Below are 57,671 nucleotides of genomic sequence, written 5' to 3'. Positions count from 1 at the left end.
GGTTTCTACCACAGTATCCGGGTTCAGTGACACAGAATCGATGCCTTCTTCCACCAGCCATGCAGCGAAATCATCATGATCCGATGGTCCCTGACCACAAATACCAACGTATTTGCCACGGGCTTTTGCGGCACGGATTGCCATAGAGAGCAACGCCTTCACGGCAGGATCACGCTCGTCGAACAGGTGGGCAATCAGGCCTGAGTCGCGGTCAAGACCCAGCGCAAGCTGTGTCATGTCGTTGGAACCGATGGAGAAACCATCAAAGATATCCAGGAACTGGTCGGCCAGCAATGCGTTAGACGGCAGTTCACACATCATGATAACCCGCAGACCGTTGTCGCCCTGCTTAAGACCATTTTCAGCCAGAATTTCGATAACCTGACGGCCTTCTTCCAGTGTGCGGACGAAGGGGATCATGATTTCAACGTTGGTCAGCCCCATCACGTTACGAACGCGCTTGATGGCTTCGCACTCCAGCGCAAAGCAGTCGCGGAAATCGTCAGAGATGTAACGGCTGGCACCACGGAAGCCCAGCATCGGGTTCTCTTCATCCGGCTCGTACTGGTAACCACCTACCAGGTTGAAGTATTCGTTCGACTTGAAGTCAGACATGCGAACAATTACTTTCTTCGGCGAGAATGCAGCACCAATGCTGGCAATGCCTTCTACCAGTTTCTGGATGTAGAATTCACGGGGTGACTCGTAACCGGCAATCATTTCACTGATTTCTTCTTTCAGCTCTTCAGGCTGGCTGTCGAAATTCAGCAAAGCTTTAGGGTGAACCCCAATCATGCGGTTAATAATGAATTCAAGACGGGCCAGACCCACACCGGCACTTGGCAGGCGGGCGAAATCAAATGCACGGTCAGGGTTACCTACGTTCATCATCACTTTCAGTGACAATTCCGGCATGGCATCAATGCGGGAAGTCACCACATCAAATTCCAGCTCAGAACTGTAGATGTAACCTGTATCACCTTCCGCACAGGAAACCGTGATTTTGTCGCCGGTGGCAATAGAATCTGTGGCGTTACCACACCCTACCACTGCCGGAATACCTAATTCACGGGCGATGATTGCAGCGTGACAAGTACGGCCACCACGGTTAGTCACAATGGCAGAGGCCTTTTTCATGATGGGTTCCCAGTCAGGATCCGTCATGTCAGTGACCAGCACATCACCGGGCTGAATCTTGTCCATCTCTTCAATTGAGCCAAGCACTTTCGCCTCACCGGCACCAATCTTGTGACCGATAGCACGGCCTTCACAGACGATGCTGCTCTTATCTTTGAGGTGGAAACGTTCAATTGTCTGACTGTCTTCGCGGCTGCGTACCGTTTCAGGACGGGCCTGAACAATGTACAACTTGCCGTCTGTACCGTCTTTAGCCCATTCAATGTCCATAGGACGCTGATAGTGCTTTTCAATGATTACAGCCTGCTTAGCCAGTTCCTGTACTTCATCGTCAGTCAGAGAGAATCGCAGACTGTCGGCTTTGTCGATATCAACAATAGATACCTGCTTGCCATGGGACTCATCTGCAGAATAAATCATTTTTGTCAGCTTGCTGCCCAGATTACGGCGCAGGATAGCCGGGTTACCATTGGCCAGCGTAGGCTTGTGTACATAGAATTCGTCAGGGTTAACGGCACCCTGCACCACCATCTCACCAAGACCAAATGAACTGGTCACAAATACCACATCATCGAAGCCTGATTCTGTATCAATGGTGAACATAACACCGGAAGACGCGATGTCGCTTCGTACCATGCGTTGTACACCGGCAGACAGTGCAACCCCTTTATGGTCGTAGCCCTGGTGAACACGATAAGAGATGGCACGGTCGTTAAACAGAGAGGCAAATACGTGCTTGATAGCCACCAGCACCGCATCGTAACCTTTTACGTTCAGGAAAGTTTCCTGCTGCCCTGCGAAAGATGCATCAGGCATATCTTCTGCTGTTGCGGAAGAGCGGACTGCGAACGACGCCTCATCACCGGCATCGCCCTGTAACGTTGCAAATGCTTCCTGAATTGCAGTTTCCAGCGCGGGCTGGAACGGCGTGTCGATGATCCACTGACGGATGTTTTTACCTGCTTCAGCCAGTGCTGTTACATCGTCAACATCCAGGGTATCCAGTACATCATGGATCCGTGCTTCAAGACCACTTTGCTCAAGAAACTCGTTAAATGCATCTGCAGTTGTAGCAAAACCGCCCGGCACCTGCACACCTGCATTTGCCAAATTAGAAATCATTTCACCTAAAGATGCATTCTTGCCGCCAACGCGACCTACATCATGCATCCCCAATTCCTGGTACCAAAGTACGTATTCTTGCACGGCCAAAGCCTCCAGCTTTATTAAACTTGTCAGTTCCGCTAATTTACGCAACCTGTGTTACGAAATGTTTATCACGAAACTTTGCGATATTCGCCGAGGTTAGTGCCAACCTGTTCATAGCATGCTGGCTTTTCGACGGTTTCATCTTAGAATGGTGAAAAATCGAAAGTAAAATCTTTCTGTATTCCGTAATAAAATTACAACAATGTTAAGGATTTGTTTTGCGTACCGCATACTACATTTCAGATGGTACAGCCATCACTGCTGAGGTCTTCGGCCACGCCTTACTGTCTCTGTTCCCTATACAGTTTAATCACACCACGATTCCCTTCGTTGAAACCGAGGAACAGGCCTACAAGGTACTGGAGAAAATTTCTGAAAGTTTTCAAGATACGGGAGAAAGGCCGCTCGTTTTTTATACAATTGTGAATGTCGATGTGCGCAAAATTATCTCCCGTTCAGTGGGTATTAATTATAATTTTCTCGATCAATTCGTTGCGCCTGTTGAAAAAGTGCTCGGTGTACCATCAAAACCGGAAAAACACCGTACCCACAGTATTCACGAAAAAACCTATGATATTCGCATTGAAGCGGTGAACTATGCACTGGCCAATGATGATGGTTCCAACATCAAAAACTACGAAGAAGCAGACATTATATTAGTGGGTGTTTCCCGTTCAGGTAAAACACCCACCAGCCTTTATCTGGCGCTTCAGTACGGCATTAAAGCGGCCAATTATCCATTCACTGAGGAAGACATGGGTGACATGCTGAAGATGCCCCCTGCACTGCGCCGTTATAAACAGAAGTTGTTCGGCCTGACCATCCATCCGGAAAGGCTCAGCCAGATCCGTTCTGAGCGCAGGGCCAACAGCCGCTACGCGTCACTGCAGCAGTGTCGTATGGAACTTCGGGAAGTAGAAAACCTCTATCGTCGCGAGCGCATCCCGTTTTTGAATTCAACCCGCTATTCCGTAGAAGAAATTTCCGCGAAAATTCTTGCTGAAACCGGCCTGCAACGGAAGAAATACTAAGCTTCAGTCTCCCCGTCCAGTACCGAAAACAATGGCGCAAGGTAAGGTTCAAAGCCTTTCCATTGCGTCATGCCGGAACGGTAAATCGGTTGTCTTACCTGCTCTGAGCTGGGGGTTTTAATCACCCGCTTCGTCTGATGGAAGTTCAGGCAGGCCTCTTCAAAAGGTAATCCGCAAAAGTCCAGCATGCGTCTGACCTGCCCTTCAAGATCGTTAATCACATCTTCGTGCTGCACCGTCAGGATTTGTCCCGGCAATACTTCATGCCAGTGATCCATCAGCTTCCGGTAAGCATTGTAATAACGTCCGATGTCATTCAGTGAATAGCTGAACTCCTGTCCTTCGCCGAAAAGCTGCTTGAACCCGCTGAAACAGCAAGCCACAGCATCCCGTCTGGCATCAATGATTTTGGCATTGGGCAGAATGCGTTTGATAAGTCCGGTATGAATAAAATTGTTGGGCATCTTATCAATAAAAAATGGTGCACCCCGGCGGTATGCACGGGTTTGAGCAATATACTGCTCTCCCAGTTTTTTGCATTGCTCATCGGTGAGGGATGACAAGTTTTGCGGATAAGGCACCGCCTGATGGCTGAGCCCTGATGCGATCCCCAGAATATCATGCAGCTCCATCGTGCCGTCGACCATAGAGTGAGAGGCCAGAATCTGTTCCAATAGTGTAGAACCGGCGCGGGGTAAACCCACGATGAAAATCGGATCAGGAGCATCACAGCCTTTTGCGTGCTCAAACAAAGCCGCATTGCAGGCGGACTGCTGTGACGCCATCGCCTGTTCAGTACGGGAGATATCGAAACGGAGTGTCTGGCGCTTCAGCTGATTACCGTTATCGTAATAACGGAAAGCATCATCAAACGCTTTATCGTCTTCACTGGCTTTACCCAGCGCAAAATACAGATGAATTTTATCGTCCAGCGCAGTATTTTCATTCTCTGCTGCCGTTTTCATCCCGCCAGTCAGCGAAGCTGGAAAGCTATACGTTTTGGTATTCGCCAGGCTCCAGTAAGCATCACCGAAATCAGGCGCTATCTCTGCTGCTTTTTCGTAGGCGGCCACAGCGGCAGCGGCGTCGCCTGCGGCCTTCAGCGCATGGCCATACTGTACCCATAACGCTGGTCGCCTGCTGTTTTTATCAAGCAGTGTGCGGTATAAAGTCAGTGCCTCATCTACCTCCCCGGTGCCGGTGAGAGCATGGGCAAGAGCTACGGCTGCCTGAAAATTATCCGGCTGTCGTGCCAGACGCCCGCGGGCAAATTCAACGGCACGGGGAAACTTACCCAGCTTACCCAGCACACTTTGATACGCAGTCGCTGCAGCTTCATTATCCGGATACAGTTCTGTACAACTTTCCAGCAGGAATTCTGCATCATGATAAACCTTCAGTTGCATGCCGGCTTCCGCAAGTAACATCATGGCATCGGGATGATGTTTATGCTGTTTGAGAAAGTCCCTGCAAATTTGTTCTGCTTTTTGTAACTGCCCTTCATGGAGTAAATCCATGGCCCCCAGCAGTGGTTTTGGCAGTGACGATAAGGACTGAATGTGTTGTCCTGCCAGCATCAGTGCGTCTGTGTTACCGGTCTGGCGGTATACCTGTTCCAGCTCCCGCCAGGCAGTCAGCAGAGCCGGATTAAATCGTGTAGCACGGTAAAACGCAGCGGCCATCTCCCGGCCTTTCTGCAGCGCTTTAAAACAATACCCCTGCTCCTGATATCCCCGACCATAATCGGGAAAAGCTTTCAGTAATCTGTCCAGAACAGGAAGGGCCTGTGCCGGCTCTTTTGTCATTCGTAAAGCCACAGCCATCAGGTACAGGCATTCACGGTCTGTCAGGGTATTGTCATTTCCCGACAAACACTCTTTGCATAACGACACTGCCTGCGCGAACTGAGACTGCATCAGGGCTTTTTTGGCTTCATTGAGACGAGACTGAACGGAACGGGTCATGTTAATCCTGCATTAAACAACGAAAAAACGGCAAGCCCGTAAAGGCTTGCCGTTTCAATATTAACGTAATTACTTACGCAACGGATAACTTAAAAATAATCGTAAGACAAACGCACACCAATGGTACGCGGACGGTTAGTTACCACTTTCGGCGTGAATTGCTGCGTATCGATGTTCAAAATAGCATTCTCATCAAATACATTGTCTATGTACAATTCAGCTTTCCACTCATCATTGGTCACACCCACCGCAAGATTTGTCAGTACATAGGCTTCCTGTACATAACGGCCGCCACGGAACGTTTCGCCGTTGCTGTCTGCATAGGTTACGCCTTCATACACTGCAGCTTCATCTTCGATTTTAAGGCCTGAGCCCGTGCCGTAGATAAGTTGCGTGGCATCTTCCATTACGTAAGCATCCATCACCATACCGGCAAGTCTGTCACCGGTGTAGCTCACAGAAGCATTCACGTAACCGCGCTTGTCACCCTGTAATTCAAAGAAATAACGGGCGTTTACGTTTCCTGAGAACTTCGCAGAGTAAGGCAGTTCAGAACCGACACCGGCAGAAATACCTTCCAGCTCAGAGTTCACGCGGGTCAGCTCAGTATCCAGCAAGCTGAATGCACTGCTGATGATTAAATCATCACCGGCAAGCCAGGTAATATCGGCATCAAGACCACGGATCTCAGCATCACCCACGTTGTCGGTGAATACCAGGAACGAGATATTGGTCGGATCGAAACGTGAAGTTTGCAGATCGGTGATTTCAGAATAGTACGCAGTTGCATTCACACGTACCAGTCCGTCAAAGAAATCCCCTTTCAGACCAAGTTCATAGTTGTCCAGCGTATCCGTTGTAGAGTAAACAGGAATACGGAAGTTCTCGAACTTACCGGACTGATTAGACGCCAGACCACCACCAACACGGTTAGTTACCGGCGGACGGAAACCTTCTGAATAGTTAGCAAACAGTAAGATGTCGTCTGTCACTTTCCAGTCCAGTGAGAATTTCCAGATAGTGTCATCAACGGTAAGTACGCCGTCAGAATCCAGCAGGTCCACTTCCAGCTGACCGCTTTGAATAGCTTCATTAACCAAAGCAGGATCCAGTCCCACTGCAGCTAATTCAGCATCGTCCATTGTACCGAATGCACGGATACGGCGGGACACATCTACGGTGGTTGTAGAGCCTTTGTATTCGTCGTCAATCTGGTACCAGCGGGCACCCACACTGGCAGTCAGGGTATCGGTGATATCGTATTCAAACTGACCGAACACTGCTACCTGTTCAATGGTATGAGTAATGTCGTTAACGAAGCTGATATCAGCCGGGAACGGCCCGCCATCACTGTTAATGCCTTCATTACCTACCAGATTTCTTGCCATATCCGGGAATAACTCAGTACTGGCAATGTTAAACTGACCAACAGTAGCCACTTCCTGATCGTCATAGAACAGACCGGCAGTAACACGCCATGGCTCATCCATGGTGGTATTAAAACGCAGCTCATGGGTCATACGGGTTGAAGTGGTGTCTTCACGGTAGAACTTGGTAGGGTCAAGGCAGCGGTCTTCGCTGTTTGCATCAGAGCTGTCATAACTGCATACATAGTACGCTGAGAATAAACCGCCATTAGTGTAACCGGTGTAGTCTGCAAGGGTATCGATTTCACGGTCGAGGTAACCACCGGTATAAACCACATCCAGCTTTTGCAGACGGCCTTCCAGTGTCCATGTCGTCAGGCCGAATTCATCCTGGTTTTCTTCAGGCTGGAAACGGTTAGTGGAGCTTTCTCCTTCCAGATTCGGATCGTATGCAAACACACCTTCTGTTTCTAACGTTTGCTGTGTGTGCTGCACCAGCAGATCCCAGTCATCATTGATGTGGTATGACAGACCAAAACGGGCACCGGCATAAACTGCATCGTTGAAATCGTCTTCAACCAGCGAATCATTTCGCGGTGACACTACGTCAGCATCTACCGGAGACGTGATCTCAGGATTAGTAATGCGGTTTGCATCCATGCCTGCGGGGTTGGTTAATACACCACCGGAAATACGGCTGATCACCTGTGCACTGCCGATGTAGCCACCGTTACCCGGCTCATTCAGCACGTTATCAATCCAGCCGCCCTGTCTGTCGTTATAGGCAGCAACACGAACAGCAAGGTCATCGGTCAGAGGCATGTTGAAATAAGCTTCAACCGCATTGCTCATCTCGCCGCCTTTGGTGAAACCAATATTGGTATCAACACCGGCAGAAAAACCTGAGTGATCAGGTTTCGCGGTGATCATTCTCACCGTACCCGCCTGCGAGCTTGCGCCGAACAGTGTGCCCTGAGGACCGGGCAGTACTTCTACGCGCTGGATGTCAGTTGCGTAAATGTCGAGGTTACGGCCGGCCATGGATACCGGCTGTTCGTCCAGGTAAAAAGCAACTGAAGGTTGCAGTGCCTGAACAGATGACAACATGATATTTGATTGTGTGGTTGCAGCACCACGGATATAAATTTCATTCTGACCCGGGCCTGTCCCCTGGAATACCACGTTAGGTAAGAATTCGACGTAATCCTGGAAGCTGTCAATGCCAAGGTTTTCCAATGCTTTTCCATCAAGCGCGCTGACCGCGACCGGTACATCCTGTATAGATTCACTACGTTTGGTTGCCGTTACCTCAATGGTTTCGATCTTCGCTTTGCTTTGTGCTTCCTGGGCGTGCACCGGAGATGCCGCCAGCGCTGCAACGATGGCACAGCTTAGACGTGTTTTATGCATGTGTGTTCCTCTGGTTCTTTATTTTACTTAGATGAGTAAATATTTTATGTCGTGCTATTTGCTTATCATTTATTTAGCAATCGCAAGCAGATATACTTGTTCGCTAACAATTTGGTTCATACGTAATCGCGGTGATAGCGTTACAAAACCCTCTAATTATAGCAGATAAGTCAAAAAACTTGTCTATGATCCCTTTCGGAGACAATAAAATCAAGTTGAACACTAATTATTATACTTATGGCAAATATGAATGAGCCTTAAACGAAACGCCAAAATTGTCGTATTCATTCATAATTAATATCTATTAAGACAAAGGAAGCCGTAGTGACAGAAACCAGTAAACCGGGTGCAATGTTAAATAAACCGGTATTTTTTACCTCTTCTCTGGCCATTCTTGTTTTGCTGATTTATGCAGCCAGCAACCCTGACCAGGCCAATACATTCTTCCAGTCACTGCAGGACACAGTGGCGCAAAATGGCGGGTGGTTTTACATCCTCACGGTAGCCATCATTCTTCTTACCGTGGTGATCCTCGGATTTTCCCGGTATGGCGATATCCGTCTCGGACCCGATCACGCCACGCCGGAGTTCAGCAAACTGACATGGTTATCTATGTTATTTGCCGCCGGTATGGGGATAGGATTGATGTTCTTCGGTGTTGCCGAGCCGGTCATGCACTTCCTCGCGCCGCCCACAGCCGACCCGAACAGTATTGCCGCAGTGAAAGAAGCCATGAAAACCACCTTTTTCCACTGGGGCGTACATCCATGGGCAATTTATGCCGCGGTTGCGCTGGTGCTGGGTTACTTTGCCTACCGTCATCAGCTACCGCTGACATTACGTTCGGCACTCTATCCTTTAATTGGTGAGCGTATCTACGGCTGGCCCGGCCACCTGGTGGATATATTTGCTGTTACGTCCACTATCTTCGGTGTGTCCACGTCACTGGGTTTCGGTGCAGCACAAATTAATGCCGGTTTGTCTTATGTGTTCGGCATTCCAAGCACAACAGGTGTACAAATTGGCCTGATGGCCGGTGTTGTGGGTATTGCCATCATTTCTGTGACTACCGGTCTTGATAAGGGGATCCGCCGATTATCCGAAGCAAATATGTTACTTGCCGTAGCATTACTGGTTTTCGTACTGGTGCTTGGCCCCACGGTATTCCTGCTGCAGGCTTACCTGCAAAACATGGGAGCGTATGCTTCCGACATCGTGCGCAATACCCTCAACTTGTTTGCCTACGCCAAAACAGACTGGATTGGCGGCTGGACAATTTTCTACTGGGGATGGTGGTTAGCCTGGGCGCCCTTTGTTGGTTTGTTCATTGCCCGTATCTCTTATGGCCGCACCATCCGTGAATTCGTCATGGGTGTACTGCTTATCCCGACTGCATTTACCCTGTTGTGGATGACCGTGTTCGGCAACACCGCTATCGATATGGTACTGGTACAGGGCAAAGACGCGCTGGCTTCAATGGTAAACGAAGATACCTCAGTCGCCCTGTTTGTCTTTTTAGAAAACTTCCCGTTCAGCAGTGTACTGACTTTACTGGCAGTACTGATGGTAGTGATTTTCTTTGTGACCTCCTGTGACTCAGGCGCCATGGTTGTGGACATGCTGTGCTCTAACGGTCGTAACGATACGCCTTTATGGCAACGCATTTACTGGGCTGTCAGCGTGGGTGTGGTGGCTGCCATCCTGCTCTACGCCGGCGGGCTGGGCGCGTTGCAAACCATGACGATAGTCGCAGCACTGCCTTTTTCGGTGATATTGCTTGTTGCACTCTTCGGCCTGATGAAGGCCCTGCGGGTGGAAGATTACAAGCGGGAAAGTATGCAAATAAGTGGTTTTCAGACCAGTACCGGTGACAGTGACAAAAACTGGCGTTCGAGGCTGGAAAACATCGTGTCTTTCCCGAACAAAAAAGCCGTAAATCGCTTTCTGGATAAAACGGTACTGCCGGCATTTAGTGATGTAAAAGAGGAATTTGGTAAACTGAATTTTGATGTGGAAATTGAGCAGACAGATAAGTTCATGATGCTGACGGTGAAACTCAACGAGCAGCCTGATTTTATCTATGCGGTTTATCCTACATCCACAGTACAGCCGGATTTAAACGGTACGCTGGACATAGATAGTGATGACACGTACTATCGCGCCGAAGTTCACCTGAGTGAGGGTGGACAGGGATACGACATCATGGGCTGGTCGACACTTGCTGTTATCAACGATGTCATCGATCAGTACCACAAACACCAGCACTTTTTACACCGGTTAGTGTGAAATCAGCAGTTCACAGGACGGGCTTATTTATGAGAAAAGAAGAAGAATTATTGGTTGCCCTGCGTAAGGTCATCCGTGCGGTTGATTTACGCAGTAAGCAACTGAGTAAAGATGTGGGTCTGACCGGCCCGCAGTTGCTGGTAATGCAAAATATTCAGGAACGCCCCGGCATCATGGTGCGGGAAATTGCGGAAAGCATCAATCTGAGTCCTGCTACCATTACCAATATTCTTGATCGCATTGAAGCCCGTGAACTGGTTACCCGCATCCGCAGCACCACCGACAAGCGAAAAGTAGGCGTGTATCTGACGGACAAAGGTGAAGCGTCGCTGGAAAACGCGCCCCGCCCTTTACAGGAGCACTTCATTGACCGGTTCAATAACATGAAGGACTGGGAACAAAGCCAGATGGTTGCAACGATGCAACGCATAGCCTCTATGATGGACGCTGAAGATATTGATGCATCACCGTTTCTTGAAGTGGGTTCCCTGCGGGACAAATAAAAAAAGCCACGGTGTTTGCCGTGGCTTCTCTTTAAGGGGGTCTGTTTCCGGTATTAACACGCCGGATGTCACTTAACCTTCACTTATCATTCTTTTGCTTTCAGCGGATTCGGGCGGCCACCGGTCACTTTATCTGCCCGGCCTTCTTCAACGGCTTTTTCAGCACGGCGTTTACGGATCTCTTTCGGATCGGCAATCAACGGACGGTATATTTCAATCCGGTCACCATCTTTAACCGTGTCGCGCATTTTGGCCACACGGCTCCAAACGCCCACTTTCGTTTTCTTCAAATCGATTTCAGGATGAAGTTCACATAAACCGGAAGCAACAATAATGCTTTCGATAGTGCTGTCTGCCGGCACCGAAATTTCCACCAGCGATTGCTTATGTGGCAATGCGTAGGCAACTTCTACCGTTATTTCGTCACTCATCAGTACACGCTCCGTGCCCGTTCCGTAAATGCATTCACCATGCTGGTGGCCAGCCCGCTGAATACCTTACCAAAGGCCATTTCAGTTAAACGGTTACTGAATTCAAAATCCAGATTAAGCGCAATTTTACAGGCGTCATCAGATAACGGGGAGAACGTCCACCCGCCTGATAATTGCTTGAAGGGACCATCAACCAGACGCATGTCTATACGCCTTGCCGGCTCCAGAGTATTGAGTGTTGTGAACCATTGCTTAATACCGGCTTTCGATACCAGTAACGACGCCTTCATGTGGCTTTCACTGTGGTCAAGAACCTGACTGTCGGCACAGCCCGGTAAAAATTGTGGATAGGCAGCTACATCATTGACCAAATCAAACATGGCCCCGGCACTGTATGCCACTAACGCACTGCGTTGGATACTTGGCATAAACTCACTTTTTATTTCTGATAATTTGTTAAGTCTACCACGACTGTTTATTGTCACCTACCCTTTAAGCGCGCGCTATCGCCCCCATATACCATGGAAATGAAAAGACATTCTGTTTGCAATCGGTATAATGGCGGGCATGAAAAAGAACAAATCCAATCAAAACTCAACCGGCACCATCGCGCTGAACAAGAAAGCGCGTCACGACTATCATCTGCAGGACAAATTCGAAGCAGGTGTGTCGCTGCAAGGCTGGGAATTAAAGAGTATCCGTGAAGGTAAAGTGAACATTACTGACACGTACGTTATTTTGCAAAACGGCGAAGCCTGGCTGGTAGGTGCGCGCATTACGCCGCTGAATCAGGCTTCCACCCACGTGATTTGTGAACCCGAACGGGCCCGCAAATTACTGCTGAATAAAAAAGAAATCGACCGGCTTATCGGCGGCCGTGAGCGTCAGGGTTACTCTATTGTTGCCACTGCCATGTACTGGAAAAAGTGCTGGGTGAAACTCGAAATTTACCTTGCGAAAGGTAAACAGGAACATGATAAGCGTGATACCGTTAAAGATCGCGACTGGCAACGTCAGAAACAACGGGTGATGAAACACAGCGTGTAACCTCAGGTTGCATCGGCGCAATGGTCTCTTTGATCTTTGCGCTGATATACGCTTTGTATACCATCGTCATCTTTCTGCGGTGCAGAATATCCAGAAACAAGCTCCAGAACCCCGTCGGGTTATGCATTGTGGTCAGATCGTTGCCTAAACGTCTCAGCTGCCGGCGTACTTTTGCCATTTTCACCAGCGATGCCAGTGTTTTATCCTGCCAGTCACACTCCGGTTTTATCCCTGCATAATCCGGCTTTTGCTGCCATTTTCTCATCAGGTCCGGCGTAAATGCCAGAGCGCTTGCTATACCCGCGAACGTACATCCGTTGTCTAAAACTTGTTGCACAGTTTCCTGCCGGACAATGCCGCCGGTGGTCATCAGCGGTACGTCAGCCTGTTCAGAAATCTGCTTTGCCACATCTGCGAAGTAAGCGTCTCTACGGGATACGGCAAATCCTTCCTGCGCAGTTCCCTGCATAGCCGGAGATTCATAATTTCCGCCGGACAGTTCTACGACATCCACATTCAATCCTGCCAGCCACTGTGCTACTTCAGTTGCTTCCTGCGCAGTAAAACCACCACGCTGAAAATCTGCCGTATTCAGTTTCACCATCACAATAAAATGATTGCCGCAATATGCCCTTACCTGACAAACAATGTTCAGTAACAGGCGGGCACGGTTCTTCAGAGAACCGCCCCACTCGTCTTCCCGGCGGTTTGCCAGCGGAGACAAAAACTGACTTAACAGGTAGCCATGGGCAGCATGAATTTGCACACCGTCGAAACCGGCTTCTTTTGCACGTCTCGCCGCCTGGGCAAACTGATGGGTGATTTGATGAATTTGTTCACAGGACATCGGCTGTGGTTTAGCAAAACGTTTGGTGTATCGTCCCAGAGATAGTGGAACGTCTGAGGGTGCCCATGCCACTTCACCAATCTCACGGGGCATCTGTCTGCCCGGATGGTTAAGTTGCATGATGGCTTTTGCGCCACCGGATTTGATCACTGCCGCCCACTTTTCAAAGGCTTTTAAGTCGCCTTCCAGCGGCATAACCACACCGCCAGGGCCGGTCATAGCAGTTGCATCAATCATCACATTACCGGTAATGATCATTCCGGCACCGCCATGTGCCCAGTACCGGTAAAGTGCATAAAGCGCATGATCCGGCTGAAGTTGCTTATCCGCCATGTTTTCTTCCATCGCGGCTTTTACAATCCTGTTTTTAACAACCTGCCCGCATGGCAACGTTACCGGTGTCGCCATTGATATTTGATTTTGCTGCATGATTCCGTGTCTGAAGCTTAAGCGCGACTACTTTATAGGAAATGCCCGGCGCTTTCATGCTTCATGTGCGTTATTTTTTATTTTGCCGTTACGTAAATGATACAGATCAACAGACAGGAACTGACCCACCGTACTGGTTATCTGTTACACTACGGCGGTTTGTATTACCGGAAGCCCTGCCATGAGCCAGCAACAGCCAAATAATCCTTTACACGGTCTGACGTTAGAAAAGATAATCGTGCAGTTGCATGAACATTATGGCTGGGACGGACTGGATGAGCGCATTCACCTGAACTGCTTTTACAACGAACCGTCGGTGAAGTCGTCACTGAAATTTCTGCGCCGTACTCCCTGGGCCAGGGCCAAAGTGGAAGCGCTCTATGTTGAGACTTTTTGTCGTTAATCCATTAACCCGTACCTTATCCGTTTTCTTTCCGGCGCCCTGTCACTGCCCGTAAACCGGCTGAACAGGTTTTACTATCAACAATCACATGCCGCACTATCAAGCGTGTCTTTGCCGGCTTTAAATCATTGATATCACTAAAAACATGACTCCCGGGCGTGATGTGGCTTCGTCAACATTGACAAGCCACTATTACCTTTTCACTAATATGCATTACTTCGCATCCGATCTGAACGTTCAGTCGTTTGGTTCAGGTAGGTTCAACTTGATAGTAAACGGGATAAACGTTAATAATGTGTAAATAGTGACAGCAGACAGCGGAAACTGAGATTTCATGGAACACGAAACATTGTTTCCACTCTTGTGTGAAACGGCAAACGGCAACAAAGAAGCGTTTTCAGAATTGTATAAGCTGACCAGCGGTCAGATGTATGCTGTCGCACTGAAGATGTTGAAGAGGCCTGAACTGGCGGATGAAGCCATTCAGGATGCTTATGTCAAAATCTGGCACAATGCCGGTCAATATCAGCGTGGCAAAGGCACTGTGTTTACCTGGATGCTCAGTATAGCCCGCTATCGTGCACTGGATTTGATGCGCTATCATAAAGTGCGCAATGAAGTGGACTTGTCTGAAGATACACATTTACCTGTTTCCCCGGACGAATCCAATTTGTCTGATGCGGAGCAGAAGAAGCTTGAAGCCTGTATGGATGAACTTGAACCTGCCCAGCGGCAGGCTATCCATCTCGCTTACATTAACGGTTTATCTCATCACGAAGTGGAAAGCCACATGGCGTCTCCGCTGGGCACTATCAAAAGTTGGATCCGTCGCGGATTACAAAGTTTGCAGAGGTGTCTGTCACTATGAATTATCTTACTGAAGCACGGAGAAACGCCCTCGCTGCAGAATATGTACTGGGTACGTTGCGGGGAAAAGCCAGAGTGCGTTATCAGAAGCTGATGATGCAATATCAGGTTATTGCTGAAACGACCGCCTTATGGGAACAATATCTCGACGGACTGAACCACAGGTTGCCGCCGGTCACTCCGCCTCCGCGCGTATGGCAGGCCATCCAGAAACGCATTAATCCTGAAGAACGGACAGATACGTCCGGTGACATTGTCGCATTCGAACGTAAACGAAGAAAACAGTGGCGTCTGTTCTCCGGCGTGGCCGCCGCTGCTGCGCTGATGATGGCCGTGTTACTCGTTTCCATGACGGAACCTGTCACCGCCCCTGTTGAGCGGGTGGCAATATTTAATGACACCAATAATCAGCCTTTATGGATCATCGAAATTTCCGGCGACTCCCTGAATGTAAGAGTTACCGGAGCACTTGCTGCCAGAACTGACAAGGACTATCAATTGTGGATGGCACCGGCCGGTGGCGGTGCACCAGTCTCCCTGGGACTGCTTCCCAAAAGTGGAGATATCACCCGTATTCCGCCCTCCATGTTGCTGGACAAAAACGTTACGGTACTGGCTGTCAGCATGGAGCCACTCGGGGGCTCGCCGAACGGTTCACCCACTGACGTGCTTTACCACACCAACATATTTTCTGTTTAAAGCCCTCATAACACGGCTACCGGCGCAGCACGACAACGTACTGCGCCACGCCCGTTTCATCCCTTATTATTTACCCCGTTAAATCTCGAAAAATAAAAAATTTAAAAAAACTTATATTTTTTGCATCCGGTTGCATCTTCCAGTCGTTTGGCTTGTTGTACGGACGCAGAAAAGCAGGCGCGTCTTTGAAAATGCATGTCACATACGGAGACAACAATGCTGAATACACAGACGAAAAACGCACCATTCAAATATTCTCTTCTCGCAACGTTACTGGCTGTTTCACTGGCCGGCTGCAGCGGCAGTGATGGCGACGACGGCATGGACGGTATGGATGGTGCTGACGGCCAGGATGGTACGCCGGTCCTGACCACCAGAACGTTCCTGCGCGCAAACAACGGTGACGAAAACCGGGGCACGGTGGACTGGATTGATCAGGACGGGGACATGCTGAGCAGTTTCGAAACCGGCGCCAATGAAGGTATTGTGTTGTCCTATTCAGGCACACTTTATCAGGCAGGAGACAGCGGTGAACCCATGCTTGGCGCATTTTGCCGTATTGCAGGCAGGGAAGACGGAATGATGATGTCGTCTGTCGATTCCCAGATTATGGGAGCAAACACCGGTCTCACAAATCCTAAAGGTATAGCACTGGCTGATGACAGCGGTATGATTTATGTGGCTGACTTTAACGCAATGCGAATTGCTGTTTTCGGCAGTGCTGCAGCAGGTGATGTAGCGCCGGTTGCTGAGATCATGTTGCCGGCACAGCCCTGGGATGTGGCCGTAGATGAAAACGCTGACCGGATGTACGTGGCGCTTACCGACGGCACCATCGCGGTATATGACAATGTTATGGGTTCAGATTTCGCGCCGTCAGTGATGCGTATTATTGTACCGTCAGATGCCAGTGGCACACAGATTTCCGTAAACAGTCACGGCATTGTCTACGACGCAGACTCGGACCGTCTGGTGGTTTCCGATGTGGGTGATGCCAGTATTGCCGATGACGGGCAGATCTTTGTGATCAACAATGCTTCCACCGTTGACGGTGCCGTGGAACCGGCGCGCACCATCGCAGGCCCGTCAACGATGCTGGGCAACCCTGTTGATATTATTCTGTCGGGCACCACACTGCGTGTCGCGGAAAAATCCAACGACGCGATTCTTGTTTATACAAATATATTTAGTGGTGACAGTGGCGATATTGCCCCGACCCTTGCCACGTCTTCAGTAAAACCCGAATCCCTCGCAGAATTGACGGATATGCCTGAAATGGCAGATTTTTCTGACCAGGCGCTTGCAGATGTGACCATCGGCGGTGTCAGTGCCAGCAGTAACCCTGCTACTGCCGGCGATACAACAGGCATAGTAGTGCAGTTTGATGCCTCTCTCGGTAGTCAGACTGCTATGTTCGATACTGGCATGAGTATCGAAAGCGTTGCTTACTCAGTCAACGGTGACGGCTTCGTTACCTATGATGACCCGGAAACAGCCATGGGCGGACTACTGGTAGTGAACCGGATGGCATCCATGCGCGATGACGGCATGTTCAGCCTGTCTCAGGACCGTGAAATTATGGGCGACATGACAGGTCTGGTAGCGCCAAAAGGACTGGACGTAAACAGTGAGCACGCTCTGGTGTTCGTCGCAGATGTTAATGAAACTTCACCCGCCGTCCGCGTGTTTTCTGGCTGCGCAGCAGGCAATGTAATGCCTGTGATGACACTGTCAGCATCTGACGGTGCACGCCCGTGGGGTGTGGATTACGACGCTGAAACTGACCGCGCTTTCCTCGCCCTGACAAATGGCACTGTTGCAGTGTTTGATGAAGTTACCCGCAAGATGATGAGCGGCACCAGTGAAATTACGGGTGAAGACCGCCTGCTTATACCGGCCATGAATGGTGAGGCGATTGCTGCACCCACCAATATTCACGGCATTGACTATGATGCTCAAAGTGATGCGCTGGTCATATCTGATGTGGGCAGTGCCGACAGTGCCACAGACGGCAAACTGTATGTCATTCCTGATGCCGGCATGGCAGATGGCCTCACAGATATGACGGTTAACATTGCCGGTCCCTCAAGCATGCTGGGTAATCCGGTAGATATTATGCTCAGCAACGGCAATGTATACGTGGCAGAAAAATCCAACGGTATGATCCTGCGATTCGATGACATTATGAATGCCGCAAGCGGTGACATGGCACCGGATTACAGTGTTTCATTCACAGCACCTGAATCAGTAGCCGTACTGCCAGCTTATCTGTGGTAGCTTTAGCAAAAAAGCCGCTTTAAGCGGCTTTTGTTTCAAACGTCAGACACCAAAACACTCTTAACCGCGCGTTTTGAATCTAAACCCGATGCACTGGTTTATGCTTTACAGTGCATCGAGTGGGATTTCCAAATTGTGGTTATCTTCCGATATACGGTGCCAACGACGATACGTTTGGTAACCCGCTGCCCTGATTTCAAATTCGTAGTTACCGGGCGCCAGCAACATTCCTTCCTGATATTTTGGTTTTATATTCATAATACGGATCGCAGCCCCTTCGACATTCGATATAATTGTCAAAGGAACCGGTTTTTGCGTTGCTCTTGCTGACAGCTCGGTAGCATTGGAAGTGCTAGGTGTGATGGGCAATATCTCGTCCAGTCCCGCGAGTTTGTGGGTTAACGGCTCTACTTTTTTGTAAATGCCGGTATGCGCTTCGAACGATAACCCCAAAGGATGAAGAATAGGTTGAGCGTACAAAGTCCAGCCAAGCACAGTCGAAAACACAGGATGACCATTTTCTTCGACCTTTTCCAAAAAGTGGTTTACCGGACTGTCGGCTCGCGCCGTAAATGTGCTTTGCACCAGAAGTGAAGGCAAAAAACAGATAAGCAAAATTGGTATCGATTTTATAACCCACCTAGACCATTTTGGCGTGTGCTCTTGCCAGTCAGGCTTGAATAATTCAAACGCTTTAATGGGTAGCTTTAAAATTGTTAGACAGATTAAAAACAAACTTAAAAACATTGAAATAGGCGGGATCAGTACAGAACGTAGCGCTTGTTTACCGGCTTCCGCATATTTACCACCGTTTTCGAAATGCACTCTGGCATCTGAAATCATGTCAATGTAGCGAAGCGTTCGTTTTTCGATGTTGGGGTCGAGCACATACTGTTTAAAATTCACCTGACTCCAATCGGCGTGAACATTATCGACATACATATCGCCCATTTTCTGGGCAATTATACTCTGAACACTGGGGTGAAGCTGAAAATCCTGCCATTGCAAATTGACAGGAAGCGACAATCCTTTGCGCTGCATCGCATCGTTCCAACCTGCATCGGCGTCGGTTTTAACTTTATTTGCAACGGCTTGCGAGAATACCAAACGTTGTTCAACCCGCCAGTCTGCCGGCAGCGCCAAGCCTTTTGTTTTCAGAGTATTGCGGATTCGCTGTTGTGTCTCATCATGATTCCGAAAAGCGCCCAAATCCGGAATTCCCATAGGATATCCCGTATCTTTTTGGAACTGGGCCTGAAAATTGGGATGAGCAAGAATTCTGCGCTGGTAATGGGTAGGATCATCGGTGTACTTATAGCGCTTGTCCTTTATTCCACCGTCTCCCCCCGTGGCCAAGCTTAACGCTTGTAATAAGGTCGATAAGCCTCCGGTGATAACGCCGGCAATAGCAGTATTGGCGGTATTTTCAAGCCCACTCACATCTTCTTCTATGAGCCAATAATTAGGTTCAACATATCCCAGTCCCGCTTTATCTATCTCCGATTTATATCGGGCCTGTAGTCGCTCAATACACTGAGTTCTGCGGTCTCTTTGAGAAGATTTCGAATAACGCTCCAAACATTGATTTGTCTGTTTATGATATTCAAAAATCCGCGGACCGTATTTTTGTGCCCTTGCCTCGGCCCGCGCGACATATGTTTTCGTTGCTTGCTGATAATCACTCCAGCCTTGATTAATTTTTTGCTCTATTGCTTGCCAATATTCTTTCTCTTGCTGCGGTATGCCAGCCAATTTCTGGTTGTAGGTATTCGATCCTTTGGCATAGTCTTCGTAGCTCTCCGACAATTGCACATACAAGCTCGAAAAATCTTGATAATGCAGATCGAAGTCGCGATAAGTCTGTTTTTGAACAAATTGCCTGACAATTTGATGTTTGTAGTTTTCCAAATTGGTGGCGAGTTTATTGTCGGCATACAGTAACCCGCCAAATAACGCTAAAAAGGTGAGATTTTCGGAGCTGTTTTGTAACTCGGTATCGTACTCAAGCCCGGTCACCGAAACGGCATTTAACGCCAGTGCGTCCCTGAAAGCAGCACTCAACACCGCTTGCTCGCGTTGTTCTGCTGAAGAAGACGCGATAAGTACTCGCTCTACTATAATTTTTTGACCGAAATAAACTGTTGGCCATACTACACACGCTAAAGCGAACAATATCGAAAAACCTGATATCGCAGACCGAAAATATCTAGCGGGAAGAAAATCAGCCAGAAGTAAAGTAGCGCCTATTCCTGAGATAGCGCGACCATACACTTCCAATTGCTCCAGTTGGCTGTCTTGTGGCGTGCCAAGACCAATAAGTGACACCAGTTGCGCGTTAAAAATCGCTTCCGGTATTAAATAAGCAACGCTAAGAACAAATAAAAATACTCGCCACAGTGTAGGTTTACAAGAAGGGGGCGTCATTTGAATTCCTTAGATCAACTTCAACTGCCCGATCAGTCTTTAGATCAACTTCACTCTCCCGCTCTTTCGGGCCTGCTTTAAGTTCCAACATAACAGGGATAAAAGCAGGGCTTGTCACATCGTTATTTATCGTCTTGAGCTGGCCACCGAGTGCAGGGTAAAGACCATTATCAAAGTAGGTGTCTACTTCATCTAGACGCTCCAAATCCAGATCAATAGGCAACAGAGCGATACGCTTAGTATGGTCGGTAGAGCCGATATAAGTCCGCATAGCAGGCAATCCATATTGGCTACAGAACCCGTAAAGTGTGTCATCAATAATGACCGAATCGGGCCTTGAGTTTGAGGCTATTTTGAATAGTGAATTAGCGTGATAAGCGTGGTCGTTAATGGTGTATGTTGCGACGGGTATCCCGTAACTGCTGACTAGCGATTTAATGCGACTTGCTTGTCCCACATACTGACGAATATCAATTGCCAGTCCGAAATTTCTTTTCAGCGCTTTTTTAAGCTTACTTATACCGGAGCTAGAATCGTAGCGCTTTTCCTTGTAGCGGCGAAAAGCAAACCCGGCGATGTCTTCAATTCTTTCCTGATTATCCTGATAGATGTTGTCGCTAGACGCCCCTTTTTCGAGTTTGGCTTTTAACACCCTCATCGATTGTTCTGCCGGACTTTGGATAAAAGATAAAAAGACCTGGGAATTTATGTCGCGCATCCGCTCCAAATTTCTCAGTGACAGACCGGAGTAGAAATAGCGACCTTGCCCGATGATCTTAAATGCCAAGTAATCGAGCATTTCTAATTCTTTCGTTGATGCATCGGACTTGATCTCTATATTCAGTTTTTTGCTCAAACCCGCGATTGACGCAAACGCTTTAGCCAATGTACGAAAATCTGGCGGCAGAACATTCAATAATTGTCCCGAATTCTGATCACGAGCACGAAGGTAGCCCCACTCTTTTTCGTAGCGGATTCGTTCGATTTTTCTTCGCTTATTATCAATCGTTCCCGTTTCTCTACCTGTTTGTTTATCGTGATGAACAACCCACACGCCATCAAAGGTGACCCGTACATCGATTTCGACAACGTCAAAACCATTATCTATTGCGTCGATAACAGCATTTACGGAGTTTTCAGGATGACGAATTGAACCTCGATGACTCTGTAGTTGATAATCACCACACTGTTTTGCGTTGAGGTAATTAATATTATTGAGAGAGGATAGATAAAAACCACGAGCCTCGAATGCTTCATTGAGGGCTATTCTTTTGGCACTTACGGTTTTTGTGTCGCGAGTTGACGTGGGTGGCGTACTGTTACAACCACTCAGAAACAAGATAAAAACGCTGGCAACAATTAAAAATTTGCGGCTGATAAAGTCCATTTTGAGTCGCAATACTACTGATAATATGTAAGTTTTAGCCAGAGTATAGGAAATTATTTCGCCAGAAACTAGCCTTTATTTTGTTTCAATTAACAAACTCTCAATTTTCTCTATAACCAATGCATTGACGAAAATTCACTAAACCCGCAGTTGGTGTTCCGATGTCAATTCTCCTTTCAAACCGCTACTTGGTGACCTCTACGCACGAAAGATTTCCTGAGTTTTGTGAGCCCTAGTGATCCACTTGCCAGCTAAAAACGAACTAAGCTTACTATCCTGCCACTTAGATGGGTTTCGGTGATGCTGGATTCATGTTGTAAATCATTATGATTGCAGGTAGAATCCAGCCAAATTTGTCACTCACAGTTTTGTTAGGTGAGTACTTATGATTCTCCGAAAGGGGAGCCCTCGGGGCTGATTAGGATTCGACAGGATCTAGGAAGCTGGAGGTGCATGCAGAGGAGCGGTTTGCCTCTTAAAAAGCCGCATTTAAATAGTCGCAAACGACGAAAACTACGCACTAGCCGCTTAATAACCGGCATAGGCCCTTCCACCTAAGCTTTGTCTGCTAGCCAGGATTTTGGAAGGTCATTAAAGCAAACTAGCGAGGGAAACTCTCCTGAGGTTGAACCGCGAAATAGTATCAGGACAGCTACCAGGAACCCTGTTTGTCGGGGTCTAAAGTAGTTAAATAAAAGACAAACTAAGCATGTAGTACCAAAGGTAGACATTTTCTGGACGCGGGTTCAAATCCCGCCAGCTCCACCAATTCATAGTTTAAAGACGTCCTAGGACGTCTTTTTCTTTATCTGCAGAACAGTAAAATCAATAACTTAGCGTATTTTAACGTTCATTAGCTTCCCGTGGCTTCTTTGATTTATAGGTACACGATTGGGTACACTGCAAAAACTGGATTAATTTGGTGTACCCAACATGGCAAAAGTAACGACACGTCTTACCGATAAAGAAATCAAATCAGCGAAGCCAAGCGATAAAGAATACAACCTGTTTGATGGTGACGGGCTGCGGTTACGCATTAAACCGAATGGTTCAAAGCATTGGATTTTTAACTACTATCGCCCCACTAGCCGTAAACGAGCCAACTTAAGTTTGGGCAAGTACCCTGACCTATCCCTAGCTAATGCTCGGAAGATGACACTTGAAGCCAACGAGCTACTAGCCCAAGCCATAGATCCTCAAGAAGACCGCAAGCGCCAGCAAGAAGAACATAAATCGGTCCACCAGCACACCTTCATCAAAGTTTCTAAAGAATGGTTTGAAATAAAAAAAGACGAAGTTACACCAGATTATGCTGTCGATATCTGGCGTTCTCTGGAACTACACATCTTCCCCTCTATTGCTGGAGTCCCGGTAAGTTCTATCACTGCACCGCAGATCATTGAATTACTGAAGCCAATTGAAGCAAAAGGCAGTTTGGAGACCGTGAAGCGTCTGTCTCAACGCCTTAACGAGATTCTGAACTTCGCTACCAATTGTGGACTGGTACAGGCCAATCCATTAGTTGGAATCAAAGCAGCATTTAAAAAGCCCAAGAAAGAGAATATGGCAGCACTTAAGCCTGCAGAACTGCCGGAACTCATGGCTGCGATTGCGAATGCCAGTATTAAAAGAACGACACGCTGCTTAATTGAATGGCAACTTCATACCATGACACGCCCTAGCGAAGCGTCTGGCGCAAGCTGGAAAGAGATTGATTGGGATAATAGCGTCTGGACTATTCCTGCAGAGCGAATGAAAAAGCGCAGAGACCACCGTATTCCCCTCACTGACCAAATGCTGGGTTTACTTGAAGTCATGAAGCCTATTAGCGGCCATCGTGAGTTTATATTCCCTTCTGACCGTGATCCCAAGAGACCGTGTAACAGTCAAACAGCAAATATGGCTCTAAAACGCATGGGCTTTGCCGGACGTTTAGTTAGTCACGGACTGCGTTCACTGGCTAGTACAACGTAAGCGTCCGCTAATACCACCTAGCGCTCAGTAAACTGCCATGGTAGAAGTTGCTCGATATCGACGTTAGGCTTGCTTAGTTCCTCAAGGCAAGTCATCACATACTCGAACACATTCAGGTCGTTGGCCTTTGCCGTTTCGATGATGCTGTAGAGAACAGCACTGGCGTTTGCACCTGTGGCGGTCTGGCTAAACAACCAGTTTTTTCTGCCGATGACGAACGGTTTAATCGCGCGCTCAGCGCGATTATTGTCGATGGCGAGATGGCCATCGAGTGTGTAACGCTTCAGCTTATGCCATTTATTAAGGCAGTACTGTAAACGTCCGGTAATCCCACCTATCGTTTAGCAAACTGCCTTGGTAGTAACTGCCCGATATCGGTGTCGGGCTTGCTGAGCTGCTCCAGGCAGTTCATGACATACTCGAACACATTGAGGTCGTTGGCTTTCGCCGTTTCGATGATGCTGTAGAGGATGGCGCTGGCATTGGCACCGGTTGCGGTCTGGCTGAACAGCCAGTTTTTTCTGCCTATAACGAACGGTTTAATGGCTCGCTCAGCGCGGTTGTTGTCGATGGCTAGATGGCCATCGAGTGTGTAACGAATCAGTTTATGCCACTGGTTGAGGCAGTACTGTATTGCCTCGCCGAGTTTTGTTTTCGGTAATACCTGTTGGGCTGATTTTGTCAGCCAGGTTTCAAGTTGATTAAGTAGCGGCAGGCTCTTTTCTTGTCGTTGTGTATAGCGGGTTGCTGCGTTTTCTTCTTTTAACTGCGTCTCGACACGGTAGAGCTTCTGTATGTGGTTCAGTGCCCAATCAGCTTTGCCACTGCCTTTACTGCCAGCGCCTTTTTTCGCTTCCATGAACTTGCGTCTGGCATGGGCCCAGCAACCGACTAAGGTGGCCTGCGTTTGTTCGTAGCCCTGATAGCCATCCACTTGCAGATATCCGCTATAACCATCAAGGAAGTCCACGGCACATCGCCCGGCACGACTATTGTGATAATCGTACAGCACGATGTTAGGTATCGCAGAACCGGTGATGGTCGCTTGCGGTGAGTCCGCTCCGGTTGCATACAGCCACATGTAACTGGTCGTTTTGTCAGAATCGACAACCTTCAACGTGGTTTCATCCGCCTGGATAACCGGTTGTTGTAGCAGATGTTGATGAAGCTGGTCATAAAGCGGCTTAAATAACTCAGCACAACGGATTATCCAGTCTGCCATGGTTTTACGGCTGAGTTCGATGCCATGCTGTTTGAACATAGCTTCCTGCCGGTAAAGTGGCAGACCATACTGATATTTGCTGGTGATTATCTGACTCAACAGGCTCGGCGTTGCATAGCCTTTGGGGATAACGCTATGTGGTACCGGCGCTTGTTTCACCGTATTGCTGATACCCTCTTTTTCGCAGGTACGGCACGCATACTTCGGACGTACATGTTCAATCACTTTCACCTGAGCAGGAATGAACTGAAGCTTCTCAGACTTATCTTCACCGATGCAGTGCAGCGTGCCAGCGCAGCAACCACAGACTTTATCTTCATCAGGGATATCGTGGACGATGACTTCACGCGGCAAGTCCTCAGGCAATGGTTTACGCTTAGGCTTATTGCGTGTGTAGCTGATGGTTTCCTGCTCTGGCATTTCAACATCAACAGCCAGTTCTTCCGCCTCATTAAACAGTTCGCCCTGACCGGGGTGGCCCTCAGTACTTTTACCAAACTGTTTTTGCTGTGCGATGCGGAATTGCTCTTCGAGATATTGATAACGCGCCATCACCTGCGATAACATTTTTTTCAATGTCGCCGGGTCGTCTGGTAAATTCTCGATATCAATATTCATGACATAATTATCACGCAATAACGTATTGATTGCCCGATATTATTCAGACTATTTCGTGATCGATAAATACTGCTTATGAGCACCAGTTATAAGCCGGACGCCGTGTATTTCAACGGCGTGTGTCCTATCACATCGAAGCCGGATAACAACCATTGCAACTGCTGTTCACTCAGGTGCATCTGACGTAATTCGCAGTCCGCTGGCCATTTGAAACGATGTTTCTCCAGGCGTTTGTACCACAGGGCAAAGCCGGTTTTATCCCAGTACAATACCTTCAGCTTGTCCCGCTTTTTATTGCAGAAGACAAACAGCGCATCCCGGAACGGATTCAATTCCATCTGCTGTTCCACCACGACAATCAGGCCGTTGATGGACTTACGGAAGTCGACATTATCCAGATAAAGATAAATGTCAGCAGGCTCGACGAACATCTTCATTCGTTCAGCGCCTTCATCAGGCTGGCCAGCCAGTGGGGGCTGACATTGGCGGGTAAACGCAATGTCGAAGAAGCACATTCCAGAGAAAGGGTCTGCGTGTTATCTTCAATACGGGATTCAAACGTGGTGACTTCGCGTTTAACGTGAACAAACTTATTGCTGGTTTGATGAAGCCGGATGTCACTGCGTCTGGCATAAAACGTCTGAATGTTAATCTGATGCTGACGGCAGAATGCCACCGCTGATAATCCGCTTTGCTCCTGACGTTCGAAAAGCGCCAGCCAGGTTCTAGCCAGATTTCATTCACATCCCGCCACGACACATACTTATTCATTTTACATCCGCATTCTTCACAGACTCCTTTCATGAGAGCCATCCCTGCAGGCTGGGCTATAAAAAGAACTGACTCAATACTTGGCTTAGCAGCACCTTGGCATCGAAAACAGCTCATTTCATGCTTACCGCAGTTGAATCTAATCGCATTTCTTTTCTGCTTTAAATAAACTTTCAGATCAGACCCATTTATCAACAGAGGTCTATTTGTATCTACAACTGGTAAACCTGCACGAATCCAATTTCTTACTGTTTTTGGATGAACGCTAAGCGTTTCACTGACATCGATAACCGTAAGGTTGCGATTACCTTTTATTCGGCTGATGGTATTACGCCTAGACATTATCCACCGCCTTAGATGCAACAACACGAGCATCAAGCCACTCTTCAATATCGCTGAGAAGCCAACCAACAGCTCGTTCTCCAAGTGAAATGGTGAGCGGGAAACTTCCCTTGGCCATGCGTAAATAGATTGTGCTTCGCGATAAACCAGTCATGTGAATGACCTCGGGTAACCGCATGATTTTATGAGACATAGTTAGTCCTCTTGGTTTGTTATTGGATGACCGAGAGGTTACGACGAAAGTTAGGTTCAAAAACTCATATGAGGAAAGCAAAAACTCATATGAGTTTTTGGCGAACCACAAATAGGGTGTCGGTTGAAAGGACTTGAATCCAAATATGGGATTTAAAGCGATGGCCTAGCAAGTTGATTTGTAAATTCTATAACCTCACAATAGTGGGCCTTTCATGGATGTACTCAGTTGTCATTTTTACTACTGAGCGTAGGTTGGAGCGAAACTAATGCGTATTTCTTATTTCTTAGCACTGACAATGGCGTCAGTTGGCCTACATGCTGACGTACTCACTCAAGAATTCACAATTGACACTTATTCGTTGAATCATCAGGGTACCGAATTCAACTATATAGATAACAATGAATTCACCGGACCGATGAAGTTTGAACTTAATTATGATTTAAATTTTGTAAACGGCGTTTTTTATTCAAATGTTGATATGGATGATGAAAATTTTAGGTACGTATCAAGTAACACACAATTTGACGCGAGCTCGCTTTCTTATAGCTACGAGAGTATTTTGATCGACGAAATAATGAGCTACCAATCGCAAAATGCTTTCGAATCATCAAGACTGCATTTCACAGACATTTTATTCGACTCTAAGCCTGATGGCCGATTCGATATGATTGAGAACGGATCGAATCTCCACGTCAGTGTTACTACTGTGACGGAGTCAATAATAACTGGCGACCGCAATAATGGGAATTTTACTGAGACGCAAAAGCTATACAGCACGTATTTTAACTTCAGTGCACATGAATACTTTGACCTGTTAGATGCAGAAGATCCAACCGCATCTACGCTTACAGATTTCACAGATTTCCTTGCTGAAAATCCTGTGACGGCATCATTTGGTATAGAGGGATATACACAGTATGTCGAATATCAGAACTATCAACTCATAAATGAAAGCATCTTTAACTATAGTGGTCTTTGGGGTTCTGGAGAAGCTGTTTTAACTAACCAAGAACGCAAATCAAGCGCGGTGACGGTTAGTGCTCCGGCGACCTTGGCGTTGTTTGGCATTTCCATTTTCGCATTGGGTTACAGATGCTTTCAGTTTGGCAGCGGCAATCAAATTAAGTCTTCGTAAAGCAAATGGCTTAAGCTTGCTTAATACAGAATTTTGTATCTTTTCAGAAGGGCAGAAATCAATTTCACTAAGACTTTATTAACTACCTATCAAGAGCAGAACTGTTAAAGTTAAAGCCTACCAATTCTGCTTTTGTTATCGGCTATGCATTCACTAGCCTGTCATCTCAGTCCAATACATCCGCAGTTTCTTCAAGGATTTTCCGAATGGTATTGTCGCTAAGACTGATTCCCGCTTGCTGGCTCATCAGCCTGAAAGCAGATGAAATACCTTTCTGGGTCGGCTCAATCTTCTGAGCATGTAACAAGATACCGATAAACTTAAGAAGGCTCCTTTTTTCTGGCGGGTGTAACCTCTTTTCTTCCATAGCTACCATTGATGCTTGTTCCAGCTCAGCGATAAAGCGATCAAGTTCTTCACGTCTGACAACAAGCTGATAGTTGGTATCTTCTAGAGAAAGCAGATATGTACCATCCTGCTCGACTTCGAAAGGATTGAGAAGTCCCATAACTTGTTCAATCTCTTCACTATCGAATTGCTCAAATATAGCGCTGGGATTATCACGCAAACTTTGAATTGAAGTTCCCTTAGAAATAAGCAGTGCTTCAAGTTCTGTCTCAACGGCTTTCTGTATTTCCTCGTTTTTAGATACAGGGAGAGTTTTTAGTAATTGATATACGCTAGCATCGCCCTTGATAAAGTACCCATTCATTTCAGCTAACGTTGGAACTGGGCCGCCGGTTTCACGCTGGAGAAGTTTCCTGATTTCATACTTCTCTAACCCAATCATCGCCAGATCATAGGTTCCATTAATGTAGTGAATCTGTTTTTCATTGTTAGTTGGCAGGACAGTCTCCGCCTTAGTTTGCCTAGCTTCTGAATCTTTATCTGAAACCAGATTCGTTTCCGTTGCGAAAGTCTGTTCAGGAAAGCGAATTGAGATTGCCAAATGGCCATCTAATGCAAGCTCATATAAGTCTGCCAATGAAACCTGCTCCTCTAGGACGTTGGACAAATAATTCGTGGCATTAGTAAGAGGGAAATATTTTTTTAGTTTTAATAATTTACTCATGAAAAACCTTGTCGAAGGCTATTACACCGCTCCTCTGTACCGAACTACAGCAATCGTAGCGTTGATACCAGAGCACGAGCGATACACAGCCGAATTGCAGAGGACGGAATTATGGCAGAAATTAAAAGGTGACTTAGAAAAAAATGCAGGCAAGGCTAACTAATGGGTACATCGAAGGGTACACGGCTATAAATCAAGTTTAACATAACCGTTTTAAAACAACATCTTAGTTAATTAGTTCAACTTACGCCAGCCCACCAACATCGAAGGGATGTAGCTCAATATCAATGAGTTACGTCCCTTTTTCATTTCCGGTGTAAGCAGCTTTACTTCTCTGTTTTTTCCGGCGCTGTCTTCTTAGACCCTTGAACAGCTTTATTCAGTAAATCCAGTTCCTTTTCAGTGAGGTTACGCCACTGACCCGGTCGAAGATTGCCTAAAGTGAGGTGCATGATGCGGGTGCGTTTCAGTTTGGTGACTTCATAGCCGAGGAATTCGCACATTCGGCGGATTTGGCGGTTTAATCCCTGAGTCAGAATAATGGTAAAGCGATCACGGCCACGGGATTCCAGCTGACAGGGTTTGGTGACTGTGCCGAGGATGGGTACGCCACGGGACATTTTCTGTAAAAAGCGTCCGCTGATGGGCTGATTCACAGTCACATCATATTCTTTATCGTGGGCGTTTTCTGCCCGCAGAATTTTATTCACAATGTCGCCATCACTGGTGAGCAGGATCAAGCCTTCAGAAGGTTTGTCGAGACGACCGATGGGGAATATCCGCTCTTTATGGCCTATCGCGTCGATGATATTGCCTTTGACGTGACGTTCCGTTGTACAGGTAATACCAACCGGTTTGTTATACATGATGTAAATCCGGTCTGATTTATCCGCAGCCACCGCACCTATGAGTTTACCGTCGACTTTGACTTTATCCCCCGGCGCCACTTTTGTGCCCAGCTCCGGGAGCTTATCATTAATGGTTACCCGCTTTTGTTCGATGAGTTTATCTGCTTCGCGCCGGGAACAGTGACCGGTGTCACTGATGTATTTATTAAGACGTTTTGCCTGATCTGAACTCATAACGGGGAATAACCTTTAACTGACAACTTTTTATGAAGTTGCCAAGGATACATGATTCACGGCTTTTTCACTTAGTAAACTTCACCTGAGAATACTTTGCGGACCAGAAAATAGCCAAAATAGTGCTAATACGCTGAATCAGCGGATTAACGCTCTTTTTTACCGCTCTCTTCCGCCGGGGCAGCCTGCTCACTGTCATTGTTGTCTTTGTTTTTGCTGCCGGCCTCGGTTACCACGAGAAAATAAAGGACCAGCATAATAGTGACAAAAACCACAACGATGATCATGCCGATGAAGGTGGTGCCGGTTGCTGCATAAGAGGGGGCAGCGAATAAAAATAACGGTAAAAACGGAAGGTATTTCACCAGAAAACTCCGGAAGATGAACTGAGTGACGTATTATTCCTTTTCGGTGTCGGGGATCAAGGTGTAAAGGCTGCTTTTTTCTTAAAACCCGATCTGAATCAACCGGGCGTGTTATTCACTTCTCCGTGGACAATTCCTTTTCTGCCGTTTTGCTTTGCACGGTAAAGGGCCTTGTCTGCCAGCAGTATAAGCTCTACCGGCCTGGTGTTTTTGTCGCAACGCAAAGACGCAATGCCCGCACTGACAGTAATAAAATTGCTCACTGCAGACTCCGGAAAAGGTACTGCCAGCGCAGTAATTTCATCCAGCAACGTTTGCGTAATACTGTGCGCCTCTTCAGCGGGAATACAGGGCAACAGTACAGCAAATTCTTCTCCACCATACCGCGCTGCTACATCATCCGGTCTGCGGGCAACCCTGCTCAATACTTCACTGATATTTTTCAGTACTTCGTCACCGGCCACATGGCCGTATGTGTCGTTGTACTGTTTAAAAAAATCCACATCCAGCATGACCAGGTTTAACGTGTTGCAGCTTCTGGCACATCGGCGGATGGCCTTTTGCAAACTGTTGTCGAAAAAGCGCCGGTTGGCAATACCGGTCAGACCGTCTGAATTTGCCAGTACATCCAGTTTTTGATTCGCGGCCAGTAATTCGTTACTTACCCGTTCGAGGGCCATGCGGTTTGCCTGACTTTCCAGTGTATTACTCAGAATTTCGCCGATGAGCTTAAGATAACGTACGTCGTTGTCCTGCCACTCATAGGGTGAACCCACCACATCGCACCCGACAAATCCGGTGAGCTCATCGTTGATCCGAATGGCAACACACAAAATAGAACTGATATTTTCACGCTGAAACTCCGCCTTTTCTCCGGCGGCTTCCTCCGGCAGATCACTAACATCATTTATTCTGAACAGCTGCTCAGAGAAAATGGCGCGGGTAAAGTAAGGGAGCTCTGTTGTTACCACGCCCTGCAATTGCTGCTTATAGGGCTGCACACCACTTGCTACCCATTCATGGGTATTGGCCATGGTGGTTTTGTCTGCAGAAAAACGGAACAGGTAGCACCGCTGAACACCACGGAATTTTCCGTATGCACCAAGGCTCTGCTCTATCAGAGGATCCAGCTCAGCATGTTTTACATTGATTAATCTTGAGGTCAGTGTTGAAAGCAATTCGGTGAAGGCCAGCTGATTGTTCAGTAATGGCTGAGCTGACATAGGTGTACTGTGATTATTCAAGGTGTTTCCCTGCTACCTGAGAAAAAACAGCGGCTACTTTTTGCAACCACAATCTCTACAACAAAAGTATAGCCTATATGTCACAGAACGCATTTTATTAGCGATTTATCTTTAGCCTGTAGGTTATCCGTTAGCCATCTGCAAATATCGGATTTGTCAGGACGCCCTACCCGCTTCACGCGCTGCCAACGCTTGAGCAAACAATACGGATTGTTATTATGCGTTTACGCCCAACTGGTTCATCTCTTGTTCTGGCCGGTTCTCTTTGTTTTTCGCTTTTCAACGCTGCCTGTGCAGATACCCTTTTTAAACAGGCTACGCTGTTCGACGGCACGGGTAAAAAACCTTTCGTTGCAGATGTGCTGGTAAAAGACGGCCGCATCAGTCAGATAGCCGCTTCCATCAGTGACGCGGGAAATGCTGAGGTTATAGATGCCAGCGGCAAAGCCATGTTACCCGGTTTTTTTGATATCCACGTGCACTGGACACCGGGTGGTGAACCTCCTTCTATTCCGGCCATTGCTGAGCAATACGTTATTCATGGTGTCACCACGGTCACCGATTTTCATTCTGCACCAGAGTCTTATGCACCCAAGCGCGCCTGGCTGGCGAACCTGAGTGCCCCGCATGTGGCTTTCGCTGCGAGAATGAGCACACCGGGTGGTCATGGCGCAATGTGGGCAGATAACCACACCACGTATAAAATTTCCACTCCGGAAGATGCCGCTGTTGCCATGAAAACGCTGGCGCCCTATAAGCCCGATCTCATCAAATTATTTGCTGATGGCTGGCGCTATGGCCGTAAGGAAGAAAATACCAGCATGGACGAACTCACCATGAAGGGCATGGCTGATGCTGCTCACCCTCTGGGTCTGCCTGTTGTGGCTCACGTGGTAACAGTGGATCGTGCGAAGAAAGCTGCCGGTGCCGGTGTGGATGTGCTGGTACATGCTGTTCAGGACGGCGACGCAGATGAAGAACTGGTTCAGGCCATGCTGTCAGCTAACATGACCTATTCGCCCAGCCTGGCGGTGTATGAAGTCACAGAAGCGAAAAAGGCTTATTACGACGAAGAAGCACTGGCCATGGCAGACAACCGTCAGAAACACTCTATGTACAACTTAAAGTTGTTCAGTGAAGCTGGCATTCCTGTAGCAACAGGGACTGACGCCGGTATGCCTAAAACACCACACGGCAGTTCCACTCACCGTGAGATGGAGCTTTTAGTTGCCGGAGGGCTGACGCCGGAGCAGGCACTGGTTGCCGCAACCAGAAACAGTGCTGCCGCCCTGAACTTGCTGGACGACAGAGGGACTCTGGAAGCCGGTAAGCGTGCTGATCTTGTGATCATTGACGGCACACCCTGGGAGTCAATCTCAGATACCCGCAAGGTTGAACAGGTCTGGATTGACGGCGAACTGAAGGCGCGTAACAACACTCTTGTCACGCCGCAGCCCGAAGGCTTACCGGCAGCGGTAAAAGCCACTGCATTGATTGATGATTTTGAGTCTTCATCGGGCAGAACGGCATTGAATACGGTGTATATCAATCACCGGGATACCGGCGTAGGACACAGCCGGTCATTGTCTCAGCGGGTGCCGAAAGAAGATGGCAGTGGCTATGCCTATTTCATGCAGGCTGCTTTGTCTAATAAGGAAGAACCGGAAGCTTCAGTACGGATGCACTTTACTCCGGGCGCTGTAGTTCCGGTAGATGCTTCGGCTTATAAAGGCATCACGCTTTCAGTGCGTGGCGAGGGAGCATATTTTGTCAGCCTGACAACGGGCAGCGGCGAATGTGAAACCTCATTCTCAGCCACCCCGGCCTGGCAAACGGTGCAGTTACCCTTCAGTGCATTCTGTGACGGAAAACTGGACAGTGCACAGTTGCTGATGCTGGAGACCGGAAAGCACGGTAAAGCCGGTGATTCAGTATGGATGTCAATGGACGACATCAGTTTCTATTAACATAAGGCTGACCCGGTTTTGACGCCGGGCCTGACCTTGCTCTGCGCGGATTTAGCAGCGCAGGTGTTTATTTACGGGAACCTTTTGCCTTTGCATACAGTGCTTCCCATTCATCCGGTACAACGGGCATCACCGACAAACGGTGCCCTTTTTTAACCACACCCAGTTGCTCTATTTCCGGCATGGCTTTAATTGTGGCCAGCGGCAGCACCGAAGCAAACTTCTCTTTAAACGTCACATCCACGCAAACCCAGCGGGGGTTATCACGGTCTGATTTAGGATCGTAATATTTGCTTTCGGGATCGAACTGACTCGCATCGGGATAGGCATCACGGGAAATTTCTGCAACACCGGCAATGCCAACGTTCTTGCAGCTTGAGTGATAGAAAAACAGCAAATCCCCGGCTTTCACCTCATCGCGCATGAAATTTCTTGCCTGATAGTTTCTGACCCCGTCCCAGGGCTCAGTTTTATCCGGACGGGAAGCAAGATCGTCAATACCAAATGCATCCGGTTCTGATTTAAACAGCCAGTAAGCCACAATGTCTCCTGAAAACGCTTTCTTTAAAAATGCAGTCTATCACAGCATCTAATTTCTTGGACAACGCCTGCTTTACCCACCTTTACACAATACTGACACACACCGGAATACAGGTTGCTATTTTAACATTATGCCAATTCGGGCATCGACCACAGGAGCAACCTAATGGAAATTTCTCAACTTAACAGTGCCATGCAAACCGGCGCACTGACCGGCACCAGTAACGTTAACGGGATTACAAACCAGAGCCCGCCGCCACCGCCGCCTCAGCAGGATGCATTATCAGAATACATGGCGGAATCCGGCAGTGATGAAGATGTAAAAGCCTTTATGCAGAGCATAATGGATATGGAAGCGTCCGGCGAATTTGATGCGCAAAGCCTTGCCGCCAACGCGCCGGCCACCATGCAGGCTTTTGCCGAAGAAAACGGCATCAATCTGGAAAGCTTTTTTCAGCAGAAGCACGATCAGCAGTCTGCCAGACAGTCAGCAGCGACTGATATGCCACCACCACCGCCGGGTAACAGCCAGACACAAACCTATGCCAGCAATGAACAACTGGGTTCTGCGTCCGCATCTCTGATGGACAGACTCACTTCCAGCATTGGCATTAATACCACCGCCTGAACCGCCTGAACCGCCTGAACCGCCTGCAGGCAACAATGTGGTCTGCCGTGTGGCAACCGGGGGTTGAAACACGGCAAAAGCGTGCCGGACCGGGCACGCTTTTTTGTATTTAACTATCGTCACCCCGCGGGTAGCTGATATAATTACGCCTTTACGTTGTTCTTTCCGGTTTATTGTCATGCAAGCTACCATCAAGGCTGACCGCGGCCTGTTTTCCTATCCGAAGTACTGGGCTCATTGCTACGGTACTGCGCCATTTTTACCCATGTCAAAGGAAGAGATGGACGAGCTCGGCTGGGACAGCTGTGATGTGATTCTGGTCACCGGTGATGCGTACGTGGATCACCCCAGTTTTGGTATGGCGGTGATCGGCCGGGTACTGGAAGCTCATGGTTTCCGCGTGGGCATTATTGCCCAGCCCGACTGGACCAGCAAAGACGACTTCATGAAACTGGGAAAACCCAATCTGTATTTCGGCGTGACCGCCGGCAATATGGATTCCATGATCAACCGTTATACCGCGGATAAAAAAATTCGCCATGACGATGCTTATACCCCCGGCAATGTGGGCGGCAAACGGCCTGATCGTGCGGTAACCGTGTATTCCCAGCGCTGCCGTGAAGCCTTTAAAGGCGTACCGGTTATTGTGGGCGGTATTGAAGCCAGCCTTCGCCGGATTGCACACTACGATTACTGGTCAGAAAAAGTCAGACGTTCCGTGCTGTTTGACAGTAAAGCTGACATGTTATTTTTCGGTAATGCCGAGCGCCCGCTGGTTGAAGTGACCCACAGACTGGCCTCCGGTGAAGAAATTGCTGATATCCGTGATGTGCGCGGTACAGCGATTATCGTAAAAGAGGCACTGCCGGAATGGCAGGGTGTCGACTCCACTTCTTTGGATCGCCCGGGCAAAATAGACCCGCTCCCCTCGCCTTATCAGGAATTGCCGGAATGTGATAAAGAAGACACAACGTCCTCTGAAGCACCGGAAGCGAAAGGGGTTGTTATTCAGCCGGTTGAACGCCGCAAGCCCTGGGAACACGTGTATGTCAAACTGCCTGCTTATGAAGTGGTGAAAGACAACAAAGCACTTTATGCCCATACATCCCGTATTCTGCATCAGGAAGTCAACCCCGGCTGTGCCCGTGCGTTAATGCAACGCCATGGCGACCGTCATATCTGGATTAATCCGCCGGCCATGCCGCTGGAAACCGATGAAATGGACGCGGTATTTGATTTATCGTACCAGCGTATCCCCCACCCTGTTTACGGTGATGCAAAAATACCGGCTTACGACATGATTCGTTTTTCCATTAATATCATGCGTGGCTGTTACGGCGGTTGTACATTCTGTTCGATTACAGAACACGAAGGCCGCATTATTCAGAGCCGTTCTGAAGATTCTATCATTCGTGAAATTGAAGAGATCCGCGATAAGGTACCGGGCTTTACCGGTGTCATTTCCGATCTCGGTGGCCCGACGGCAAACATGTACCGCCTGCGGTGTAAAAGTGCCAAAGCGGAAGCTACCTGTCGCCGTCCATCCTGTGTGTACCCGTCTATCTGTGCACATATGGATACCGACCATAAGCCGACTATCGATTTGTATCGCCGTGCACGGGAATTACCAGGCATCAAAAAGGTGCTGATTGCGTCCGGCGTACGTTACGACCTGGCGGTTGAAGACCCTGAATACGTGAAAGAACTGGCACTTCATCACACCGGTGGCTATCTGAAAATTGCGCCGGAGCATACCGAGGAAGGGCCACTCAGCAAGATGATGAAACCCGGTATGGGCAGTTATTACCGGTTTAAAGAATTATTTGATAAGTATTCTGCCGAAGCCGGTAAGAAACAATATCTGATCCCTTATTTTATCGCCTCTCACCCGGGCACAACGGATGAAGATATGCTGAACCTGGCAATCTGGCTGAAAGAAAACCGCTTTAAGCTGGATCAGGTACAGAATTTTTATCCGTCACCTATGGCCACAGCCACCACGATGTATCACACCGGGGTGAATTCGCTGCGTAAGGTCAATAAAGACAGTGAACAGGTACCCTCGGCGAAAGGTGAAATTCACCGTCGTCTGCACAAGGCGATGCTGCGATACCATGATCCGAAGAACTTTGCGCAAATCCGCGAAGCACTGAAGAAAATGGGACGTGAAGATCTGATTGGTCGTGGCCCTCAGCATCTGGTTCCGCCGGAAACCGCCGGCGAGAAACGCCAGAAGGCACAAAAAGGCAAACGGGGTGAACGGGCTTTAACGAAGCACACCGGTTTACCGCCAAAAGGCTTCCGCGAAAAAAATACCTCAGGTAAAGGCAAAAACGGCGCAAAAGGGAAACCCGGTCAGCGCCAGCAAAGAGCCCGCTAAAAACATAAAAAAACAGGAGGCATCAGCCTCCTGTTTCAGTTCGTTCCCGCCCTTAACTGTTTACACCTGAGTAATGCCCAGCCAACATAAGCAAGCATAGGTATGTTCAGTTGCAATGCCGGCAATGACATGGCATCCCCGCCGTGACAGATGACATAAGCGAACAGCATCACTAACACCGACAGCGCCGACATTCCCAGCCAGGCGGATTTATCCAGCGACTTAACCGCCACCGTAAGAGTGAGGTTGAGGGCCATCACTATCCAGAAAACAGGGATGAGCGGAATGGCAGCAAACATATCAATCAGCGCAGTAAGCGCCAGGGCTGATACGCTTCCCCACACCACACAATGCCACAAGCGTGTAGCCAGCGGCGGATTAGCCTTCTTCGCCAACCAGATTTCCATACCGGAAATACATAACACGGTAAGCATAATGCCAAGGACAAAATACAACAGCTTAGAGGGAATACCGGCAAAATCACCGAAGTGCAAACGGTACATGGCGTAAACCACCTGCTTGCCCCAGTGCCCGTCTGCATAACCAGCTGCGCCGAGATAATTCCCCGCACTGTCAAACCGGTAATTCTCTGAGTAAATCATTTTACCCGGCACTCTGGCATAAATTTCGATGAACTGCTCCGGTGTATTCACCTCATGCACGGTGAGGAAAATCAGCTGATTATCAGGGGCAATGGTGGCCATCTGTTCTACGGCTTTACCGATTTGCGGAGTCGAAACAGGCTGGGATAATTCAGGGTCCGGTGTGAAAATCTTTTCTATCACCGCATCACGGTCACCACCAAAATACAATTGAGCGACCAGCACCAGCACAAGACCCGCCAGACCAAAGTACGCACCGGTGATACCAATGATCAGATGAAACGGTGATGCCCACAAACCGAAACGGTTATGTAAATCAATTTGATACTGCTGACCGTTTCCGCCCTGTCGTAAACGGAAGGCATCCTTTTTGATGCGTTTATGCGCCACAATACCGGTTATCACTAACGTGACGATAATGGCACCCAGCGCGCTCACCAGAATCATGCCCCAGCTTGCCGGCAAATTGAGATACAGGTGCAAATCCACCAGCATTTTAGTGAAGGACACAGATTCCTCTTCCAGCAGTTCACCGGATGCACCGGCAAACCAGGCGGTGTGATCGTTTTCAACCACAAGCCTGGGAATATTCGAGGTTGGCAAAACGACGAAGAGATGATGAGTTTCTTCTTTATGTTCAGCAAGGAAATTAGCCATAGCGGTATCAATTACGTCTCCTGATACCGATTCCAGTTCCGTAACACCCGGTTGCTCCCAGCGTTCAAATTCCTGATGAAACACAGCCAGCGTACCGGACCAGCACACCAGAAACAGCAATACACTTAAAAACACACCCACCCAGCTATGGGCATTTAATGCAGCTTGTTTTGTTGTTTTATTCATACCGATACTGCCTGAAATGCCGGAATGAAAAGAAGATACGCAGCGCTGAGAGCACCCAGTACTGTGTAAAGCGCCAGGGCTTTTGGTTTTGATGCAACGGCAAAGTAGTGATATCCCAGCAGGCCCCAGATAACCGGCAACAACACAATACAGGTAGCCAATTGTCCTGTTTCTTTCATGGGCAGCGCCAGACTGACAGCGAGACTGGACAGTAAACTGACGACTAACAACACGATCAGGATCACCAGATAGTGGCCGGCGTGTTGCAACACCTCCCTTCTGACGAAACTCAACGGTTTGGGTGCCGGCTGATTTTTAGGTGACGGCAGCGTTTGCCGGTTTGCTAAAATCAACGGCCATACTCCGATAGCAGGCAGACAAAGGGCGAACACACTGCCTGTCTCCCAGCCGGTTGCCCTGCTCCACATGAAAAAAGATCCCGCGAAAGCGAGCAGAGAAAACCACAGCCAGACACGATGTTGCTTCTGCCAGCTTAGATAAAGCAGAACCAGTGATAAGGCACTGATCCCGCAGGAAAGAATGATATTTGTCATAACGTCCGGATTGACCTGAAAGCAGGTTTGCGCACTTGTCCTGTGCACTTAATCATTTAAACGCTAATAGTATAAACACCCTTAAGAAATGTAAAAGATATTCATTATCATTAATATCATGATAACTGCAGCGCAGTATACGCCGTGATTAACGGAGCAGAAAAAGCACCGGCGCAACATATGCGCCGGTACGAAGGGATATGACACTCACACACAAATCAGTCGTAATCAGTGACCCATGTCCTTCTCACTGAAAAACAGCGAATACAATACCGGTACCGCCACCAGCGTGAGTAACGTGGCAAAGGTCAGACCGGACATGATAGTCACAGCCATACTTGCAAAGAACGCATCCCACAGCAGCGGGATCATGCCGAGTACAGTGGTTAACACGGCAAGCACCACCGGTCTTACACGACTGAGGCTGGCACCGACGATCGCGTCTCTCAGTGCTCCGCCCTCTTTGCGGCGCAGATCGGTTTCATCCACCAGTACGATGGCGTTTTTAATCAGCATGCCCGACAGACTTAACAACCCGAGTAATGCCGTGAAGCTGAATGGCATGCCGGTAAACACCAGGCCTGCTGTAACACCGCAAATCGCCATAGGCACAATAAACCAGATGAGCAATGCCTGCCTGACCGCATTAAACAGCAATACGGTGATCAGGATCATACTAAGAAAACTCAGCGGCAACTGCTGTCCCAGCGCTTTTTGCGCGTCGCGGGAGCTTTCAAACTCACCGCCCCACTCAAAACTGTAGCCGTCCGGCAGAGGCATGTTTTCAATCACGGCAGCCACGTTCCGGCGGGCTTCCTCCGCGGTATAATCGCCGGCAGGTTCTGCCTGAACGGTCAGCGTGCGCACGCGGTTACGGCGCTTGATAATGCCGTCGTGTGCCTGCACGTCAAACTCTTTAATTACCTGTGTAATAGGGATAAAGTCCTGTTGCACTTCACTCCATATCAAACGGTCTCTGAGCCAGTCCATGTTCTGACGCTCTGACACAGGCGGACGGATCACCACCGGGATTTGACGTTCGTCTTCACGATAAATACCTACGGTTTTACCTACCGTGGCAAATTCCGTTGCGTCTGCAATATCAGTACGCGACAGACCGGCAATTTTCGCTTTCTGCTCATCCACTACCGGATAGATGGTGAATTCGCGCTGACGCCAGTCCTGACGCACATCGGTAATGGTAGGCTCCTGACGCATTAATGCTTCAGCTTTTGCGCCCAGTTCCCGCAGCATGGCAGAATCATTACCTTTAAAGCGCGCCTCTATTTTCGCACCGGTAGCCGGACCGAAGAATAAACGCTGGGTAAATACATCAGCCTGAGGGTGCCGTTCACGAATTTGCGCCCGCAATTCGTTCATCACCAGCGGTATTTCTTCACGGTTATGCGTGCGCACAATTAACTGACCAAATGACGGGTTTGGCAGGTCCGGTGAATACGTCAGCATAAACCGGCTGGCGCCCATACCGATGAAACTGGTTACGTTTACCACCTCGTCACGGGCTTTCACCAGTGCTTCTATATCAGCAATGTCAGCTTCAGTAGCACGGATGTCGCTGCCCTGAGGCAAGGTATAGTTAATATAGAAAATGGGCGTATTTGACGGCGGGAAAAAGGACTGTTTCACCAGCGCAAAACCCATTACGCTTACCGCCGTCGTGGCAACCAGCACGAGTACGGTAATGCGGGGAAAGCGCAGCGCTGCACCCAGCAACCCCTTGTAAAAGCGGTAACCACCGCCGTCATAGTGACCGGCATCTTCACCAGCTTCTTTTTGGGTAAACAGGTAGTGCCCCAGCAGAGGTGTTACCGTAACAGCCAGAATCCAGCTGAGCAGCAGTGATATACAGATCACCGCGAACAGCGAGAACATGAAGTCGCCGGTGGTATCCTGTGAGAGTCCGATACCGGCAAAGGCAAGAATGCCGATGACGGTGGCGGCCAGCAGCGGGTACTGGGTTTGCTGCGCCGCGTCTTCGGCAGCGGATACCGAATCCTGGCCTTTATGCATACTTAACAACATAGACTCGGCAATAACAATGGCGTTATCCACCAGCATCCCCATGGCGATAATGAGTGCGCCAAGGGAAATCCGCTCCATCTGGATTTCAAATATCCACATGGTAAGCACGGTACCGAGTACCGTAAGCAGCAATGTACCGCCAACCACAACGCCCACGCGCCAGCCCATGACCAGCAAAAGTACGGCAACAACAATGGCAACAGAAGCTGCCAGGTTCACCAGAAAGTCGCTGATGGCCGTATCTACCACAATATGCTGTTCATAAATTGGCAGAATATCCACGCCAAGGGGTAAGTGGCTACGCAGTTCATCGAGGTGCGCTTCTACCGCGTGACCAATATCCACAATATTCCGGTCACTGCGACCGGCAATGGCCAGAGTAAACGCTTCGTGACCGTTGTGTCTGACAACCTGTGACGGCGATTCAGATTCCACACGGTACACACGGGCAATGTCGCCGATGTGCAGTTGTTCGGTGGTGCCGGGCACACCGAACTTCAAACCTTTAATGGTTTCTTCGGAATCATCACCGGCAGGCAGAACCAGCCTGATCCGGCGCTCGCCCAGACGCATGCTGCCCGCATTGGCAATATCACTTTCGGTCTGAAACACGCTGGCAATACTGGACATGGAAATTCCCAGACTGGCCAGCTTTTCCTGCGTCACTTCCACATAAATGGTTTCTTCCGGCACGCCGGCAAGTTGCGCCTGCGTGACGCCCGGCACAGTGAGGACTTCACGTCTTAACCGTGTAGCCAGTTCCTGACGCTGACGGTCTGAAAAGCCTTCAGCCACCACGGCGTAAAACATGCCATATACGTCGCCGAAGTCATCATTCACCACCGGACTGTTTGCTCCTGACGGCAATTTCATAGCTGCCGCAGACACCTTGCGGCGCAATTCATCCCACGCCTGTTGCAAATTGTCACTGTTGAAGTCGTCACGGATTTCCACCGTGATTTGAGACTGACCAGGCAAGGATCGGGAGGTAATATCACCCAGTTGGGCCAGCTGCTGAATAGTAGATTCAAGCGGTTCGGTAATTTCCAGCTCCACTTCCTCGGCAGTGGCGCCGGGATACGTGGTAGTCACAATAGCGGTTTTCACCGCGAAAGCCGGATCTTCCAGCTTGCCAATGGCAACGACACCGGTGACACCGCCAATCAGGCAGATCAGCATGAGCAGCCATACTGTCAGCGGATTCTTAATTGAATAAGTGGCGATTTTCATAGTACAGGCTTCTCCTTGTTAAATTCCCGTACTGTCATACCATCCTGCAGGCTGTCTGTGCCCGCAGCCACCAGCCGCATACCGGCCTCCAGTCCTGATGTTACCTGCGCTTTATCATCACGGATAAGACCTACTGTCACCGGGTGATAAACCACTTTATCCCCTTCCAGCCGCCATACCGCAAAGTCTTCACTACCCGACGTATCAACGGCACTTACCGGCACCCACAGACCGACCGGCCCGATGGGGTTTGCCACGACAATGCGCGCGGTCAGCACCATACCCGGCAGCAAGTCCAGATGCTCAAGGCGGGGCAATTTAAATGTCACCTGATAAGTTTGCGTTGAAGTATTAATTTCAGTTTTATGCTCCAGATAACTTAAGGTTACCGGTTTGCCGTCATCACCCGAAATCAGATTACCGTCTTCATCTTCAAGATACGCCTGGTACACCGGGTTTTCTTCCACGGCGTAGCGCATGAGCTGCTCAGGCACATTCACATGAACCCGCAGATAATTAATGTTCTGTACCCGCAGCACAGACTGATTCGGTTGCACATACGAGAACTTTTCAACCAGACGGTTAGTGATCAGCGCATCGAAAGGCGCGTGCAGTTCGGTATATTCGATATTGATGCCGGCATTCTCAACAGCCAGTTCCGCGTTTTCATATGCGGTTTCCAGAGCATCGAATTCACTCTGACTGATGTAATTATCGTTCTGCAGCTGTTTTCCACGTTCAAAATCAGACTTTGCCTTGCGGAAACTGGCTTCAGATTGTTTCAGGGCCAGCTCGTAATCCTGCGGATCCAGTGCGGCCAGTAATTCACCTTCCGGCACCACAACCCCCTGACGGTCTGCCAGCTGGTTTATGCGTCCGGCTACCTGAAAAGATAAGTCCACCGTACTCAGAGCATCCACTCTGGCAACAAAGTGTCTGACAACTGTTTGATCGTCTGCGCCGACTTCATACACCTGAACCAAAGGTGGCGGCGGCGCTTTCTGTTCCTGTGCTTCGCCGCTGCATCCGGCCAGCAGAAAAGCCGCAGATGCTGCTGCGATTGCCATAATTGACGGTAATTTAATCCTGATGTTCATTTCGTGCTTCCTCTAAGGCAATCGCTCTATTAATTAATTTCCCGCGCAGGGCAATGCGCTCTTCTGCTGTGAACGGACTGATGTCCATCAGCTCCTGAAAGCTTAGTCCATCAGCCGCCAGCCACAACAGGGTGCTTTCAACCACCGCGTCGTGCTGTTCAATTTCTTCACGTTTGCTTTGCATCATTTCGAGCATGGGAGACAATAACGACGGATTTTCCACCGCCGCGACCAGTAAAATTTTGGCCTGATGTACAGCAAGTTTTTCGTGTGCACGTTGACGGGTACGCAACAAATTAGTCACCGGTAACGCATCAGCATGGGCTTTCTCAACTTCACACAGTTCAGTTTTCATCATGCCAATCATGCTTTCCACCATACCGGCCAGTAATGCATCTTTGTTTTTAAAGTGATGCATAACACCACCTTTGCTCATTCCGCACCGCTTTGCCACGTTGTCCAGGGTAAGTACCTTGGGCCCCTGTTCAATAGCAATTTCTGTGGCAGCATCCAAAATACGCTTTCGCGACGTATCCGCTTTTGATTCTGTCATCATTCTTCCAAAACAAACCAACTGGTCGGTTTTTAAATCAAATAAGCGCTTTTGTCAATCAATATGCAGATCTGTTTATGGATCAGTGAGGGTTTATCAGGTTCCCCCTACCCTTTACGCGGGAAATTCGTGTATGCTCACTGATTATTTTCTTTATTCTGATGTTGTAATGATCGCCACGACACAGCGGCACCTGGTGAATATAGATATCCTTCTCAGTGATATCGAAATGCAGGAAAGCGGTTTTTACGCCGGTGCTGAACATCAAAAATACCTGAATGATTTACTCAGAGAACTGTCAGCGCTGGAAGGCATGATTGAGCATGAAACGGTGCACTCTTTTCAGCAGGCTGTGAGCAGTGCCGGACTGGAAAACGTATTCAAGGACAAAAGACTGGTGAGCATTTACCAGAAGCTTATCAGCAACGTTCTGGCGTACTGGCATACCGTGAATAAAATAGACGACATCCTCGCCAGCCGCTTCGACAGCCATTCAGAGAAACGCCTTGAACTGCTTCAGGCAAAAGCTTCCCGGGCAAAGTCGGTATTTAAAACCGTTGCCATGGCGATGGGCAAAAACGATTACTCCCAGTTTATTACCCTGCTGGGTTTGCAGCATGCAGACTGGGCGTGGCGGGAATAACTATCGCAGTACGGCGGACATAAAAAACCGGCATCACAGGATGCCGGTCAGTTCTTTATTGCGATGCGTTATGCACCTGCCTGTTCGTTTGCAGGGACTTCGTGAGTCAACAGGTATTCAAAGGCAGACAATGATGCTTTTGCCCCCTCACCCATTGAGATGACAATCTGCTTGTACGGCACGGTGGTGACGTCGCCGGCTGCAAAAATGCCTTTCTCAGAAGTAATACACTTGTTATCAACGATGATTTCACCGTGTTTGGTCATATCCACGACACCTTGCATGAACTGACTGTTCGGTACCAGACCAATCTGGACGAACACACCTGCCAGCGGTAACGTGGTCACTTCCTGCGTTTCGCGATTTGTGTACTCAATGGCCGTTACTTTGCCGTTTTCTGCCACAATCTGATTCGTCGCTACATTGCGCAGAATGGTAATGTTGTCACGCTTTTCTGCCTGCTTAACCAGAACATCATCAGCTTTCAGCGTTGGCATAAATTCGAACACGGTGACAGACTTCACGATACCTGCCAGGTCAAGAGCAGCCTCTATGCCTGAGTTACCCCCGCCGATAACAGCTACATCTTTTCCTTTAAAGAAAGGACCATCACAGTGCGGACAGTATGCCACGCCATTACCTACGTTTTCTTTCTCACCCGGTACACCCAGTTCTCTCCAGCGGGCACCTGTGGCCACAATGATAGAGCGGGTACGAATTTCTTCGCCGGATGACAACGCCACGATTTTAATGTCGCCACGTTCAATGTTTTCGACTTTCACGTGCTCTTTCAACGTGATGTCATAATCTTTCATGTGCTCCATCAGGTTGCCCACCAGTTCGGGTCCTGTGGTTTTCGGCACTGAGATTAAGTTTTCGATACCCATGGTATCTTTTACCTGGCCACCGAAACGGTCGGCCACGATGGTCACGTTTAAGCCTTTCCGTGCACTGTAGATTGCGGCACTCACACCTGCCGGACCACCACCAATCACGGTTACGTCCTGCAGCGGCATGCTCTTGCCCTTGTTCGCTTCTTTCAGCGACGGGTCGCGCTCTAACAGTTTATCAAGCAGAGTAGACGCATCTACCTTGCCGTTAGCGAATAATTCGCCGTTTAAGTAAACACTCGGTACACCCTGAATGTCTCTTTCTTCAATCAGTTTCGGATAAACACCGCCATCAATCATTTCAGATGTGATGTTAGGGTTTAACAATGCAAACTGATTCAGCGCCTGCACAACATCAGGACAGTTATGGCAACTTAAGCTGATGAACACTTCAAAGTGCAGCGGCTCGTTGACACCTTTAACGATGTTTTGCAGATTGTCGTCTACTTTCAGCGCTGTGCCTGACGCGTGTAAGATTGCCAGGATTAACGAGTTAAACTCGTGTCCACCCGGGATGCCGGAGAAACGAATACCGGTATCTTCACCGTCAGCTTCAAGTAAGAAGCTTATCGCGCTGCGTAAAACGCCATTTGTATCACGCTCTTCCAACTTAATGTTGTCGCTTACACTTGCTACGCCAGACAGAAATTCAACCAATTCGCCACGCTTGCTGTGCTCGCCAGTCTGGACAACGAATGTTACTTCTTTCTGCATTGACGCGGTGTAGCCTTTCAATGCCTGTAAAATTTCTTTAGTTAACACGGTAATTCTGCCTTTTGCTTAGTGTTAAGGAGGTGCAGGCAGTTGCCTGCACCGTCACAAAGAGTTGGTAAACAACGTTACCTTAGATTTTGCCTACCAGGTCTAATGAAGGCGCTAATGTCGCTTCACCTTCTTTCCATTTAGCAGGACATACTTCACCAGGGTGAGAAGCAACGTATTGTGCTGCTTTAACTTTACGTACTACGTCGTCTGCTTCACGGCCAATACCTTCAGCAGTGATTTCCATTGCCTGTACGATACCGTCAGGGTCAACAACGAACGTACCACGGTCAGCCAGACCCATGTTTTCACGCATACAATCGAAGTTGCGTGTGATCTCACCGGTAGGGTCGCCGATCATTGCAAATTTGATTTTGCCGATGGTCTCAGAAGACGCGTGCCATGCAGCGTGAGTGAAGTGTGTATCAGTTGATACTGAGAATACTTCTACGCCACGGGCTTGCAGCTCTTCGTACTTGTCAGCAATGTCGCCAAGTTCAGTTGGGCAAACAAAAGTGAAGTCTGCAGGATAGAATACGAATACCGCCCATTTACCCTTGATGTCTTCACTACTTACTTCAACAAATTCACCGTCTTTAAATGCATTTGCTTTAAAAGGTTTGATAGCAGTGTTGATAATTGCCATTGGTTAATCTCCATTAAGTTAGTTTGTTGTGTGTCGTTCGCACCGGGCAACCGGTTGACTAATGGACACGGTATCTACGAATTAATCAGAAACATGGTTCGAACTTTATAGTTTGTTGAACCCGTCCCCGTTGACTTGTGATTAGAATAGTCGCGCAGGGTTCAAAAAGATAATTGGTAATATTGAAAGGCCTAATCAGTTTTTCTGATTATTAGATTTGAATTTGAGCGGAAAATGCAATTTATAGTTTGGCAAAGTATGTTGCCGGGATCAAGTGACAATACAATGAAGATTTCGCAACACAGCACAGCGGCCCGGGATGCCGGCAGCTAAGCAGCAGCTGCCGCCCGCTAAGCCGGAGGAGCCGGCATCGGGCGGTGTGTCAGGTCAGTAAAGAAGAGGCTGGTTCATCAACCCCGCTCAGTTGCTCTTCGATATTCAGCAAGTGCACGTATTCGTTGCGCTTTTCTGCCTGGGTAGTTCCCGGGCCAACGCCGGATAACGTAGTAGCAGCTTTGACAGCCTGCTCCAGCTGTTCGTCGCTCAAAGGTTCTTTCTTATTCAGTTGCACCAGTACCTTGAGCAGGCTCAGCGCGATCTGCTTATTGCCGGGAGATAACGTGAGTGCCTGTCGCAAATTATTGTACGCCGGCACAAAGCGGTTCTCTTTATAATTCACCGCAGCCATGTCTTTCAGTTCACGGGTGGTAAAATTAATCTCTTTGCGCTCGATAGATTCCTGTTTCAGGTATTCGTCAACAACCTGACTGGTAAAGGTATCACCGGCAATTTGCTTATGCAGTTTTTCCAGTAGCGCCAGGCAATGCTCCCGCATACCCAGTTCATGGAACGCTTTCATTTTATCCAGGTTGTCTTCCATGGACAGACCGTCCGTATCCGGCTTTTTGGTCTTCATGATCGCTTCGGCGGATTTTTTCTGATTACGCAAACACAATACTCTGGCATTGAGTACAGAAAATTGCTCGGTCAGTACTTTATCCAGTCCCTGCTGTTTACTCAGTTCCGCCAGTTCTGCTTCAACTTTTCTCACCAGCTTTTCAGCGTCACCGGCAGAAGCGGTGGTAGCCATATCCAGCGTTGCACGCATGACGTTCAGGGTCAATTCCGGCGAATCGTGAATTGAATTTTTGGCGTACTTTGCCATATTTTGCACAGCCATTAACTGACCGGGCTTGTCATGGTTTAACCTGGCAAGATCCCATAAGCGTTTGTTACGTTCGATATTCCGCGGCGCCAGCTTACTGGCCTCACGCATCTGCTCATACGCCTTATCAAATTCTTCCTTTTCAATGTAATACTGTGCAAGTAAATCGTATGTGAGGAAGCGGGTATCATCACGTTGCAGCAAGTCTTCCACCAGGGTTTCAGTTTCTTCCAGTTTATTCTGACGAAGTAACGCTCTGGCCAGCCCCATATGCACCCAGGCATGATCGTATTGCTGCAGTAGTTTCCTGAAATACACTTCTGCTGTGGTGTAGTCACGCAATGCAAGGTAGCTTTCGCCGATTATACGCTTAAGGCGGGGATGGTATTCGCTGACGGATTTATCCATCAGTTGACGCTCTGCGTAATAAACAGCGGTAGAATAGTCCTGCTGATTAAGACAACATTGCAGCTTATGCAGCTTACTTCTGATGTTAATCAGATAGCGCAGCCGTTGTTCAATACGGTTGCGGTCCAGCGGTTTGACCCAGAAATCTGCAGGCTGCAACTCAACAATGCAGTTCACCAGCGCCTGACTGGTTTCGGCACTGAGAAAGATAACCGTGGTCTTATCTGTGATATGGCGGTGATGCTTGAGCTCTTCAAACAAATGAAAGCCGTCTTTATCTACACTCACATTAAAAGCGATCATGACAAAGTCATAGGTGTTCTGCTCACAGAGGCGAACAGCGTGAAAGGCATTAAATGCACTGTCCACACGGCGGATGCCGACTTCTTTTAAGGCGTTGCTGATAACATCATGAACCAGACCCTGATTATCGATAATCAGGACTTTTAACTCTTCTGCGGGGACAAGTGGAGGAAACTTTTCCAATTTGTGTATCCAATCTTACTGCTAATCCGAATGCCTTTGCGTTTCTTCCCTGTTCAGTGGCTGCACACACTCACCATGTTAATTCCGTTTCACCGGAATGAAATGCGGCCTGCCATCTGTGTAAAGTTCGCAATATTTACCGTTACAATAAACTGTTACGACTTTAGTAGCAATGATGAAGCAGACCGGCTACGGGTTTTATCCTATTTTTTTTACCATAGGAAATGCCAGAGGCATAAATTCGGCACGGTTCCGGCCCAGAGATTTAGCCCGGTATAACGCTTCATCCGCTTTGTCTACCAAATCACGGCCGTATACGCGGTTTTTCAGAGCACTGCGCATATCCATAACCGACACACCTATACTCACAGTAAGAAAAGGAAACGCAGAGGCCGTTTCATGAGGTAGTTTTAACTCATTGAATACAGAAATGATATGCTCAGCAAGCGTCATTGCGCCGGCTCTGTCGGTTTCACCCAGTATAATACCGAATTCTTCCCCGCCCAGACGACAGCATAAATCTGTTCCCCTGCGTGCATTGTCTTTAAGTAATTTAGCTACGGTGATCAGGCAATCGTCACCTTTACCGTGGCCGTATTTATCATTATAGGCTTTGAAATCGTCTATATCGATCATCAGCAATGCCAGTTCGCTCTGACTACGCTGACAACGCTCAATTTCATGGGCAAGACTCTCATCGAACTTGCGCCGGTTAGAAAGCCCGGTGAGGGGATCTGTGGCGGCCAGCGACTCCAGTTGCATGGTTTGCCGGTAAAGGCGCACATGGGTTTTTACCCGCGCCCGTAACAATGGCACCTCAATAGGCTTGGTAATGTAGTCAACCGCACCGATTTCAAAACCTTTAGCCTGGTCACTGACTTCGGTTAAACCGGTAACAAACACAACGGGAATACGGCGGGTGCGCTCGTCAGACTTTAATTTACGACACAAAGAAAAACCGTTAATTTCCGGCATCAGTACGTCAAGAAGAATAAGCTCAGGCTCAGTCGAAATAGCCTGTTCCAGGCCGTCCTCTGCATCCGTTGCAATAATCACTTCGTAATCTGTCGCAAGTGCTTCGGCGATCAGCCTGATTGTCGTAATGTCATCATCGACAATAAGCACGCGGGAACGTGATATGGGCATTTTGTGAAATCCTGTTTCTTAAACCAATAACAACTCGCAGTAATACAAAAACCTTTCTATTATGAAATACATGGCGAACAAAACGACTTTTTATGTCCAACGTACTTGATAATTTATTGCGTACCAACTTTATGCCGCACGGTCACTGCTACCTGTGGAATCCGGAAATATTGTGGCTGAATGTCATTTCTGACCTTCTCATCGCCGTCGCGTATTTCTCAATTCCCGTCGCCATTTATTACTTTGTCAGGCAACGAAGCGATCTAAAGTTCAAAGGTATTTTAATCCTTTTCTCTCTGTTCATCGCCTTGTGTGGTGTGACGCATCTCATCAGTATTTTCGTCATCTGGCATGGTGCTTACGGCCTCCATGGTATTGCCAAATTCGTCACCGCCATTGTTTCGTGTATTACCGCCTATAAAGTATATAGTTCCATTCCTGCCGCTCTGCAATTACCAAACGTTAATCAGTTAAAAAAAGCGATGGAAGACGCCAGTAATGCAAAACTGGAAAATTTACGCCTGGAAAATGAACACCAGCAGGATTTAATATTGCGTGAAAGTACGGACAGTGCCCATGTGGGCATCATGGTGCTGGCTTCTGATGGTATTATTACTGTTGCTAACAAAGCGACCTGCTCTATTTTTGGTTATGAAAAGGATGAACTTGAAAATCGCCATATTAATCTGTTGGTGGCAACTGAGTTCACGGAAAAACATGATCAACTCATGCAACAATTTATCGATGGCAGCGCCATTGATGCAGCACTGAGCATGAACCGGATAGTGACCGGTTATAAAAAAGATGGCAGCCCTGTGCCTTTGGAGATCCGTCTCAACCGCGCGCAACACGATGCGCACACGGTTTATGTGTCTGTACAGGATATCAGCGAACGGTTACACAATGAGCAGGCACTAGCGGCCAGCCGTTCTACCACCGACAGTCTCATTGAACATATGCCTATGGGGGTCCATTTTTATCACTATCAGCAAGGCACGTTTTCCTTGCTGAAATCCAATACTATTGCTGACGAACTGCTATCTGCATGCGAGTCTGATGTATTTATTTCACAGTCTGCGCTGACAGCAAAAATGCAATCTGTCGCAGAAGGCCGTGAAAAGACGATTAAAACCGAAATTACCCTCCCTGTTCCCGGTGTACAGAGTCTTCAGTTGTATTTGTTTCATACTTCCCCGGGTAAGCTGGTCGTGATGTTTGAAGATGTCACTGAAGCGAAACAGTTTCAGGGACAGCTCATTGAAAGTGAAAGCATTACGCGAAGAGCAATTAACGCTTCCATTGCAGGCGTCTACATTTTCGATGTAAAAAACAGAAAAAATCAGTTTGTTAACGACCGCTATACTGCAATTACCGGATATTCTCTTGAACAGCTCAATAATCTCAATGGAGGTATCAGTTCGCTGATCCATCCCGAAGACCTGGGCAAGGTAAAACATCATTTCCATCATCTGCTCAGCGATCCTACCGACGGTAATGTGTACACCCTCCAGTACCGTGTGAAACACGTCAACGGAAACTGGTTATGGTTAATGGCACAGGACGTGGTCTTCGACAGAAACGACAAAGGCCGGCCACTTAAAATCATGGGGTCTTTTCTGGATATCACACCACTGAAAAAGATGCAGGACAATCTGTTATCACTGAAAGACCGTGCTGAAGATGCCAATCAGTCTAAAAGTGAATTTCTGGCCAACATGAGCCATGAAATCCGCACCCCCATGAATGCTGTTATCGCATTAACAGACATGGTGCTGAAAATGGAAATGGGTAATAAGCAGCGGGAATATCTGAAAAAAGTGCAGGCTTCATCCCGCTCTTTACTGCAAATCCTCAACGATATTCTTGATTACTCTAAGCTGGAAGCCGGCAAACTGGAAATCGATAACACGCCTTTTGATCTCTACAAAATGTTGTCAAACAGCCTGCACCTGTTCTCTACCACGGCGACACAAAAGAACCTGTTTATCGATTCAGACGTTGGAAAAAGCGTTCCCCGGTTTGTTATCGGTGATGCCACACGCATTGCTCAAATCATCAACAACCTGTTAGGTAATGCGATTAAGTTTACTGAAAAAGGGGAAGTTACCCTGTCTGTAACCGCTGAACTCAGCCCCGTATCCGGCACGTATATGGTGAAGTTTGCGGTATCTGACACCGGCATCGGCATTGATAAGGAGAAGCTTGAAAGTCTGTTCAGGTCTTTCTCTCAGGCTGACAGTTCTATTGGCCGCAGGTTTGGCGGCACCGGTCTGGGCCTGTCAATTTGTAAACACCTTGCCACATTGTTAAACGGCTCATTGACTGTACGAAGTGCGCCGGGTGAAGGCAGTACATTTACTCTCACCCTGCCTCTTATCGCTGACGCACATCATGCCACCACGCTGGAAGGAAAATTGCTGAATGCCAGGACATTGATTATCGGGAATTCATCCCGACATATTCCTGTTATAGAGCAGTACTTTACCTCTGTGGGCTGCGAGGTCAGCATTGTCAACAATCACAATTATCTGCATCAGAAATGGGATACGGATTTCGACATAGTTATGATTGATATGACAACACTGAATAATACAGAAAAAGGCACAGTCATGGAGGCGCTGCTCAGCAATCAGCACGATAATATGATAAGGAAGGGCGTTATCTTTTTAAGTTCTGAAAGCCATTTTCATGAAAAAGCCAGTGATATTATTTTAAGCACGGCATCGGCCTGGCTGGTCACGCCTTTTGTGTTGTCCGACCTTGAAGAATCCGTTACCGCTATTTTAAATCGCAATCACACATTAAAAGACAGGATAAAAGAAAAACCGCCACTGATGTTCAGCGGCGCATCTGTACTGCTTGTGGAAGACCATCCAACAAACCAGTTTGTCGCGACAGAGTTGTTAAATGCTGTAGGGCTGGAAGTAGTCGTGGCTGAAGATGGTGTTGAAGCCATCAGTAAGTTTCAGAAGAAACCCTTTGATATTGTGTTGATGGATTTGCAGATGCCGAATATGGACGGATTTACCGCTGCCCGCAAAATTCGCGACTTACCGGTGGGTAAAACCATTCCTATTTATGCCATGTCTGCTGCTGTGATGGAGTCGGATAAAGAAAAAGTGGTGTCGACCGGTATGGACGGACATATTGCCAAACCTGTAGTCAGAGAAGACTTATACAAACTACTGGAAAGAGTACTGGTCAAAAAAATCGCCAGAGCAGATTCAGTCGTCAGGTTGCCCCGGGATCAACAGGATCAGGATGATGCAGCTATCCGCAAAGCTCTGGCGACCACACTGATTGGCTTCGACATTGACGCCGCCACAGGCAGACTGGGAAATGATGTAGTGACGTATCTGGGTTTGCTGGAAAACTTCCATCTTCATTTTGCCAAATTTGATGAAGAACTCAGTGAGCATGGCGACGATGAAAAGATTGGCCGGCGCCTGCACACGATGAAAGGGTTATCCATGTCCATCGGGGCCACCCGGCTGGAAACCCTGGTTAAAGAAGCGGAGCACTTGCACAAATCAGGTAAACTGCAGTCAACGCGGGATTTGAGAAAAGAATTTAATATCGTATACAACAATACCGGTAAGGCGCTGAAAGCCTGTAAACCCTTTATTGAACCGGAGGCCGGGGAAACGAAAGCCGGACTGGATGAATTAATTCTGGCCGTTAAAAACCATCATTATTTGCGCAAGAGCGACGTTGAACCTTACCGGAAAACACTGGAAGACAAGTACGGTAAGGCCGGCAGTGAAGCCATTATCACTGCCATCATAAACCTTGATTACAAAGAAGCGATGAATCTTCTGGTTACTGAGGAGGGTCAATGACGTCACCGATGGTGCCGTTAACCCTGTACCAGCCAGCGATAGACGACCGGCTGCGGGTAGCCGGTAATACTTCATGAGGAAACTCCTCACTCAGAAACACCACAACGGTACCGAATTTAGGTAATACGCGAATACCGGTTTTGTCTTCTTCACTGGTATAAATGACCAACTGACCGCCGTCAGCCTCCTGCCAGTCCGGATTCAGGTAAGTGACCAGAGACAGAACACGGTTCGCCTGACCTTTGAAGGCATCGAGATGACGTTTATAAAATGCTCCGGGTTGATACACGGCAAAATGGCTTTCAAAGGAATACAGACCCAGCATCAGATTACGGTTAAGGAACTGTTTAAGTTGTGCAGTCCACGACAGCCAGTCAGCACCCGCCGCTGACGAGCCGTCTATCCAGCAAATTTCATCCCGCCGTACAAAACTGTTTTCCTGAAAGTCAGTACTGCGGCCTATGCCGGCAGCCTGAAACTCAGCTTCACTCATCGCATTGTTTTGCAAAAATAAAGCATTCGCCAATGCTTCGGGTAAAGCATATTCTTGTACGCTGTAACCCTGCGAATAAATGTCATCCGCGATACGGGTAAAAAGCGACGTGTCGACAGGAATGTCATCAGCCAGAAGTGCAGTCATTATTGTGTTTGAGTAAGTAAAAAAACTGGCGGACTTATACGACGGAAAAGTGGTTTTGGCAATCAATTTTTAACCACTGTGACAAGGCGATGGAAAGGATCTTTTCTTTCTGCCATGGTGTATACATCCGGTGTAGTAAAAACAGAGAGTAAGGCGAATTTAATGAGTCAGGATATTCATCATAACGAAGAAACAGAGCATCATTTGGAACTGCGTAACTTAACGCTGGATGACTATGATGATGTGAAAGAACTGATGGACAAGGTTTACGCCAACGTGGGAGGCGCCTGGCCATTCAAAAATTACAAAGCCCAGGTTACCACCTTTCCTGAAGGCCAGATTTGTATCGAAGATAAAGGCAAAGTGGTTGCGTTTGCCATTTCAGTTATTGTGGATTACGACCAGTTTGACGACAAACATACCTATGACGAGATTACCGGTGACGCATACCTCACCACCCACGATCCTAACGGTGATGTGCTCTACGGAGTAGAAGTCATTGTATGTCCGGATTACCGCGGACTGCGACTTGGCCGGCGCTTATATGAAGCGCGGAAAGAGTTATGCCGGAATCTGAATCTGCAGTCTATTATGGCTGGCGGCCGCATTCCGAATTACGGCAAACACAGTCACGAAATGACGCCGTATGAATACATTGAAGCGGTGAAGTCGAAAGACATTTATGACCCTATCTTAACCTTTCAGTTATCCAACGGTTTCGAGGTAAAACAAATTCTGAAGGCCTATTTGCCGGAAGATGAAGCCTCCCGGGGTTATGCCACACTGCTTCAGTGGCACAATATCTATTATGAACCGGGTAATCCACGTTTATTCGGCGGCAAGAAATCGAATGCCCGCATCGGCTGTATTCAGTGGCAAATGCGTTACTTTGAGAATGTTGAAGAGTTACTGCAACAGGTAGAGTATTTTGTGGATGCTTTATCAGACTATGGTTGCGACGTTGCGCTGTTTCCCGAGTTCTTTAATGCACCGTTGATGGGACTTAGTGAATCACAGGAATCCATTGATGCCATCTGGCATCTGGCTAGCTATACAGACGAAATTCTTACTGCCGTTTCTCATCTCGCGGTGAGTTACAACATTACGATCATTGCCGGTTCAATGCCGGTTGTGGAAGACGAAGAATTATATAATGTCAGTTACATGTGCCGCCGCGACGGTACCATAGACAGTCAGTATAAAATTCACCCTACCCCCCATGAGAAGAAAGACTGGATCATGAAAGGCGGTAACGCCCTGAATGTCTTTGACACAGACTTTGGTAAAATTGGCATTTTGATTTGTTATGACGTGGAGTTCCCTGAACTCGCCCGCATCCAGTCCGAACAGGAAATGCAGATCCTGTTTGTTCCTTTCTGGACAGATACCAAGAACGGCTATCTGCGGGTACGTCGTTGTGCACAGGCCCGTGCCATTGAAAACGAGTGTTATGTAGCCATCGCCGGCAGCGTGGGCAACCTGCCGAAAGTAGACAACGTAGATATTCAGTACGGACAAACTGCCGTGTTCTCACCGTCTGATTTCTCGTTCCCTCACGATGCCATTGTGTCTGAGACGACACCGAACACCGAGATGACGCTTATTGTAGATCTTGATCTCGACAAGCTCACCAAACTGCAAAATGAAGGCTCCGTCCGTAACTATTTGGACAGACGTCGCGATCTCTACCGTGTTCAGTGGATTGGTGATAAATAAGTCGTTAACCGGCTAGTTAGCAGCCATAAACAGCAAACTGGCCTGCCCTTTGCTGTAACTTGTGGGAATTTAATAACAATGCACCCTGCGTGCATTGTTATTTCCCGCGGAGAATGGTATTGGTATGGGATTAAGGATACCATCTTCCTTATTAGCAAGATTAATCACCTGAAGTTGAGTTTTCAAAAGAGTAAGTATGTCTAACGATTCAAGAAACGATGATTTTCCTACCATCAGACTGGATGATGAAGATCGCCGCGACTACCAGCAAAAAAAGTACACCGCTGCGCACACCATTAAAGCGGACACAAGTTCACCGTCAGGCACCAAAAAGCCGGCGTCACCTGTTTCTGAAAAAAGTGGCGGTGGCGGTAACGGATTGTGGATTGCCCTTGTCGCCGTGGTGGCTCTGGCCGGCTGTGGCGGATGCTATTACTTGTATGATCAACTGCAGAAACAACAAATCGCTGCTGAAGATGCTGATTCACGTATCGCCCAGCTGGAAAGAAAACTCTCTGCAACGGGCGAAGAAATGGGTGAATCCACTGTTGCGCTGCAGGTGAAAGTGAGTGAGCTGACGGACAAAAGCAATGAATTGTGGGATCAGATGGATAAGCTCTGGGCCTCAGCCTGGCGCCGTAATCAGAAAGAAATCACGGATTTAGGTGATAAACTTAACGCCACAGAAAACGGACTGAAGAAGTCGGTTACTGCGGTCGCTGAAGATTTAAAAGCCCAGCAAAGTAAGGTGGTTTCGTTAAACAACCAGTTAAGTGGTCTGGCTGATGAAATTCTTGCCCTTAATGTTCAGCTTGAACAGGCGGCCGGTGATAAAGCATCACAGGCGCAAACGGTTAAGAGCCTGTCTGACAAGATTTCAGTTCTGGAAAACCGTAACAACAGTCTGGCAGGCCGTATCAGCGGCATGGAAAATGAAATCCGTGAAATAGCGACAAAAGTCGTCGTCAGCCAGCCTCAACCTCAGTAATCTGTTGCCGGCTTGCGACAGTCTGCCGCAAGCCGGAGTATTTAAGAGACTGTTCTCAGTCCGCAACCGGTGCTGCTCAGCAGATAATGACCCCGGTATGAAAAATCTGCAGACACAAAAATGTATGGTCCGCCTCGTTATTGCAACAGTAAATGTCGATAACGGG

General features: G+C 48.2%; 44 protein-coding genes, 1 other RNA gene and 1 pseudogene (1 of these 46 running past the window's edge). 18 read left to right on the top strand and 28 right to left on the bottom strand.

The genetic code is table 11. The features are described from left to right. A protein-coding gene (ppsA, locus tag AC4PME_RS09815) for a phosphoenolpyruvate synthase (protein ID WP_119501066.1) crosses the window boundary here: on the bottom strand, nucleotides 1-2,343 show its 5' portion. The gene continues 30 nt to the left of window position 1, outside the view; the window shows 2,343 of its 2,373 coding nt (coding positions 1-2,343); it begins with the start codon at nucleotides 2,341-2,343; its stop codon lies beyond the left edge, outside the window. Between the two features lie 221 nt (nucleotides 2,344-2,564). Between ppsA and ppsR the strand changes: the two genes are divergently transcribed. After that, nucleotides 2,565-3,377 carry a posphoenolpyruvate synthetase regulatory kinase/phosphorylase PpsR gene (ppsR, locus tag AC4PME_RS09810; protein WP_119501065.1) on the top strand — a complete coding sequence of 271 codons (813 nt, stop codon included), beginning with the start codon at nucleotides 2,565-2,567 and terminating at the stop codon, nucleotides 3,375-3,377. Here the strand turns inward: ppsR and AC4PME_RS09805 are convergent. Both AC4PME_RS09805 and AC4PME_RS09800 read right to left on the bottom strand, forming a co-directional pair. Beyond that, complete coding sequence (locus AC4PME_RS09805; protein ID WP_119501064.1) at nucleotides 3,374-5,341, bottom strand: sulfotransferase; 1,968 nt, start codon at nucleotides 5,339-5,341, stop codon at nucleotides 3,374-3,376. The two genes, ppsR and AC4PME_RS09805, sit on opposite strands and share 4 nt — an antisense overlap. Before the next feature lie 89 nt (nucleotides 5,342-5,430). Next, nucleotides 5,431-8,118: a TonB-dependent receptor gene (locus AC4PME_RS09800; RefSeq protein ID WP_491046104.1), complete on the bottom strand. Its 2,688-nt coding sequence runs from the start codon at nucleotides 8,116-8,118 to the stop codon at nucleotides 5,431-5,433. A 351-nt stretch (nucleotides 8,119-8,469) separates the two neighbouring features. Here AC4PME_RS09800 and AC4PME_RS09795 point away from each other — a divergent pair, with 351 nt between their 5' ends. Continuing rightward, nucleotides 8,470-10,404 (top strand): BCCT family transporter, encoded by a 1,935-nt coding sequence (locus tag AC4PME_RS09795; protein WP_491046130.1) that lies wholly within the window; start codon nucleotides 8,470-8,472, stop codon nucleotides 10,402-10,404. Nucleotides 10,405-10,433: 29 nt separating this feature from the next. After that, nucleotides 10,434-10,907 carry a MarR family winged helix-turn-helix transcriptional regulator gene (locus tag AC4PME_RS09790; protein ID WP_119501061.1) on the top strand — a complete coding sequence of 158 codons (474 nt, stop codon included), beginning with the start codon at nucleotides 10,434-10,436 and terminating at the stop codon, nucleotides 10,905-10,907. Between the two features lie 86 nt (nucleotides 10,908-10,993). Here the strand turns inward: AC4PME_RS09790 and AC4PME_RS09785 are convergent, their stop codons facing one another. Next, a complete protein-coding gene (locus tag AC4PME_RS09785) occupies nucleotides 10,994-11,338 on the bottom strand; it encodes an RnfH family protein (protein ID WP_491046105.1) in 345 nt (114 codons plus the stop codon). Then, nucleotides 11,338-11,766: a type II toxin-antitoxin system RatA family toxin gene (locus AC4PME_RS09780; RefSeq protein ID WP_119501059.1), complete on the bottom strand. Its 429-nt coding sequence runs from the start codon at nucleotides 11,764-11,766 to the stop codon at nucleotides 11,338-11,340. The genes AC4PME_RS09785 and AC4PME_RS09780 overlap by 1 nt, the downstream gene beginning before the upstream one ends. Nucleotides 11,767-11,905: 139 nt before the next feature. Between AC4PME_RS09780 and smpB the strand changes: the two genes are divergently transcribed. After that, a complete protein-coding gene (gene smpB / locus AC4PME_RS09775) occupies nucleotides 11,906-12,385 on the top strand; it encodes an SsrA-binding protein SmpB (RefSeq protein ID WP_119503376.1) in 480 nt (159 codons plus the stop codon). On the opposite strand, the gene AC4PME_RS09770 is transcribed toward smpB, so the two are convergent. Next, nucleotides 12,330-13,661: an NADH:flavin oxidoreductase/NADH oxidase family protein gene (locus AC4PME_RS09770; RefSeq protein WP_119501058.1), complete on the bottom strand. Its 1,332-nt coding sequence runs from the start codon at nucleotides 13,659-13,661 to the stop codon at nucleotides 12,330-12,332. The genes smpB and AC4PME_RS09770 overlap by 56 nt on opposite strands. A 181-nt stretch (nucleotides 13,662-13,842) precedes the next feature. Here AC4PME_RS09770 and AC4PME_RS09765 point away from each other — a divergent pair, with 181 nt between their 5' ends. The 4 genes from AC4PME_RS09765 (at nucleotide 13,843) to AC4PME_RS09750 (ending at nucleotide 17,907) form a co-directional block, all read left to right on the top strand. Beyond that, the gene (locus AC4PME_RS09765) at nucleotides 13,843-14,064 is read left to right on the top strand and encodes a VF530 family protein (protein WP_474851941.1); all 222 of its coding nucleotides are present in this window, start codon (nucleotides 13,843-13,845) and stop codon (nucleotides 14,062-14,064) included. 334 nt (nucleotides 14,065-14,398) lie between these two features. Beyond that, nucleotides 14,399-14,932: an RNA polymerase sigma factor gene (locus AC4PME_RS09760; protein WP_119501056.1), complete on the top strand. Its 534-nt coding sequence runs from the start codon at nucleotides 14,399-14,401 to the stop codon at nucleotides 14,930-14,932. Then, nucleotides 14,929-15,630 (top strand): anti-sigma factor, encoded by a 702-nt coding sequence (locus tag AC4PME_RS09755; RefSeq protein ID WP_119501055.1) that lies wholly within the window; start codon nucleotides 14,929-14,931, stop codon nucleotides 15,628-15,630. The genes AC4PME_RS09760 and AC4PME_RS09755 overlap by 4 nt, the downstream gene beginning before the upstream one ends. Before the next feature lie 216 nt (nucleotides 15,631-15,846). Next, nucleotides 15,847-17,907: a hypothetical protein gene (locus AC4PME_RS09750; protein WP_491046106.1), complete on the top strand. Its 2,061-nt coding sequence runs from the start codon at nucleotides 15,847-15,849 to the stop codon at nucleotides 17,905-17,907. 105 nt (nucleotides 17,908-18,012) lie between these two features. Here the strand turns inward: AC4PME_RS09750 and AC4PME_RS09745 are convergent, their stop codons facing one another. Beyond that, on the bottom strand, nucleotides 18,013-20,331 hold the full coding sequence (locus AC4PME_RS09745; RefSeq protein ID WP_491046107.1) for a carboxypeptidase regulatory-like domain-containing protein: 2,319 nt from the start codon (nucleotides 20,329-20,331) through the stop codon (nucleotides 18,013-18,015). Continuing rightward, the gene (locus tag AC4PME_RS09740; protein ID WP_119501052.1) at nucleotides 20,312-21,718 is read right to left on the bottom strand and encodes a glycerophosphodiester phosphodiesterase; all 1,407 of its coding nucleotides are present in this window, start codon (nucleotides 21,716-21,718) and stop codon (nucleotides 20,312-20,314) included. The genes AC4PME_RS09745 and AC4PME_RS09740 overlap by 20 nt, the downstream gene beginning before the upstream one ends. Before the next feature lie 410 nt (nucleotides 21,719-22,128). Here AC4PME_RS09740 and ssrA point away from each other — a divergent pair. Further along, nucleotides 22,129-22,486: a transfer-messenger RNA gene (gene ssrA, locus AC4PME_RS09735) on the top strand. A 165-nt stretch (nucleotides 22,487-22,651) separates the two neighbouring features. Further along, nucleotides 22,652-23,692, top strand: coding sequence for an integrase arm-type DNA-binding domain-containing protein (locus AC4PME_RS09730; RefSeq protein ID WP_491046108.1), 1,041 nt, complete (start codon nucleotides 22,652-22,654; stop codon nucleotides 23,690-23,692). A 17-nt stretch (nucleotides 23,693-23,709) separates the two neighbouring features. On the opposite strand, the pseudogene AC4PME_RS09725 reads toward AC4PME_RS09730, so the two are convergent. The 5 genes and pseudogenes from AC4PME_RS09725 to AC4PME_RS09705 form a co-directional block, all read right to left on the bottom strand. Then, a pseudogene (locus AC4PME_RS09725) lies at nucleotides 23,710-24,009 on the bottom strand (IS66 family transposase); the annotation flags it as partial. A gap of 17 nt (nucleotides 24,010-24,026) precedes the next feature. Next, nucleotides 24,027-25,532: an IS66 family transposase gene (tnpC, locus tag AC4PME_RS09720; RefSeq protein ID WP_491529576.1), complete on the bottom strand. Its 1,506-nt coding sequence runs from the start codon at nucleotides 25,530-25,532 to the stop codon at nucleotides 24,027-24,029. 86 nt (nucleotides 25,533-25,618) lie between these two features. Beyond that, nucleotides 25,619-25,969: an IS66 family insertion sequence element accessory protein TnpB gene (tnpB, locus tag AC4PME_RS09715; RefSeq protein WP_491046110.1), complete on the bottom strand. Its 351-nt coding sequence runs from the start codon at nucleotides 25,967-25,969 to the stop codon at nucleotides 25,619-25,621. Beyond that, nucleotides 25,966-26,208, bottom strand: a complete 243-nt coding sequence (locus AC4PME_RS09710) for an IS66 family insertion sequence element accessory protein TnpA (protein WP_491046111.1) — start codon at nucleotides 26,206-26,208, stop codon at nucleotides 25,966-25,968. The genes tnpB and AC4PME_RS09710 overlap by 4 nt, the downstream gene beginning before the upstream one ends. A 429-nt stretch (nucleotides 26,209-26,637) precedes the next feature. Continuing rightward, nucleotides 26,638-26,838 (bottom strand): helix-turn-helix transcriptional regulator, encoded by a 201-nt coding sequence (locus AC4PME_RS09705; protein ID WP_491046112.1) that lies wholly within the window; start codon nucleotides 26,836-26,838, stop codon nucleotides 26,638-26,640. A 268-nt stretch (nucleotides 26,839-27,106) separates the two neighbouring features. Between AC4PME_RS09705 and AC4PME_RS09700 the strand changes: the two genes are divergently transcribed. After that, nucleotides 27,107-27,976: a hypothetical protein gene (locus AC4PME_RS09700; protein WP_491046113.1), complete on the top strand. Its 870-nt coding sequence runs from the start codon at nucleotides 27,107-27,109 to the stop codon at nucleotides 27,974-27,976. Between the two features lie 166 nt (nucleotides 27,977-28,142). Here the strand turns inward: AC4PME_RS09700 and AC4PME_RS09695 are convergent, their stop codons facing one another. The 4 genes from AC4PME_RS09695 to AC4PME_RS09680 all read right to left on the bottom strand — a co-directional run bounded on the left by AC4PME_RS09695 (nucleotide 28,143) and on the right by AC4PME_RS09680 (nucleotide 31,739). Further along, nucleotides 28,143-29,048, bottom strand: a complete 906-nt coding sequence (locus tag AC4PME_RS09695; RefSeq protein WP_491046114.1) for a hypothetical protein — start codon at nucleotides 29,046-29,048, stop codon at nucleotides 28,143-28,145. 326 nt (nucleotides 29,049-29,374) lie between these two features. Further along, on the bottom strand, nucleotides 29,375-30,130 hold the full coding sequence (gene rluF, locus AC4PME_RS09690) for a 23S rRNA pseudouridine(2604) synthase RluF (protein WP_349585881.1): 756 nt from the start codon (nucleotides 30,128-30,130) through the stop codon (nucleotides 29,375-29,377). Between the two features lie 146 nt (nucleotides 30,131-30,276). Next, complete coding sequence (locus AC4PME_RS09685; protein WP_491046115.1) at nucleotides 30,277-30,495, bottom strand: hypothetical protein; 219 nt, start codon at nucleotides 30,493-30,495, stop codon at nucleotides 30,277-30,279. A gap of 98 nt (nucleotides 30,496-30,593) precedes the next feature. Next, the gene (locus tag AC4PME_RS09680) at nucleotides 30,594-31,739 is read right to left on the bottom strand and encodes a sensor domain-containing diguanylate cyclase (RefSeq protein ID WP_491046116.1); all 1,146 of its coding nucleotides are present in this window, start codon (nucleotides 31,737-31,739) and stop codon (nucleotides 30,594-30,596) included. 218 nt (nucleotides 31,740-31,957) lie between these two features. Here AC4PME_RS09680 and AC4PME_RS09675 point away from each other — a divergent pair, with 218 nt between their 5' ends. After that, nucleotides 31,958-33,706: an amidohydrolase family protein gene (locus AC4PME_RS09675; RefSeq protein WP_119501038.1), complete on the top strand. Its 1,749-nt coding sequence runs from the start codon at nucleotides 31,958-31,960 to the stop codon at nucleotides 33,704-33,706. Between the two features lie 67 nt (nucleotides 33,707-33,773). Here the strand turns inward: AC4PME_RS09675 and AC4PME_RS09670 are convergent, their stop codons facing one another. After that, complete coding sequence (locus tag AC4PME_RS09670; protein WP_491046117.1) at nucleotides 33,774-34,247, bottom strand: EVE domain-containing protein; 474 nt, start codon at nucleotides 34,245-34,247, stop codon at nucleotides 33,774-33,776. 165 nt (nucleotides 34,248-34,412) lie between these two features. Between AC4PME_RS09670 and AC4PME_RS09665 the strand changes: the two genes are divergently transcribed. Beyond that, a complete protein-coding gene (locus AC4PME_RS09665) occupies nucleotides 34,413-34,874 on the top strand; it encodes a hypothetical protein (RefSeq protein ID WP_491046118.1) in 462 nt (153 codons plus the stop codon). A 178-nt stretch (nucleotides 34,875-35,052) separates the two neighbouring features. Then, nucleotides 35,053-37,254 carry a YgiQ family radical SAM protein gene (locus AC4PME_RS09660; protein ID WP_491046119.1) on the top strand — a complete coding sequence of 734 codons (2,202 nt, stop codon included), beginning with the start codon at nucleotides 35,053-35,055 and terminating at the stop codon, nucleotides 37,252-37,254. 35 nt (nucleotides 37,255-37,289) lie between these two features. Here the strand turns inward: AC4PME_RS09660 and AC4PME_RS09655 are convergent, their stop codons facing one another. The 5 genes from AC4PME_RS09655 to AC4PME_RS09635 form a co-directional block, all read right to left on the bottom strand. Further along, complete coding sequence (locus tag AC4PME_RS09655; protein ID WP_491046120.1) at nucleotides 37,290-38,699, bottom strand: PepSY-associated TM helix domain-containing protein; 1,410 nt, start codon at nucleotides 38,697-38,699, stop codon at nucleotides 37,290-37,292. Continuing rightward, nucleotides 38,696-39,253, bottom strand: a complete 558-nt coding sequence (locus AC4PME_RS09650) for a hypothetical protein (RefSeq protein WP_491046121.1) — start codon at nucleotides 39,251-39,253, stop codon at nucleotides 38,696-38,698. Before AC4PME_RS09650 ends, AC4PME_RS09655 begins: the two co-directional genes overlap by 4 nt. 228 nt (nucleotides 39,254-39,481) lie before the next feature. Then, a complete protein-coding gene (locus AC4PME_RS09645) occupies nucleotides 39,482-42,526 on the bottom strand; it encodes an efflux RND transporter permease subunit (protein ID WP_491046122.1) in 3,045 nt (1,014 codons plus the stop codon). After that, nucleotides 42,523-43,623, bottom strand: coding sequence for an efflux RND transporter periplasmic adaptor subunit (locus AC4PME_RS09640; protein WP_491046123.1), 1,101 nt, complete (start codon nucleotides 43,621-43,623; stop codon nucleotides 42,523-42,525). The genes AC4PME_RS09645 and AC4PME_RS09640 overlap by 4 nt, the downstream gene beginning before the upstream one ends. Continuing rightward, nucleotides 43,607-44,176 (bottom strand): TetR/AcrR family transcriptional regulator, encoded by a 570-nt coding sequence (locus AC4PME_RS09635; RefSeq protein ID WP_491046124.1) that lies wholly within the window; start codon nucleotides 44,174-44,176, stop codon nucleotides 43,607-43,609. Before AC4PME_RS09635 ends, AC4PME_RS09640 begins: the two co-directional genes overlap by 17 nt. Nucleotides 44,177-44,309: 133 nt before the next feature. Here AC4PME_RS09635 and AC4PME_RS09630 point away from each other — a divergent pair, with 133 nt between their 5' ends. Further along, nucleotides 44,310-44,819 (top strand): hypothetical protein, encoded by a 510-nt coding sequence (locus tag AC4PME_RS09630; RefSeq protein ID WP_490709076.1) that lies wholly within the window; start codon nucleotides 44,310-44,312, stop codon nucleotides 44,817-44,819. A 68-nt stretch (nucleotides 44,820-44,887) separates the two neighbouring features. Here the strand turns inward: AC4PME_RS09630 and ahpF are convergent, their stop codons facing one another. The 4 genes from ahpF to AC4PME_RS09610 all read right to left on the bottom strand — a co-directional run bounded on the left by ahpF (nucleotide 44,888) and on the right by AC4PME_RS09610 (nucleotide 50,322). After that, entirely contained in the window at nucleotides 44,888-46,471 is a 1,584-nt protein-coding gene (ahpF, locus tag AC4PME_RS09625) for an alkyl hydroperoxide reductase subunit F (protein WP_491046125.1), read from the bottom strand. Nucleotides 46,472-46,553: 82 nt separating this feature from the next. Continuing rightward, on the bottom strand, nucleotides 46,554-47,117 hold the full coding sequence (ahpC, locus tag AC4PME_RS09620) for an alkyl hydroperoxide reductase subunit C (RefSeq protein ID WP_119501027.1): 564 nt from the start codon (nucleotides 47,115-47,117) through the stop codon (nucleotides 46,554-46,556). Between the two features lie 382 nt (nucleotides 47,118-47,499). After that, nucleotides 47,500-49,176: a response regulator gene (locus tag AC4PME_RS09615; protein ID WP_491046126.1), complete on the bottom strand. Its 1,677-nt coding sequence runs from the start codon at nucleotides 49,174-49,176 to the stop codon at nucleotides 47,500-47,502. Between the two features lie 198 nt (nucleotides 49,177-49,374). Then, a complete protein-coding gene (locus tag AC4PME_RS09610) occupies nucleotides 49,375-50,322 on the bottom strand; it encodes a diguanylate cyclase domain-containing protein (protein WP_491046127.1) in 948 nt (315 codons plus the stop codon). A gap of 92 nt (nucleotides 50,323-50,414) precedes the next feature. Here AC4PME_RS09610 and AC4PME_RS09605 point away from each other — a divergent pair, with 92 nt between their 5' ends. After that, nucleotides 50,415-54,161, top strand: coding sequence for a PAS domain S-box protein (locus AC4PME_RS09605; RefSeq protein WP_491046128.1), 3,747 nt, complete (start codon nucleotides 50,415-50,417; stop codon nucleotides 54,159-54,161). On the opposite strand, the gene AC4PME_RS09600 is transcribed toward AC4PME_RS09605, so the two are convergent. Beyond that, complete coding sequence (locus AC4PME_RS09600; protein ID WP_119501023.1) at nucleotides 54,142-54,801, bottom strand: 2OG-Fe(II) oxygenase; 660 nt, start codon at nucleotides 54,799-54,801, stop codon at nucleotides 54,142-54,144. The genes AC4PME_RS09605 and AC4PME_RS09600 overlap by 20 nt on opposite strands. A gap of 162 nt (nucleotides 54,802-54,963) precedes the next feature. Between AC4PME_RS09600 and AC4PME_RS09595 the strand changes: the two genes are divergently transcribed. Continuing rightward, a complete protein-coding gene (locus AC4PME_RS09595) occupies nucleotides 54,964-56,517 on the top strand; it encodes a bifunctional GNAT family N-acetyltransferase/carbon-nitrogen hydrolase family protein (protein WP_303574325.1) in 1,554 nt (517 codons plus the stop codon). A 196-nt stretch (nucleotides 56,518-56,713) separates the two neighbouring features. Next, nucleotides 56,714-57,505, top strand: a complete 792-nt coding sequence (locus AC4PME_RS09590; protein WP_491046129.1) for a hypothetical protein — start codon at nucleotides 56,714-56,716, stop codon at nucleotides 57,503-57,505. Nucleotides 57,506-57,671: the final 166 nt, after the last annotated feature.

The organism is Alteromonas sp. (assembly GCF_984505615.1).
The sequence above is the reverse complement of the archived record's forward strand: the minus strand, read 5'-3'. Positions and strand labels throughout refer to the sequence as shown.

What these genes read in the sequence shown, in the direction of transcription:
- AC4PME_RS09805 (WP_119501064.1), bottom strand. Translation starts at nt 5,341, where the DNA reads ATGACCCGTTCCGTTCAGTCTCGTCTCAATGAAGCCAAAAAAGCCCTG.
- AC4PME_RS09800 (WP_491046104.1), bottom strand. Translation starts at nt 8,118, where the DNA reads ATGCATAAAACACGTCTAAGCTGTGCCATCGTTGCAGCGCTGGCGGCA.
- AC4PME_RS09795 (WP_491046130.1), top strand. Translation starts at nt 8,470, where the DNA reads ATGTTAAATAAACCGGTATTTTTTACCTCTTCTCTGGCCATTCTTGTT.
- AC4PME_RS09790 (WP_119501061.1), top strand. Translation starts at nt 10,434, where the DNA reads ATGAGAAAAGAAGAAGAATTATTGGTTGCCCTGCGTAAGGTCATCCGT.
- AC4PME_RS09785 (WP_491046105.1), bottom strand. Translation starts at nt 11,338, where the DNA reads ATGAGTGACGAAATAACGGTAGAAGTTGCCTACGCATTGCCACATAAG.
- AC4PME_RS09780 (WP_119501059.1), bottom strand. Translation starts at nt 11,766, where the DNA reads ATGCCAAGTATCCAACGCAGTGCGTTAGTGGCATACAGTGCCGGGGCC.
- smpB (WP_119503376.1), top strand. Translation starts at nt 11,906, where the DNA reads ATGAAAAAGAACAAATCCAATCAAAACTCAACCGGCACCATCGCGCTG.
- AC4PME_RS09770 (WP_119501058.1), bottom strand. Translation starts at nt 13,661, where the DNA reads ATGCAGCAAAATCAAATATCAATGGCGACACCGGTAACGTTGCCATGC.
- AC4PME_RS09765 (WP_474851941.1), top strand. Translation starts at nt 13,843, where the DNA reads ATGAGCCAGCAACAGCCAAATAATCCTTTACACGGTCTGACGTTAGAA.
- AC4PME_RS09760 (WP_119501056.1), top strand. Translation starts at nt 14,399, where the DNA reads ATGGAACACGAAACATTGTTTCCACTCTTGTGTGAAACGGCAAACGGC.
- AC4PME_RS09755 (WP_119501055.1), top strand. Translation starts at nt 14,929, where the DNA reads ATGAATTATCTTACTGAAGCACGGAGAAACGCCCTCGCTGCAGAATAT.
- AC4PME_RS09750 (WP_491046106.1), top strand. Translation starts at nt 15,847, where the DNA reads ATGCTGAATACACAGACGAAAAACGCACCATTCAAATATTCTCTTCTC.
- AC4PME_RS09745 (WP_491046107.1), bottom strand. Translation starts at nt 20,331, where the DNA reads ATGACGCCCCCTTCTTGTAAACCTACACTGTGGCGAGTATTTTTATTT.
- AC4PME_RS09740 (WP_119501052.1), bottom strand. Translation starts at nt 21,718, where the DNA reads ATGGACTTTATCAGCCGCAAATTTTTAATTGTTGCCAGCGTTTTTATC.
- AC4PME_RS09730 (WP_491046108.1), top strand. Translation starts at nt 22,652, where the DNA reads ATGGCAAAAGTAACGACACGTCTTACCGATAAAGAAATCAAATCAGCG.
- tnpC (WP_491529576.1), bottom strand. Translation starts at nt 25,532, where the DNA reads ATGAATATTGATATCGAGAATTTACCAGACGACCCGGCGACATTGAAA.
- tnpB (WP_491046110.1), bottom strand. Translation starts at nt 25,969, where the DNA reads ATGAAGATGTTCGTCGAGCCTGCTGACATTTATCTTTATCTGGATAAT.
- AC4PME_RS09705 (WP_491046112.1), bottom strand. Translation starts at nt 26,838, where the DNA reads ATGTCTCATAAAATCATGCGGTTACCCGAGGTCATTCACATGACTGGT.
- AC4PME_RS09700 (WP_491046113.1), top strand. Translation starts at nt 27,107, where the DNA reads ATGCGTATTTCTTATTTCTTAGCACTGACAATGGCGTCAGTTGGCCTA.
- AC4PME_RS09695 (WP_491046114.1), bottom strand. Translation starts at nt 29,048, where the DNA reads ATGAGTAAATTATTAAAACTAAAAAAATATTTCCCTCTTACTAATGCC.
- rluF (WP_349585881.1), bottom strand. Translation starts at nt 30,130, where the DNA reads ATGAGTTCAGATCAGGCAAAACGTCTTAATAAATACATCAGTGACACC.
- AC4PME_RS09675 (WP_119501038.1), top strand. Translation starts at nt 31,958, where the DNA reads ATGCGTTTACGCCCAACTGGTTCATCTCTTGTTCTGGCCGGTTCTCTT.
- AC4PME_RS09665 (WP_491046118.1), top strand. Translation starts at nt 34,413, where the DNA reads ATGGAAATTTCTCAACTTAACAGTGCCATGCAAACCGGCGCACTGACC.
- AC4PME_RS09660 (WP_491046119.1), top strand. Translation starts at nt 35,053, where the DNA reads ATGCAAGCTACCATCAAGGCTGACCGCGGCCTGTTTTCCTATCCGAAG.
- AC4PME_RS09655 (WP_491046120.1), bottom strand. Translation starts at nt 38,699, where the DNA reads ATGAATAAAACAACAAAACAAGCTGCATTAAATGCCCATAGCTGGGTG.
- AC4PME_RS09650 (WP_491046121.1), bottom strand. Translation starts at nt 39,253, where the DNA reads ATGACAAATATCATTCTTTCCTGCGGGATCAGTGCCTTATCACTGGTT.
- AC4PME_RS09645 (WP_491046122.1), bottom strand. Translation starts at nt 42,526, where the DNA reads ATGAAAATCGCCACTTATTCAATTAAGAATCCGCTGACAGTATGGCTG.
- AC4PME_RS09640 (WP_491046123.1), bottom strand. Translation starts at nt 43,623, where the DNA reads ATGAACATCAGGATTAAATTACCGTCAATTATGGCAATCGCAGCAGCA.
- AC4PME_RS09635 (WP_491046124.1), bottom strand. Translation starts at nt 44,176, where the DNA reads ATGACAGAATCAAAAGCGGATACGTCGCGAAAGCGTATTTTGGATGCT.
- AC4PME_RS09630 (WP_490709076.1), top strand. Translation starts at nt 44,310, where the DNA reads ATGCTCACTGATTATTTTCTTTATTCTGATGTTGTAATGATCGCCACG.
- ahpC (WP_119501027.1), bottom strand. Translation starts at nt 47,117, where the DNA reads ATGGCAATTATCAACACTGCTATCAAACCTTTTAAAGCAAATGCATTT.
- AC4PME_RS09610 (WP_491046127.1), bottom strand. Translation starts at nt 50,322, where the DNA reads ATGCCCATATCACGTTCCCGCGTGCTTATTGTCGATGATGACATTACG.
- AC4PME_RS09605 (WP_491046128.1), top strand. Translation starts at nt 50,415, where the DNA reads ATGTCCAACGTACTTGATAATTTATTGCGTACCAACTTTATGCCGCAC.
- AC4PME_RS09600 (WP_119501023.1), bottom strand. Translation starts at nt 54,801, where the DNA reads ATGACTGCACTTCTGGCTGATGACATTCCTGTCGACACGTCGCTTTTT.
- AC4PME_RS09595 (WP_303574325.1), top strand. Translation starts at nt 54,964, where the DNA reads ATGAGTCAGGATATTCATCATAACGAAGAAACAGAGCATCATTTGGAA.
- AC4PME_RS09590 (WP_491046129.1), top strand. Translation starts at nt 56,714, where the DNA reads ATGTCTAACGATTCAAGAAACGATGATTTTCCTACCATCAGACTGGAT.